This is a genomic window from Psychrobacter sp. 1Y6 (assembly GCF_052258385.2).
GTDB lineage: Bacteria > Pseudomonadota > Gammaproteobacteria > Pseudomonadales > Moraxellaceae > Psychrobacter.
This window is the reverse complement of the sequence record NZ_JBQQEW020000001.1, coordinates 634,385-692,055: the sequence shown is the minus strand read 5'-3', so window position 1 is coordinate 692,055 and position 57,671 is coordinate 634,385. Positions and strand designations below refer to the sequence as shown.

The following is a 57,671-nucleotide window of genomic DNA, read 5'->3' as shown; positions in this document are numbered from 1 at the left end:
ATCTTGCAAATTGACTTTCCAGCTCTCAGCATTGGCAAGACCAATACCAGCAGCCCATAATGGCACTGCTAGACAAAGTGGACGACACAGGCGCATCAAACCCTGCAGGCTACAGTACAAAGGCGTGGCTGAAAAATTCTGAAAACTTACCATATTGATGATTACCTACAGTGATATTGCTTACTATGTGCTGAGTGTTTAGGGAGCAATTTTGCTAAAAACCTACCTTGCTAGAACTGCTGGCGAATCGTAATAACTTGCTCACCACGTTGAACCTCTATCTGCGCTTCACCTGCTTGCTGTACTTGCTGAAGTACACCAGCATCTTGCGCTGGGTTATTACCCACGCTCTGTCCATTGACAGTTAGTACCTTATCGCCTGGCTCAAGCCCTAAACGATTACGTAGGCCAGCAGGCATCGCCGCTGTGACTTGGTAGCTCTCGCCCGATGCCATCACCCCCATCCTACTTAGATAACTGGCAGGGTTTTCTTGCAAGGCCGTAACCGCTTCTTCGATAGCCGACTGTGGACTACTTGGAGTGTCTGCGCCAGTTGTCCCTTCTGCCTCAGGAACAGCGTTTTGTACTGGCTGGGGCGCTGTAGGCAACATGCTATTGTTTGGCAAACGCTGATTACTTATTCCGCTTGCTAGCATATCACTTTGGTCTAATGGCATCGCCTCTGGCATTTTAATAACGGTTTCTTTATCGTTAGCATCAGCGATGATGACTGAATTCCAATCAACAGCCACGAGCGTATAATCACTGTCCTTTAGTCCATCACCGATGCGGTAATTTTTGACTTCGCCATTGACATTCAATAAGGCGGAAGACATGCTCTCAGGTATGGCTAGTAGTACGCCCTTGAGCTCAATGTTGGGAGGTGGTTGCACGGCTGCGGTAACAGGATCGGGATCAGCAAAGATTGCAAACAAGCCACTATAATCGTTGGTGGATTTGGCATTACTCTGTAGAGGCGCTAAAGGTAATGCAGGTGCTAAAGGCGCTGCTAGCAGTAGCCATAAAAGACGAGCGGCTGTCCAGCATAGCCAAGCAATGGCTAACAATAATAGCCAAGCTGAAAAGCGATTGAGAGTATTGATAACAGGTTTTAGGCTTGCGGCGATATTAAGCATTTAGTTCGCCCCCAAACCAGCTAACAATGGCTGGCGCACACTGACAACTGGCGTATCTTGAGGGGCTTGTCCTTTATACTCAGGCATATTCTCTAGCAAACGCTGCGTCAAACTGACATCGAGCATATTATCGCTGTCGAGATACAGATCTCCCAAACGCTTATCTTGATTGTTCAATAAATTAATATGCAGCAAATCTCTATTGTTTTTTTGCTCTGTACTAAGCTCAGCTCTTAGAGCGGGCATCGTAATATAAAAAACTTTGCCACCACTAGGATAGCCTACCTCGCCGCCAACCCAAGTCAATTGACCATCCGCGGCACTAAATCCGCCAGTGTCTTCAGCAGGCTCACTACTAGATGCGTCATTTTTATCAGCCTGACGCGTTAGCGATACATTGTTTACTTGAATAGGGGTATTTGGCAGTTGCCAGTTGACCACACTCGCTAGCGTCTCAGGTGCAATTTTCCCACTCATGTTGTCAACTTGCCATGAGTTTAACCCAAGTTTAATTTGCCCATTCAGACGTGTCTGTGCTGAGTGGATATTAACATCCGCACCTAGCTTACCTATGAGTAACTGCCAAGGCTGCCATGACCATTCTGCCATACCTGTAAGCGACGTTGATGACATAGGCAACTGCCAAATAGCAGCACCTTGCCATACATTGCCAGATACATGCTGGACATAAGGCGTATCCGGCGCGTATTTCTCAAGTAACCATGCTGCTGGCATTTGCAACACAGCAAATAGCGCAAACAACACAAACCCCACTAGCCACCAGAGCTTACGGGGACGTTTATGAGAAAACTCAGATACTTGGGCCACAGTCGTACAACTCTTATATAGGACAAAAACGTCATTATCATAACAAACAATGGCATATAGATGACAGAAAAAAAGCCAGTATCTTTACTGCCATTATTTTGGCAAAAAGATACTGGCTTTTATTTTCTCGAAAGCAGCTATGTCTGTCGCTAAATGGTTGTAAATACACCATTATAAATAGCAACTTCAAACTGGTTCACAGAAAGGAATTTTATAAGAAAACAGCTAATTAAATAGCAAAATCTTCGATATCACGACCTGCTGCTAGCGCTTCGACTAACCACGTTGGCTTACGGCCACGGCCAGTCCAAGTTTCACTATGGTCATCAGTATTGCGATATTTAATACTGCGTTTTTTCTCTAATTTTTCACCAGCTTTCAGTATCTCTTCGATCGTTGCATTGCTATCTTCTGCAATCTGCTCGAACTGCATATAGGCATCATACAAACGTTGATGTTGTTTTTTGGCGATAAGTTGTTGAGCGTTTTCAGTGATAGCACGTAACTCATCCACGTTCAAATTTTCTAAATCAATTGCGTTATTTTTGCTCATAATAAATCCAACTATAAAATAAGAGTGTGGCCTCTATTGAGGTATGGTTTTTCGTGAAATAATGCAGTGAACAAATCGTTCATTGGCCATTAAATCTATGTATAAAATATCATTAACTCTAAAGAGTATATAATTTCTAATAACAGCCCGAACAATCTATTATAAATAGAAGATACATAGCAACAGATGCTCATTGTATCCATTTTAAATAAAATTAGTTTTAGATAAATCTAAACACATAAGTCACTATTCTTTATATATTGCTATTATAGCTTCGAAAGCATTTTCTAATAATAAAACAAAATTCTAGTACTTTGACTACTGCTAGAATTTCACAATAATATTTCGACAAAAACCTACTGTTAAAATAATAGAGTAGTAAGTCAATGCACTATACTCTCAAATACTGCTAATCTTGGAGATAGTTTTGCATTAGCTCTGTAACTTACTATATCGTTCCTATGGTGTTTTTTAAAGAAGTTAACCATTTCATACAAATATCTATTATCCAAATAGCTTTCGATTTATTAATAAGAAACAAGTAAAACTTTGGCTATTTTCATCGAAATTTATTTTGTTTATAGAAAATCAGTATATTAACTATATGCCATATAAAGTTAGTATAGCAATTTTTAAAACCAAACGTCACTAATCATAATTATTTTTTGGTATAAACGGTCAATATAGAGTATGGAAGGTAGTAAGCATACTAGCTAATGTGAAAACCAATAGTGTTAAACCAATAATAAATAAACTTAAGTTTATTCGATTAAAAATTAAGAGCATATTAAATAAATTAAAAAATTCTTTAATAAAAATTTAGTTTAACTATGCTAAAAAGCATCAACTGAATTATATTTCTGGATATAGTTAATCCTCTATAAAAGAGCTACAGCGTTAACCTCGCTTGAAGTATTGCCTATACATCTGCAATCGGTTGCCTTGTCTTTCTTTTAAACTGAATCAACTATAGCAAGCATTAAAAAAGCCCCGCAGTTGCAGGGCTTTTTCAACATTGAGTCTAAGGTGTATCCTCAAAAGGGAATATCATCATCTACAGGGCCATCTGGCATTGCTGTAGGCTTAGATTGTGCAGGTTTCTGTGCTGGTTGATTGAACTGGTTTTGCTGAGCAGGCGCCTGATTGTTAAAGCTATTCTGACCACCTTGAGCCGCTGGTTGGTTGTAGCCGCCTTGATGTGCCATTTGATTATTTGCTTGCTGACCAAAGTTATTCTGGTTATTTTGGCCACCTTGATTATTATAGCCGCCACTTTGACCTTGGTTTTGTCCACCAAAGCTATCTCCACCCTGACCACCGCCAGTTTGACCATCAAGCATCTGCATTTGTTCAGCACGAATCTCAGTAATATAACGGTCTTGACCACTTTGGTCTTGGTATTTACGTGTACGTAAACTACCTTCGATATAGACTTTGCTGCCTTTGCGCAGGTATTGCGCTGCGATTTCACCTAGACGGTTAAAAAGTGCGATACGATGCCACTCTGTCGCTTCTCTTTTTTCGCCGCTTTGTTTGTCTGTCCACTGCTCTGATGTCGCAACCGAGATATTGGTTACGCTACCGCCATTGCTGAATTGGCGTGCCTCAGGATCTGCTCCGAGGTTACCGATGATGATAACTTTATTGACTCCGCGCATGATACCGTCCTTTTACTTATGAATAATTTAATAAACTGTTTTAATCATTATCTGATAGCGTCAGTTGGCACTATCAATTGTATAATTTTACTTTAACCAATTTTTATCGAAATATCTATAGGCTACCTATGGTGCACGTCAGTCTATGTCGCTTAGATAGTCTATCTTGATATACTAGTCAATATTGTAGAGTCCAATAAATAACAGGTAATAGATAAATATGCTGCTATTTTGCCATTTTAAGACGCTGAAGAACACCGTCCACCTTTATCGATATTGCATAGCACCTAACTTATTATCAAGTGATTTATATATTCTTAGTTAGCATCAGAAGGCTTGCGATGCATGCTTAACGTCACGCTACCCAACTCTACGCCAAATTTTTTCATCACTGAGCGATTGAGCATGACATTCTCATTGATAAGATACATCCAATCATCGAACGTTACTTTGTAGGTTTTGTCCTCGACAGGTAACTCTAATAAGTAATTCCAGTGCAACGTATTGCCAACCACTTTCCCTGCTGCCTCACCAATAACATCACCTGCCACACCTTTCCAGCTGCCATCTGTCTGCTCAGTCAGACGCCATATACGCTGCGATTTCGTGCCATCTGCCCACGAGAACTTCTCGTTTAAGATAATGACATCATCTCCCTCATGGGTTGCATCAATATCAACATAAAAGCGTTTTTTGACCTCACCATTTCGACCTTGGAACATACCCCAACCATCGATTTGACCCGAAAAAAACTTATGCATGTCGAGCGTCGGTGTGGTGTTCTGATACGCCTGAATATTTTGCGTAGCACAACCAGAAGTTAGTAGCATGGCTGATAAACCAAGACCTGCTGTTAACTTGGCTATTGAGCGATGCGCCTTCTTTTTACCCTCAATGACATTACCAGACAACATCTTAAATTTACTCATATTAATTCCTTTTAAATAGAGATAAATAGTTAGTTTCTATTGATTGATATTGGTGGTTTATAAGATTGCTGTCTGTGCATTTTTTGCTATTTGGCTTTTTTTCTATATAAAACTATGAGCATAAAGCTGTTATATATTTCATTAAATATCTAGCGGACTCTGCGCCAAACTCGATAGCTGCTGACGTGAATCGTCCGTCAACTGTGTCTTATCTAACTTTAAATAGGCGACTTGCTCTTTTGCCATGACGACCAGCTCGTCAACGCCATCTACTGCCAGCATTTGTCGTGACCAGTCTTGGATATTGATGTCTTTGGGAATAGTAACGGTCGTGCTCGATAGATAAGGTGGCTGAGAAATGGGAATAATGATAAGTAGTGCGGCACCCATAATAATAGCCAGTATGCCCCACGCCAACAAATTAGGCTGGCTTAATAACAGGCCGCCCATTGCCCCACCTACAAATGCACCAAAGAACTGACTAGAGGAATTAAGCCCCATCGCGGTCGCTTTATTGGCGACTGGTGCGCGCTTTGATATCCACGAGGGAATCGTCGCCTCAAGCAAGTTAAAGCCCATAAAGTACAGCAGCAAACCAAATATGATACCAACACCGACCTGACTACCAAGCGCGAGTATTGCTAAAGCGGCAGTCATCAGTGCAATTGCACCCAAAAACACCTGACGCATTTTGCGTTTCTTTTCAGCGATGATAATAAAAGGTATTGCGATGGCGAACCCGATAAACAGTAGTGGCAGATAAACCATGCCTTGCTGACGTACTGACAAGCCAAGTACGTCACTGAGCTGGTGCGGCAATATCACAAATATCGCCGTCATCGTTAGGTGTAGCGCAAAGATGCCGATATGTAAGCGGTTAAGATCGCCAATCTTAAGGACAGTAGCCAACTGTTGACCGATGGTCTTATTATCCAGATTGTGCTTGAGCACGCGCATAGGCGTCGGTACCACCACCAATAGCAGCATCGCCAATATAGCAAATCCTGAAGTTAGCCAAAACAGTCCAGAGATTCCGAGCGATCCGACTAACAATGGACCAAAAGCAAAGGCGAGCATAATAGAGGTCGCAATCGTCAGACCCATCGTGGCCATCGCTTTGGTACGCATTTCCTCACGAGTCACATCAGCCAATAGTGCCATAAGCACAGCAGAGACCGCTCCACTACCTGCCAGCGCCCGACCAATGATTACTTCGTAAATATCCGTTGCATTTGCTGCAATCATGCCGCCGACAGCGAATAGTATCAATCCCAAAAAGATAATAGGCTTACGCGGGAATTTATCAGCAGCCAAACTCATCGGTATCTGAAAGATGGCCTGCCCTAAGCCATAAATACCAACGGCCAAACCAATTAAAAACGGCGTCGCGTGTGCATAATTGTCACCATAAACAGAAAATACCGGCACAATCATAAACAAGCCAATCATACGTAAGGCAAAGATGCCACCGACTCCGAGGATTGCCCGTTTCTCTACGCTATTCATACTTGCCTCACTGGTTGATCATTGCTGGTTGCTCATTGCTATCTTTCATGACTAACACTTGCGCCATACCATGATTTATCACTACTGGTTTATCAAGGCATTGGCCTATAAATCAAGCCCCCTAGTATAAGACATTCGCCGTTTGGTTGCCGAGACTTTTGTCTTACTGGTGCAGCAATGTATGCGCTCTCAACCCAAGCCATTCATATTACGAGATTATTTTGTTACCAAGTGCATCAGATGCTCAGTGACACCTTGAATAATGCTATCACCATGACAATAAAGTAAAACGTTGTCAGCACAATTAATGGCTCACTCACCCCATCTACGTAACGACGAACGCTTCCATAAAACGACATTTTGGTCAAAACCATAACAAACGATGCCTGTTACTTAACACTGATTTGATTTAGATTTGCTTAGTCCTATAAAAAATAGTCATAGGAACGACAAGCAATACAAAGCCAAACAACAATAGAAAGTGAATAACTAGGCTGGCTTAATTTTTACCTTATCAATATATGTACCCTTTATAACGACACTGTTAATAATGACTGCTTTGTTTATAACGATATCTTTTATAACGACACTACTTATAACAACATCATAAATTTAGAATTATTCACGTTTTAACCAACCACTTTACTGATCTGTATTTACTTTTTAGCTTGAGATATTTCCCAATCCCCTTTTAGCAAATAGGAAACCTGTAACCGATGGCACATGACCATATCGCAATACGCGGCGCACGTACTCATAATTTAAAAAACATCGATTTAGACATTCCACGAGATAAATTTGTGGTAATCACTGGCCTATCTGGCTCTGGTAAATCTTCATTGGCATTTGACACCTTGTATGCCGAAGGGCAACGTCGTTATGTCGAAAGCTTATCGGCATATGCTCGTCAGTTCCTCTCGCAAATGGAGAAGCCTGATGTCGATAGTATCGAGGGTCTATCCCCTGCGATTGCTATCGAGCAAAAATCAACCAACCATAACCCACGCTCGACCGTCGGTACGATTACCGAGATTTATGACTATCTGCGTCTGCTCTATGCACGCATCGGTACGCCATATTGCCCTGAGCATGGTGAGCCAATGGTTGCGCAGTCAGTCACTGAGATGGTCGATCAGGTCATGGCATTGCCAGATGACACTAAGATTATGATCTTGGCACCGGTGATTCGCGAGCGTAAAGGTGAGCATACCGTCTTGCTTGAGCAGCTGATTGGTCAAGGTTTTGTCCGTGTGCGCGTTGACGGTGATGTCTATGATACCGATGAGCTACCGACGTTAGATAAAAAGAAAAAACATACCATCGAAGTGGTGGTCGATCGCTTTAAAGTCCGTGATGATTTAGGCAACCGTGTCGCTGAGAGCTTAGAGACAGCGTTACGTCTAGGCCAAGGGCTGGTCACGCTACACTTTATGGATGGTAATCCAAAAGAAGGCGGTGACGAAAACCAAGTGATGTCAGCCAAGCATTCATGCCCTGTCTGTGATCGGGCGGTGCCTGAGCTTGAACCACGCATGTTCAGTTTCAACAATCCATATGGCGCATGCCCAAGCTGTGACGGTCTCGGGAAACGTCAATATTTCGCCGCTGAAAAACTGATTACTCATCATGAGAAGTCACTTAACCAAGGCGCAATCAATGGTTGGGACAAACGTCATGCGTACTATTTTGGCTTGCTTAGCACGGTCTGTAAGCATTTCAAAATCGATATGGATGCGCCGTGGCAAGATCTGTCAAAAGAGCAGCAAGACCTAATCATGCATGGCTCTGGTAAAGAAAAGCTGACCTTTAACTTTACCGATGAGCGCGGTCGCAAGACGAACAAAACTGTACCATTTGAAGGTGTGCTTCCCTACCTAGAGCGTCGTTATGCTAAGACGCAAAGCAACCTCGTCCGTGATGAGCTGGCCAAATATCTAGCAGATACCACTTGTAATGTCTGTGATGGCGCGCGTCTGAATGAAATCTCACGCAATGTCCGTGTTGATGATCAGACCATTGCAGAAATCGTTAAGCTGTCTATCGGTGATGCGGCGGACTATTATAAAACGCTAAAGATTGGCGGTCATAAAGGTGAAGTCGCGGAAAAAATCTTTAAAGAGATTAATGAGCGTTTAAACTTTCTTGTGAGCGTCGGGCTTGATTATTTGACCCTTGCTCGCTCTGCCGAGACACTATCGGGCGGTGAAGCGCAGCGTATTCGTCTGGCTAGTCAAATCGGTGCTGGTCTGATGGGTGTGATGTACGTACTTGATGAGCCGTCCATCGGTCTGCATCAACGTGACAACGATCGCCTGCTAAAAACCCTAACGCGTTTGCGTGACTTGGGTAATACGGTGCTGGTCGTTGAACATGATGAAGATGCGATTCGCCAAGCGGATCACGTCATTGATATCGGTATCGGTGCCGGTGTACACGGCGGTCATATTATCGCTCAAGGTACGGTCGATGACATCATGGCAAACAAAGAATCGCTGACTGGACAATATATGTCTGGTAAGAAAAAAATTGAGATTCCAACTGTCCGTCATAAAGCCAAAACCATCGATGTCGAAGTCAAAGGTAAGGCCAAAGCCAAAAAAGTACCAATGACCATCGAGCTAAAAGGCGCATCAGGTAATAACCTACATGATGTAGATTTGACCATTCCTGTTGGTATCATGACTTGTGTGACGGGTGTCTCAGGTTCAGGTAAGTCAACTTTGATTAACCGTACGCTTATGCCATTGGCAGCAACTCAATTAAACAACGCCTCAACGCTGATTGCCGATAAGTTTGAAAGCATCAGTGGGCTTGAGCATTTGGACAAAATGGTCGATATCGATCAAAGCCCAATCGGCCGTACGCCGCGTTCAAACCCAGCGACTTATACGGGCGTGTTTACCCCGGTGCGTGAGATGTTTGCCCAGACCCAAGAAGCGCGTGCCCGTGGCTATAAGCCTGGTCGCTTTAGCTTCAACGTAAAAGGCGGACGCTGTGAGATGTGCCAAGGTGATGGTCTGATCAAAGTTGAGATGCATTTCTTACCAGATATGTATGTGCCATGTGATACCTGTGAAGGCAAGCGCTACAACCGCGAGACCTTAGAGATTCACTACAAAGGCAAAACCATCGCTGACGTGCTTGATATGACGGTGGAAGATGCCGTTGAGTTCTTCTCAGCGATACCAGCCATCTATCGTCGTTTGCAAGCATTGATGGATGTCGGTCTGAGCTATATTCGCTTGGGCCAGTCTGCGCCCACGCTATCAGGTGGTGAGGCGCAACGTGTCAAACTGGCGCGTGAGCTTGCCAAACGTGATACGGGACAGACGCTGTATATCTTGGATGAGCCAACTACTGGTTTGCATTTCCATGATATCGATAAGCTGCTCAATATCCTGCATGCCCTACGCGATAAAGGTAATACCATCGTGGTCATCGAGCATAACTTGGATGTTATCAAAACGGCAGACTGGGTGATTGACCTAGGCCCTGAAGGCGGTAAAGGTGGTGGTATGATCATCGCTGAGGGTACGCCTGAGGAAGTGGCTGAAGTCAAAGAGTCATATACGGGTATATTCTTAAAGACGATGCTTGAGCAAGGTATGAAAGAAGTCAGCTAATATCGTTAGTCATAATTAATGAAAGGCCACTCTTTATAGGGTGGCCTTTTTTATTGACTGGCATAAGGAAAAGCGCAAACTATAAGCTATGAACGGAAATCGATATATAAACTAAGACTTAAGTTACTTCGCTACGTTACCTTTCTTAATATTTATTAAAGATACTTAAAAGTTAAATATATTAATATTTAAATGGTTAGATATGACGCATAAACGCATACGATATGGAAACAACTGGTTAATAACGATATAACCCACACAAATTGATGTTACTCACTCTTGTATGACCTCTGAAACTCTTAAGGAATCTCCATGAAAAAATTACTATTTATTGTCTTAGCATCTACTGTTGGCGTTAGCGCCTGCGCGTCAAGCGGCACATCAAATGGTGCAAGCGATCGCAATCATCAAAGACCTGCGATGTCAGCGGATATGAAGCAAGCCATGGATGATTGTGCTCAACGAGCTGGCGTGAAAATGTCTAAAGAAAGTCGTCCAAGCAAAAGTGATATGAAGAAGCTAGAAGCATGTATGACGGCTAAAGGCTATAAAAAACCTGAAGGACATGGTCAAGGCCGTCCGCAATAATTAATAATTTTTAGATATACATTGATAAAAGGCCACTCTTTAGGGAGTGGCCTTTTTTGTTGAGTAATTCAAACTGTCAAAGTAGCTAATGGACGCGAAACGTTTGGCATGAAGGCCTATTCTACAAATTTAATACCATTCGTAGGTGGACTCTTGAGCTATTTTTTTCTGGAAGAGAGTTGTAGTATTTATCATAATTATGCATTGTTATATGATTGAGACACGTTAATACACTTTGTCAGTTTTTACCAATAAATCAATGGGAATAACTATGTCTCAGTCGGAAATCTCAAGATCACATGAAACAACTCAGAACTTTATCATAAAAGTTATTTTACCAATAGATAAGTGTCCCAAAGTCAAGAATCGCTATATTAACGATGAAGGTAAAGCAGAGGTTTATATAACTAGCAAAACAACACAGAAAGATGCTTTAGAAGGATACAATGTGTATGTTCTATCAGGTTATAAAGGTCTGATAGTTTCAAATTATGCGAAATCTTACATAAAGAATGAAATCGAAAGCTATTTGAATAATCAATTTGGCGACGATTGGGAAGTTAAACTAAAACCAATATAAACTAATTTCATTAAAGACTATTTAAAGTGAAATAGGTGTTTCACCTAGTATAAAAACAGTAGTTCAACGACAAGATATAATTCCTTTAATGAGCAACTTTCAAACCGTATATTGATTACATCATATCTAATATAAAGTATATTTTTAGAAAAAAACTGGATTTCATTATGGATAAACATACTCGCACTCGATTGAATAACCTCGCTATTAGAAACTTTAGAGATACGGCAGATTTAGACTATATTCACGCTAGACTAGCTTTTAGGCACAAGCTTATTCCACAATTTTTATGGTCTTCACTGCAGGCTTTAGAGAAATATGGTAAAAGTATGTTATTACAAAACCTTATCAATGGTAAAAAAATAAGACATGAAATTTTTCCATCAGTTCAAAGATTTGAGAAAGAAATGGCTGTTTCTTTAAACTTGTCTGAAGATGTTCTTAGCTTCATAAAACGCTTGGACGCAAGGGCAAGACATAGATATTTAGATGTGTCAGATTACTCTCTTAACAAAGATATTGTGACTCTCGATAGAAGTGTCCATCAAGTTCGAAGATTCTGCCAATATTTTGACCACTTTCATCAGTTCGATATTGACCCTCAAGCAAAGATAAAAGAATTAGCCTCTATGATAGAAGGTGAAGATAGATTTGAAGACGTTACACCTATAAAAATACGTGGAGGACAACTTGAGAAAATTTTAGACAATAAAAACCATCCAGCTAGAGGCGCTTTAATATATAACAACCCTTTTTTCTACACGCGTAAAAGGAAAAAGATACCAATTGATTTAGGTGGAAGCTATTCATATATTTCTCAATATGAAATTGAACCAGATATAATTGATATTGCTAGGGAATATATTTTTATAGGCAAAGACTCATAAGACCGCTTCGCTCATAGTATTTATTTTTGGCAATGCGGAGAGATTCAAAAGATTTTCTCTAGAGCAATGCTACAAAGCTAAACAAACTCTCTCTCAACATTCATCACCCACGCATCTACTGTACGCTCTATCTTCTCCTCAATCTGACTACATTGCGACTCGACCTCACGTTTAGACAGTCCAACGATCACAAACGTCCACTCGCTGGTATCATGTCGATCGCGCTCACCACTCTCACAAACTGCGACGCTTGGCGTATTGCCAAAACGCGCGTGCAAGCCGCCCATACGTTGGCGCTTTTCTTTTAGCGAGCCACAGCCGGGCAATGAAAACGTCAATGTCAAAATAGCGATATGCATTTTATGCTCCTTGCCAAAAATTTTTATAATAGCAGCCAACATAATATTCGATAATGACTGATATTGTCTGCGCGTCAGCACTTATACCCTTTATAATAGTGTATCAAGACCAACCAACATGCGTATCTAACTCATGACCTCTATCAGCTACGTAAAGCAGCAGCGCATTACCCGACTATGCGTGCGCTGCGGATTACTCCTTATGCAGTATGGCGCTGAGTCTGCCGTGGTGGTGGACTTGTCCAAACGCTTGGGGCTTGCCTTGGGGATGAACAGCGTCGAATGTTCGCTAAACTTTAATGCCATTACCTTGACGACTATCTGTGACGAGCGCTGTATCACTACTACCAGAGACACGATCAATCAGAGCATCAACGTCAATTTATTGGTCCAAATCCAGCAAATCGTTAATAAAACTGAAGCCACTGTCGATAGTACCGATTTGATTGACCGCACTACCCTTGCCTTTGATGAGTTGGATAAGACCGTATATCCAACATGGTTAGTAAGCGTGTTTGTTGGCGCATCTTGTGCCGCATTTGCTTATCTAAATGGCGGTAGTTGGTCGATTACGGCGGTGACATTTATCGCTGGCATGGTAGCGATGTTTACCCGTATCTATTTGTCCAAGCACCACTTTAACCCTTTTATCACCGTCATTGTGACGGCTTTTATTGCCTCGCTCATTGGCGCGACGACCTATTACTTTGATATTGGTAATAATGCGGATATCGCTGTTGCCTCTAGTGTACTGCTATTGGTGCCTAGCTTTCCGTTGATTAACTCTTTGTCCGATATACTCAAAGGCTATGTCAATATTGGCGTTGGGCGTGCGGTCTTTACCTATATGCTCACCTTATCCGCGTGCGTCGGTATCGTGATGGCACTGGTTTTACTTCGCATACAGCATTGGGGGTTTTAAGATGTGGTTTATCAAAACCGTCATACTGTCTTGTATCATCACCCTTGGTTGGACGCTGATGTTTAGCGTACCCAAACGCTATATATTGCCGTGTTTGCTGATGACGGCTTTTGGCTTTGGATTAAAAACCGCCCTTGTCCATCAGAACATACATATCGTGCTTGCCAGCTTTTTTGGGGCAATGCTTGCCAGCTTTTTGGGTGTGTATTTTTCTAAGAAATATACCTTACCGCCCAAAGCGCTCATCTCGCCCAGTGTCATCTGTATGATGCCTGGTATCGCCGCGTATAAGGCGATGGTCAGTATGGTGCAGATCGGTTATTTCGGCTTTTCAGACGAGTTATTTAGCCAAATGATGGTGTACTTGTTTGAGGCACTATTTGTGACTTCAGGATTGGTATTGGGCTTATCCATTCCGGGGCTGTTATTTTATAGACGTCGTCCTATTGTATAGATGGGTTTGAGTGGGTTTAAATATCTAAATGCTAGGCTTTTCTTAATCAACCACCGTTTATACTCAAGCGATTCAACACATCTTAACCATAAAAAACTTGTAAGATGGATGATAAGACCCATTACAGTAGAGTCAGTAGCAGCACCAATAACAACTTAATAAAGAGACCGTATTATGACCAAACATTATGACTATATCTCTATTGGCGGCGGCAGCGGCGGCATTGCCTCACTCAACCGTGCAGCAAACTATGGTAAAAAATGCGCCATTATCGAAGCCAACCAATTGGGCGGCACTTGTGTGAATTTGGGCTGTGTGCCCAAAAAAGTCATGTGGTATGGCGCGCAAGTGGCTGAAGCCATCCATAAATATGCGCCAGATTATGGTTTTGATGTTGAGTTAAAAGGTTTTGACTTCCAAAAGCTGGTACAAAGCCGTCAACAATATATCGAAAACATTCACCGCGCTTATGACAATAACTTGGCAAAAAATGGCGTAGAAGTGATCAAAGGCTTTGCTAAATTTGTCGATACCAATACCGTAGAAGTAAATGGCGAGCTGATTACCGCTGACCATATTTTGATTGCTACGGGCGGTCATCCTATTCAGCCAGATATCAAAGGCGCAGAATACGGCATCGACTCTGATGGCTTTTTTGCCTTAAACCATCTGCCAAAACGCGTGGCGATTGTGGGTGCAGGCTATATCGCTGTCGAAATCGCAGGCGTGTTAAACAGTCTGGGTGCCGAAGTGCATTTGTATGTGCGCAAACACTCGCCACTACGTACGTTTGACCATACTATCGTAGAGACTTTGCTGATAGAAATGGAACAAGCTGGCATCAAGTTACACACCAATACGGTAATCAGTGAAGTCAACAAAAATGACGATGACAGCCTGGATTTGACCACCAACGATGGCGGTGAAGACTGTATCGATACTGTCGATTGCTTGATCTGGGCGATTGGTCGCGCGCCATCGACTGATGGAATCAATCTGCAAGTGACAGGGGTCGAGACAACCGAGACGGGTAAAATCAAAGTTGATAAATTCCAAAACACCAACGTCGATGGTATTTATGCGGTTGGCGATATTATCGAAAACAGCGTAGATCTAACGCCCGTAGCGATTGCCGCTGGTCGCCGTTTATCTGAGCGTTTGTTTAACAACAAACCTAATGAGCACTTAGACTATACGTTGATACCGACCGTGATTTTTACCCATCCAGCTATCGGTACGATTGGCCTGTCTGAAATCGACGCGGTGGAACGCTATGGCAAAGAAAATATTAAGTGTTATACCTCAAGCTTTACCGATATGTATAGCGCGGTCACTCAACATCGTCAAAAATGCACCATGAAGCTAGTATGCTTGGGCGATGACGAAAAAGTCATTGGCCTACATGGCATTGGTTTTGGCGTCGATGAGATGATTCAAGGCTTTGCCGTTGCGATTAAAATGGGCGCGACCAAGGCTGACTTCGATAATACGGTTGCCATCCATCCAACTGGCTCAGAAGAGTTTGTGACAATGCGTTAAGCTCACTGTTTAACGTTTCTCTTATTCTTAGCTATTATAAAAAAGGATGCCATTTGAGCGTCCTTTTTTATTGTCAGTCATGACGTAAGCATATAGCTCCGTAGGTTTAAAACTGACTCATTACTTTTATATCGCACTGATGACTACTGTATTTTTCTAATCATTATTTACATTAAGAAATTTAAAGCAAGGCATACTGACAGCGCAATCTCGATGCTGTTATGATGCGATTAATACTGACCGTTGAGAGATGACTGTGTGGCAGGTGTATCTATTTATATTACCAATTGGGCTTGGCATCATGACCTTGGCAGCAAGCCTATTGTTTTTGTTCGCTTATCTAATGTCGGATGATAATGCCACGCGCTTGCCAGCATTTAACTGGTTCAAGCGCCTAATCATTGTGGCATTTATGCTGCTGAGTATTGGTCTGTTTATGACCTTTGGACATTTTTGGGGTTGAGCTAGATAGAATATTTTTTAATGCTTTTTACTGGGCCAAGTTGATTAGCTAACGATTTTTTCAAGTTCTAATAGCTCCAAATCATCACGCTTTGGCTCGCCATTATTGCCATCGTTTGGAAACGGCATTTTATTACCATTGAACTGATAACCACGGCGCTGATAGTAAGCCAAAAGCTCAGGACGATGACTTAGTATAGACATAGTCAGACGGCCAGGCTGATTCAGTGACTGTAAGTGGCGATCTGCAAAAGTCTCAGCTGCTTGTAAAATCACGTTGCCGACACCCTTCCCTTGTAGCACAGGGTGTACCGCAAACATGCCGATATAGGCTTTTTTGTTCGAGGAAGCATCCGTTTTGATATCGACAGCGATACAGCCAAGTATCTCACACGTCTCATCTCCCTCACGATTGCCCGTTGTGGTTTTCGGATAAACAAAGTAATAGTGGTTAGGGTCATTGATAACAGCAGCGAGCTCCGCTGATGTAGTCCTGATACCACCTATCAAATCGGCCTCATTGGTCCAGCCTGCTGTCTCCCGATAGCAGCAATTCAATAACTGCTCAAGTGCGCCAATATCCTCTAATGTCGCTTCACGCAAAAATACCGACTCTTTATCAAAATGGTCTGTTTTTATATTGCTGTTATTTATATTGTTTTCGCTCATATTATAATTTTTCCTTTTCTATCTATGTATAGTTGCATTCAAATAATTTCGATACAAGAAAACCGAGTGCAAGTTATACATTAGTATACTTAATAAGGGTGACGATGTAGCGGATTTATGTGGATTTAGTCATATAAAAAACTGACTTAGATCACTAAGCCAGTCTAGGGTATGTCATTAATTAGATTGTGCGGCTTAAAATGAGAAAAATTGTAGATAAACGAGGAAAAAATTGCCGTTAATATAAATATATTTGCAAGATTTCTGACAATGTTTAGCAAAATTTAGCCATTTTAAGACCACTAAATGTATTCATATGCTAATTGTGACATGCCCCAGATACTAATAATTATTGCTTGATAGTACTAGGGCGATAATGCATGGGCTTGCTCAATAATATCAAGACCTGCATTAAGCTGCGCGCGCGTCGGTGCATGACCACGGCGTAATAGCTCGGAGAAGGCAACCAACTCTTTATCACGTCCAAGCGTACTTGCTGCACTAGCCCGTGTGTCTTCGCCTTCATCATCGAAGTAGTATTCGATATAATCATGCGTATCTGGCGTACCAAATAGGATATTGTGATCTGGTGTCGCGGCATGACCGCTATAGCGTAGGCTCTTGCCATATTGCATGGTCCAAAAGAACGGAATACGCGACTCTAATGAATCGACACTGTCGTCACTTAGGATTGCAGCAGCTGTGACCATGCCATGCTGCAGCGCCACGCGCCAATGCTCGATACGCATGCGACCCATTTTATTGCTAGCTTTTGCAATATCACCTAGCGCGTAGACGCCATCGCGCAGCTGTAGATGCGCATCGACTTGTACACCATCTGGATCGTTAACTTCGCTCAATATCTCTGTACGTGGAGACACGCCAGTACCCAATATCACGATATCGGCATCAATATGCTCACCATTCGCCAGCGTGACACCGCCTACATTTGAGAAAGCCTGATTATTGTTATCTTCATCCTTGTCCACTTGACGGTCAACCTTAGTAATTTCATTGACGGTTGCGTCAAACACAAAATTGATGCCCTTCTCTTTATGTAACTTAATTAAGGCGTTACTCACCGTTTCAGAGACAATATTGCCCATCACACGGCTACCTTGCCCAATCACTGTAATAGAAGCTGTCGTGCCTGCTTGCGCTAATGCCGAAGCGGTCTCCATACCGATAAAACCTGTACCGATGATCACCACACGCTGGTCATGACTGGCCGCTTTAATTAATTTGGCATCACTCATGCTACGTAGCGTATATACGCCATCTATCTCAGCACCTTTGATAGGTGGTAAGTTTGGTTTAGCACCAGTGGCGACGACCAAGAAGTCTGCGGTTTGTCGCTCGCTGTTGCCATCATCATCTCCGATGACGACAGTCGCTTCATTGGGTAGCACTTCGCTAACCGTTTGGTTGAGGCGTAACTCAATATTGTTATTATCCGCCCAATTGGCACCGCCCAATAGCAGCTTATCCTCGTCCATCTTACCTGCCAAAAACGCTTTGGATAATAAAGGTCGGTTGTAAGGAGCTTTATCATCTTTACTAATCAACGTAATCTTGCCGCCATAGCCACCCTGACGCAACTGGTCGGCTGTCATAAATCCTGCACCGCCACCACCAACGATAATAGTATGGGTATCAGTCAATTTATCACTTTCGATCTGCCCCGTTATCTGAGCTGAGGTATCGACTGTCAGACTATCACCATCATGAGTCAGCTCATACTGGGTCAAGCCTTTTGTCGCTATCGGCTCTAATAGTGAGCCATCGCGACTATCAAAAGTTGCATGATGCCAAGGACAAACTACCCGATTGCCACAGCGTAATCCATTACCTAAGTCTGCACCAGCATGTGGGCACTTACCATCGAATGCACGGAACTCATCGTCATCGCGAGTGATTAAAATGATACTATCGTCTTCTTGCTTATACGACTTCATACCTCCGCTTGGGATATCCGTTTTACTGATGGTGACTGTGTTGATCGTTGCGTCGGTCATAATGCTTCCTTAACAGTTATAATGGTGTCTAATGACAGCAGGTTGAAAATGACCGTAATCAACCAGACAAATTCAACTTATCCTATTATTTTTAATATGCTATGCATTGATAGTAGCAAGTGCGCCTCGCACACGATGTTTTTTTGTATGTTTACTGCGTTGCAAAACGTAATTATGCGACTTTATTTTCCGCACTCCTTTTACTTCTAATCATTATTAATAAACAAAATAAAAGACGATCTTATGACTTCTCAAGACAACCAAAACGAAATCACTACTATTTCTCAAGATAGTTTAGATAGCCAAGCTGCTACTATAAATCCAACAGCTAATGATCAAAACGTTAATGAACGAACAGCCAGTGAGAAAACAGCTAGTGAGCAAATTGATATGGCTCATATGGATATTGCTGCTATTACAGATACTGCAAATTTGCCACAGCCAAATTTGCAGCCAATACAGCAAGCGACTTATAAAGCTCATGCAACAGGTTTCATCGTCAATGAGTTATTGCCATTAGATTTCACTGGTGAAGGTGAGCATTTATGGTTGCATATCGAAAAATCAGGCATGAATACTGCTTATCTGGCAAAACTACTATCAGAGTGGGCAGACATTCCATTGCGTGATGTCGGCTACTCAGGGTTGAAGGATCGTCATGCGTTGACGACCCAGTGGTTCAGTTTGCGTATACCAAAGAAGCAATTGCCGCCTACTGAGTTTGCACCAGTGGACATCGGCGAAAATGAGACTGTCACTATCCTTGCACAGCACTGGCACAATAAAAAACTCAATCGCGGTACGCACCGTGCCAATCAGTTTGTTATTACTTTACGTAATATTCAGTTTGCGAGCGCTAGTGACGAAAATGTTGATGACGGAAGTAACGCATCACCCGAGCAACTACTATCTGCAAAAGAGGCCGTCGAGCAGCACCTAACGCGCATTGGCAAAAACGGCGTACCCAATTATTTTGGTCCACAGCGTTTTGGTCGTCAGGGTAATAACGTCAGAGAGGCTTTATCACTGTTTGCTCGTCCACCGCGAGAGCCACGCCCGCAGCCAAAAAAGAGCAAACGCAAACGTGCCCCGCGCGAGCAAAATACGATGGAATTGTCTGCTGCACGTAGCTTGATATTTAATGAGATATTGGCAGCGCGAGTGCGTAATGGCAGCTGGAACACTGGCCTAGCAGGCGAAGTGTTTAATTTGGACGGTTCAGGATCGATATTCACTAGTGAAACACTAGATGATACGTTGCATGCTCGTATTGACAGTGGCGATATTCATCCAACTGCTGTGCTATGGGGCACGGGTAACGATAAAGTTACCGGTAGCGCTGCAGATTTGGAGACCACGGTAGTACAACACAGTCCACTACTCATGCAACTAGCAACTGGATTAGAGCAGCGTGACATTAAGGCGCAAAGACGAGCACTGCGCCTACCGATTGAGGCGTTAAGCTGGGAATGGTCGGACGATCAGACGCTAGTATTAAACTTTACTTTGACTACAGGTAGCTTTGCCACAAGTGTGCTCGCAAGTTTAGTGCAGGAATTAGCGTCTTGATTGGATTAAATCGAAGCCTCAATTGGACCAATCAATAGAATATCAGCCATACCGATAATACTTATATAGTGTTAGCGGTATGGTTGTTTATTAATGGCTGATCGTTAATAAATTAATGGCTAGCGACTTTTGTAAAGCGATTGCTTACCGCCTTCTTTTTCAGCCCACATCTCGTTTGCACTGACAACTTGATTGCGACCACGGTGCTTGGCTTCATACAGGGCTTTATCCGCTATGCTAATAAGTCGTTGGCAGATATCACTAGGCAGCTTTTGCATTGAGGCGATTTTGCTTTCCGCGCGCTGAGTAGCAATTGGCTTGATAAGAGGTGACGTTTGAGCGACAGTCTTTTGCTGTGTGATCGTTTTGTAGCCTTGCGCGATACAATCTCGCTCTTCATGGGTTAAGGTATATAACCCAAAGCTTGCTGTCACATTAAAATCAGCCAGACCTTCAATCTTCATGACATGCTCAGCAATATTTAGCCGTAATTGCTCAGCTATCACCATAGCACTATCATGCTTCGTGTCTGGTAGTACAACCAAAAACTCTTCGCCGCCGTAACGACTGATGATTGACTCATCTGTTAACGACTGCGATAGCGTCTGCGATATTTCAATCAGAACCTGATCACCTACGTCGTGACCATAATTATCGTTAATCTGTTTGAACCAATCCAAATCTAACAGCATGACGCTTAAGTCTTGATATTCTCTCACCGTTGCCAAGGCATACTTCATCTTTTTCAGACCGTAACGGCGATTTTTAAGCTGAGTAAGCTCGTCCTGATTGGCATGTAGAAGGGTCTCAAACCGACTATCATCTAACACCAATAGCAAAGCACGAAACATATAAACAATAAAAATCGCTTTTGGCAGCGCTAAATATAAATGCGTCGACCGCCAAAAAAATGCGGATGAACGCTGTAGCTCGCTGATATTATCCCAATTTAAGACATTATTTTCAAAAGCCAACGCAGCAACCGCATTTTCAGCGGCCATAATCTCGTTGTAAGTTAGATAGTTATGACTTTCAAGCATGGGATGAATGACGGTCAATTGGCGTAAATTAGGCAGACTGATACCAAAGTAAGGTGACATGATCGCTAATAGCATCAAGATAATATGCAGCCAAAACATACGCCAAGCATAGCGGCGCTTAATCAGCATCATGCCAAGCATAGCGCCGCCGACGAGCGATACGCCTGCAAACAGACTGCTGTACCCTATCATCACAATAACAGTAGAAATGTAGGCGGTGTAAACCAAAACCAAAGCTATCTGCCACCTGCTTAAGACAATGTCGTTGTCATTGCTTGAGTGAAATAAGCCTTTGACCATGCATAAAAAGAACAGCCCGACAAAGCTAATCCCAAGCCATAATGGATATAGATAATGCATATTTACATAGGTGTTTAATGCATCTTGCTGCCACCAGACATACAGGCACCAGAACCAATGCAATGACACTTCTAACACGATAAATAAGGCCATCAGCGATGTTCGGTCAGCAGCCTGCCACTCAAAAATCATTTGAGAGATTTTGTTGTAACCTAGATGGGATATCGATACAGCCATAGAAGGGCTACCGCAGAGAGTGTAAATACATTAAAAGGTATAAATGCGTTGAATATATAAGCGCTAAAATCAGAGTGAAAGCATATTATCCGCTCTGAAACTTTCATATCAAGTGTTACAAGTTCTTGCCTTATTATCAATCTATTTTACGCATTTATTTCCCAATAATTTCTCTATGAATGCAATTTTGTTTACTTACCCATTCTTAGCCTTATTCATCATGATAAATAAGCCCCTATCGCTATTGAAAACAACCTTATTAGAAGTAACTGTAACAAGGTAAATCCTACTCACTAAGCAAGCGTTGCAAAAGACTCCCAAATCCCTTGCTGATCATCATTCAAAATAGGAACATCGCCCAAACGTCGCCAAGGCATGTTACTACCGTGAAAGTCACTACCAATAGAAGCCGCAAGACCATGCTCAGCAAGGCTACGGTCGACCATTCTACGGGTACTAATTGGCTCACTAGTGGCTGGCAGTTCACAAGCATCTCCGCCAAGCTGCGCAAACTCTTCGATCAGTTTACGCACGCGTGTCGCTGATAGTTGATATCGCGTGGGATGTGCGAGCACCGCTTTGCCGCCGCAAGCATGAATCAGCTCGATACCATGCTGCATCGTCAACGCCTCGATCGCTACATAAGCAGGTTTATTATCTGCTAGGTACTTATCAAAGGCTTTTTGAACGGTTTTGACTTCACCGCGCTCAAACAATACCTGTCCAATATGGGCGCGCCCGACTGCTTGTGGGTTGCCGCCTGCTTTATCGAGCACTGCTTGCCATAGCTCATCATAATTAATATCTAATAGCTCACTCAATTTTTCGGCGATACGCTGACCACGAGTGGCTCGACTGTCTTGCAGTTGCTGCAGCGTTGCGTGCATTTTTTCGCGATCAGTAAAGTCCAGTCCAAGTACATGAATAATTTTATTGGTAGACTTATTCTTTCCGTAACCACCGCTTAATGTATGTTCACAGCTGATTTCAACGCCATTAATAATCTGCATATCGCAGGCACTGGCAGCGACCCTTGCCTCGTCAATCCCTGCCAGCGTGTCATGGTCAGTCAATGCCAATACGTTGATGCCCGCTGAATGAGCACGTTGTATGACCTCGGTCGGTGCATAGGTACCATCTGAACAAGTACTATGGCAATGTAAGTCAATTTTCATAAGCTGAGCCTTAAAGTGTTAAATAAAATGAAAGTAGAATAAAAGTTAGGTAGCAGACAGTCATTGTTACGATTATGAGTATTGTGATTTGTCTTGCTCATTCTGTAGATTTAGCAGTTATCGTTACTGTATTCGTGTTTATATTTGGCCAGTGGCATGGTCATCAGGCGCAATAAGAAAGTATTACTCTGTAGGTCGCGTATATCGCATGTTTATCGTGTTGATTGCTTTTTTTTGGTGCGGTAGACGTGTAAACTACCCCATACGTTTTTGTTGGATACACCCTTTGCTATGAAAGCATTATTAGACTTTATTCCCTTAATTGCCTTTTTTATCGCGGCGCGTTATAACGGTATTTTAGCAGCGGCAGGGGCTTTGCTCGTCGCCACTATTATCGTTTACGCCATTCATTTTATTCGTCAAAAAGGTAAGTTTGATAAGCAGCAATGGGTTGTCTTATTATTAACGATTTTATTCTGCGGCGGCACATTACTGCTGCGTGATGATATTTATTTGCGCTGGAAGTCGCCTATTATCAATGGTATTTTTGCATTGACGCTATTCGTCAGTGCCGCTATTAATAAGCCATTGATGCAGTTTGCTATGAGAGAGGTATTTACCCTGACGCTTAGCGGCTGGAAAAAGCTGACCGTTGCTTGGGCATTGTTTTTTGCCCTAATGGCTGTACTACATTATATCACAGCGTTCACAATGTCAGATGAAGCATGGATCAACTTTAAGACCTATGGTTGGATTCCAATTATGCTGGTGTTTGTCGTGGCTCAATTTGCCGTGTTGAAAAAGCATCTCAACCCTGCCCTAACAGACAAAGCCACTAAATAGTTTCTGTTGCCTTGTCATGGCAGCAATCACAATTTTATTGCTATGACGTTTATACTAAGCTCACCATTACTTTTTTATTATTCACTAAGGAAGTCTCATGTCTTTATTTGCAATCATTGGTCATGACGTGGCTAATAGCAGTGCACAACGTCTGATCACTCGTACTGAACATATTGAACGCTTAAAAGCGCTGCACCAAGAGGGACGCCTCGTTATCGCAGGTCCAACGCCTATCGAGCATGGCAAAAGTGATATGTCAGGCAGCTTAATCATTGCAGATTTTGACTCTATCGAAGCGGCTCAAGCATGGGCAAACGATGAGCCTTACTTACGTGATGGCGTGTATAGTCATGTCGATATCAAACCATTTGTTCAAGCATTGCCAGCACCAACTGATAGCAACAATCAAGTAGCTGCATCGTGATCCAGAGAGTCTCTTTTTCACCTACTTGCTTCTACAAAAGTGCCCTGATTGGTCTCATGTTAGTGACAGCCGTTTCGGCACAGGCTGCACCTGCTGCGCTCGTAACACCTGCTGTCGAGGCAACCGATCCGACAGCAGTGCTGCCGCTGACTGGGCCAGTAGCGGCGCGCGCTTTGCCAACGAAAAACTCAGCTTTAGATATCAATGATACCTTGGCGGCACAGTTGCAACCATCTACTAAAGCATTGTCAGCTGCCAATCAAGAGCTGCTCAGCCGTAATGCTCAACTGCAGCGCCAAGTGAACGATTTACAGACTCAAGTAAATGTCTTGGTTTACGAAAGTAAAGGACAGCTGTTTCTATACGGTGCGTTTACCGTTTTGATCAGTCTATTAGTCGGTATTTTTGTCTCGTGGTTAGTATTTGTCCGCCGTGAGCGCTGGTAGCATATACTGTGCTCGCACTGAATTGCATTACTTTACTTCGCTGCGTCTGACCAAATGTCGATATCATTGATCCGTCATAATTGACCGTTGAGCTACCGTTCCTGATATTCCTAAGAAGTGTCTCATGTCTACCGCTAATCATCAAAACCCTGAACATTTAAACGTTATCACGCCTGCCAAGATTGACTGGCAAACGGATGATACTGGCAATATGGTGCCAGTATCAGGTGAGTTTGGGGATGTTTACTTTTCTCATGCAGATGGTTTGGCAGAGACGCGTCACGTGTTTCTAGAGCACAATCAGTTACCAGAGCGTTTGTTACACCTTGCACCAAAGCAATGCTTTACGATTGCTGAGCTAGGCTTTGGAACTGGGCTTAATCTACTAGCGACGTGGCAATTGTGGCGACAACTACGTGAAACCAATCCGCAATTAGCAACAGCTCACCTGCACTTTATTACTACTGAAAAGTTCCCTATACCGCTAGCAGATTTGACGCAGATACTTATGCTATGGGGTGAGCGCGCGCCTGAGCTAATGGCATTTATTAAGCCACTTTTGGCTGAATATCCGCCCCTGATTGCAGGCTGTCATCGTTTGAGTTTTTCTTATGATAACTTAACCATCGATATATGGCTTGGTGATGCAGCAGAAAGTCTAAGCAAACTGGCATTAGACCACTTTAACCAGCATACGCCTTATATTGATGCTTGGTTTTTAGATGGTTTTGCGCCTTCTTGCAACAGCACCTTGTGGGCTGACAGTATCTTTGCTCAAATGCAGCGCCTATCACGCCCTCATACGACTGCCGCTACTTATAGCTGTGCAGGTATCGTCAAGCGTGGACTAAGAGAGCATGGCTTTCACATTAAGAAAGTCAGAGGTTTTGGTCGAAAACGAGAAATGCTAATGGCCATTATGACCAATGCAGAAAGTAGTGACCTTACTGACGATAACAATAGTCACAATGCGAAGAAGGAAAAGACTTACAGCACATTCGATAATACTGTCGTCATTGGTGCAGGCGTCTCAGGGTTGCTCACAGCTTGGTCGCTTGCCAATCGCGGTATCAACGTCACCTTATTAGATAAATCAGCGCCCTTAGCAGGCGCATCAGGCAATCCTAGAGCGTTACTTGCGCCCAAAATGACGCCGATTCACCATGTTGACGAGCATCTGCATACCATAGGCTATCTCCATAGCAGCAGGCTATATCGAGACCTCAATCAAACAGCCGTACAGCTTAATACAGCACCGGCACTCGAACTGACTGGCGCCCTTGATTTACTCATAAAAGCCAATATCGGTACAGAACAAATTGCCGACTATCCTGATGAGATGGCGACCACCCTATCGCATGAGCAAGCACAGATTACTAGTGGCCTAAAAGAGCAGAACTTATCAGAGAACTTGTACTTACCGCAGTCTGGTCTGGTCAATCCGCAAGCATTAAAAAACATCATACTGACTCATCCACTCATTTGCTTTCAACAGTTAGAAGTGAATGAAATCACCGAGACTGAGCAGCAAGTTCGTATTGAAGGTATTGATGAAAATCGTAATACTGCCACTATAACTACTGATAACGTCGTCATTTGCGCGGCTTTTGAAAGTCATCAATTGGATCAGCGTATTTTTGATTGTCGTAAAATTCGTGGGCAGCTGTCTTGGTTTACGCCTACGGTTGAGCAACTTGCAAAACTGCCAAAAATACCGCTTAAATATAGTGGTTACTGTGCGCGGTTCAACGCGCAGACTGGAGATGATGAGTTAAATACAGTCGTCGCTGACGAGCCCTATTTATTACTTGGCGCAAGTTTTATCCGCAATGACACAAGTACTGACATACGTGATGAGGAACATCAGATTAGCCGAGACAAGCTCATCAATGCTATTCCTGAGATGGCATCTGTCATTCCGGCAGATACGAGTCTATGGCAGGGACGAGCTGGCATTCGCACCCAAACGCCTGATTACCATCCTATCGTTGGACAATTGGCAAATAGTCAGCGGATATGGACAATGAGTGCGATGGGCGCAAAAGGTTATGCATTGGCACCTATTTGCGCTGAAGCATTAGCAGATACGATGCTAGGGTCATTCGCACCACTGTCAGAGACAATGCTCGCACGCCTATCACCCAATCGTACACGTTTACAGACGCCGCTTGTTTAAGAATAAATGGCTCTTGTGTAAATAACAGCAACGATTTCCATAGTTCATCCTGTCTTATGATATCTTAATTTAATGTCGACTCGAATAATGAGATATACCCTATGAGCTATCACCAAACCACCCTTACTCTACCCGCCTATGCGCGCGGCATTCATATCATTACTCCGAAGGTTGAAGAAGCGATTTCTCAGCTGTTACCTCACTCTGCCAAGGTAGGGTTGGTCCATCTGTTTTTGCTGCATACGTCAGCCAGTCTTGCGATCAATGAGAATGCTGATCCGGATGTCCGACTAGATACAGAGGATTGGCTTAATAAAATCGCACCAGAAGACCAGCCAGAGGATTGGCTTAATAAAATCGCACCAGAAGACCAGCCAGAGTATCGCCATACCTTAGAAGGATCAGACGACTTGCCAGCGCATCTCAAAAGCATGATGCTTGGAGTAAGCTTGACTATACCGCTTGTCGATGGTGAGTTAGGACTGGGCATGTGGCAAGGTATTTACTTATGTGAGCATAGAAACCTGCAAGAATATGGTGGACAGCGTAAGCTGGTGATTACGGTAAATACGTAATAATATACTGTCAATAAATAGCAGGTTAGCCCTTGCCAATTGCCCCATTTACGTAGAGCGCCATTAACGGATAAAGCTGATTATGAATACTTCTCTCTCAAAAGCACTAAACTTACGAAAATCTAAACTGCTTTATCGTACGGCTCCTGCTACTTTCTTGAGCCTGTTGCTACTGACTGCTTGTCAAAAAGATCCAGAACCTGAAGCAATTGATACAACTACAGCTGAGACCTCAACGCAAACTACGCCAGTAACGACCAATATCAATGTAGATGCAGCTGAAGATAGCAATGCAGATGACGCTAAAAATGTAGCGCAGACCGATACTGATTCAGAACGTGATATGAGCTTAACGGAGTTAGATAAAGATCTTGGTGTTACTACATCTACGGCAAATGATAGCGCTGAAAAACCTAATCCAGAACAAGCTATCAAAGGCGCACAAATCACTGATGTCCGTTATAAAAGTGCAGCAGGTGAGAGTCTATCTGTGGTCTTTGAGACGTCGGCAGCTGGTATGCTTAACGCTATCATTACTCGTCCCAATCAACCAAAAATGACATTGAGCGCACCAGAAGGCCAAGGCAATAATCCTACCTATCAATCAGCTGACGGTAGTATCCAACTGGTCAGTCATGCTGGTGGTGGTACTATTGATCTTATCCGAAACAATAAAGTCACTAGCTTTGATGCCGTCAGTGCTGAAGCAGAAGTCATCACTGAATAAAACCTAATCCACCTTCTGTTTCAATACGCGATTTAAAACCATAAAAAGGCGGCAAACGTTATTATCGTTGCCGCTTTTTTCGTTTCTGTGTATTACTCTCCACTGACTTGTCTCTACTGAGCTTTCTGACAAGTAATTGTATTTAACCAAACCCAGTCGATTGACCAAACATCCCAACCAACCAACTTATCACTGTCCACAGCCCCCAACCGACAAATACAATGACCAGCAGGCCAAGAAAATCAGGGATGTGCAGATATAACCAAGCAACGATTGGATTGCGCCAAAAAAACCCAAAGCGGCTTTGTTGCTGCTTATCTTCTAATGACTGGTGCAAAAACGGGCGATCCATATGCATGGTTTCGGTAATACCATACTCATGATGTAGATGCTCGTGCACGATACCTAGTGTCTTACGGCTAGGACGAATGAAAATATCTAATAGCGTACCAATACCAGGTACGATACCAACGACCATATCAATAAGTGCCAATCTCACCGCTGGCGTCATTTTATGAGCGGGCACACCCAACTGACGTCCTAATATAAATGCATAACTGGTCAATGCCAATCCTGCTACATCTCCTGCGAGTGGAATGGTCGAAAGCGCCGCATCCGCACCCATTCCTTGCTTGGTAAAAGGCACTCGTACTAGTGAATCCATGGTATTGGCAAATTTTGCCAGTTTACGCTCAGTTGCGATAACTTGCTCACGAGTCAGCCCATGTTCGGCAAGTTTAGCTTGATAGTCTACGCCTGAGCCATTTGTATCAGACAGTTTCTTTGTTTTGAACCTCGACAACTTATCGAACTTATCCATTTAGCGTCGTCCATAGGCAAGTAACCGCGATGAGCGCAAAGACATAGCGCCCTACCCAGATATTGGCCAAGAACGCCTGAAAACAAGCCAAAGGGTTACGGCTGGCACAAGCGCTGTTTTGTTTGGCAAACATCATCGCAACTAGTGCCAATCCAAATACTGGCGTTACGCCTAATGTAGTCGGGGCAAAGTAATGCCACATAACCACGCCCATCACTAGCAAAAAGAGCATCTGTAATATCGAGATGATAATCACATCATAACGACCGAATAGTATCGCTGTTGATTTCACGCCAATCTTTAAATCATCCTCACGGTCAGCCATGGCGTACTGGGTATCGTAGGCCACTGTCCAACACATATAAGCTAGGAATAACAGCCAACACCAAACATCGGGAGCGCCTTGCACTGCCACATAGGACATCGGTATCGCCCACCCAAAAGCAGCTGCTAAAAATACTTGCGGCAGGTGGGTATAGCGTTTCATAAATGGATAAATAAACGCCAATACAACAGCACCAAGCGACCAGTAGAATACGGCTATAGACAAGAAAAATAGCAGACTGGCACTTAACAGTACCAGTACTAAGAATGCAGCGACGGCTTCTTTGCCAGATAAGCGTCCATCTGCTAATGGGCGGCCTTTAGTGCGAGTCACATGACCATCTACTTTTCGATCAGCAAAGTCATTAATCGCACAACCAGCCGCTCTCATAAATACTGCACCAAGGGCAAATATCGCAAATACCTTGATACTTGGCAACGCTGCCGTCATTCCTTGCTGCTGCGCTTGACCCATTGCAGCGAGTAGTACGCCCCAAAGCGTTGGCCATAAGAGCAGCTCAATGCCGACTGGCTTATCAAAGCGGGTTAGCTGGATGTAGGCTTGTAGCTTGTCTTTAAATGTCATGGCTTTTTATTATCATTGTTTGAATAATTTTTTATGTACGCTTATATACTTCGCTCAGAACAACTAAATTAATTTTTGAAAGGGCTGGTTACTGAGTTTTATTAGACTAATTACTAAGTTTAATGGACTGGTTACTGAACTTGTTGCCATAATTTATTCGCTTCGATCAGTGATAGCTCAGGATATTGCTTGCGTAATTCTTTCAGCGCTGGGACTTTGTCTTTCTGTTTCGCTTGTTGACGTAAAAATGCCAGTTGCTCTTGTGGATTGCTCAGCTCTTTTAACCGTGCCTCAAGCCGAAGAATGCGAGTACGCAGCATGATATTAATCAACAATAAAATTGCACCCATGACCCAAATGATTAACGCTGACATTCCTTGCTCCTAAATCCATTAATTCTGCACATATAAGCTGATTAATTGCGTACATTTATACTCGTACATTCATTATCACAAACAGCAGCTATCAGACAAAATACCCATCAAAGCGTACGGCTTCATTATGCCAGCTTTCACTAGCAGGCTCATCAGCAAGCAGCGGTGCATACTGTGGGCGCTTCACGACCACGCGACCTTGGCCTTGCGTACTTTGTTTAACAACGGCCTGTGCACTATTTAGCAGTTGTCGCTCTTCATCTAATGTTGGTGGACGAGCCAATTGATGCAGTGCTTGCATATGCTTACCGACTTTTGCCCCTTTGCCTGTTTTGCTATCTTGATAGCTATCCTCTGGAAACATCGGATCCAAATAGACGACATCGATTGTGGTAGCGTTATCGGCTACGGTACCAGCCTCTAGATTCGCAAAATAACTGAGCGCATCAGTGTTAATAATCTGTAGACGGCTCATGAGCTTTTGCCAATTGGGTAGCGCACTCATACGCTGCTGCTCTGCAAGTAACAGCAATGCCATCAAAGGCTGCTGCTCAAGCATAGTAACTTGGGCACCAGTACTGGCCAATATCAAACTATCATTCCCAAAGCCAGCAGTGGCATCAATAATGTGACTATCTGATGTGATTTTGGCGGCTTGTAATAGCAGCTCAGACTTACGACCAGCACTCACTACACGGCGCTGCAACTTGTCCCACTCAGGTGCCACACTAAGCCCATCACTTAACCATGATAACTTATCTTTATCATCTAATAATAAAATAGGTTGAGTAGATGCTTGACTCAACTGCTGACGGCGCTTTTGAGTGAGTTTCTCTGTAGCGACCTCTACATCTAAGATAATTGGTAATGTATGCTCAGCTATCAATGACTGTAGGCTCTCAATCTGTGCTTGCTGGCTGTCATTGACATAGAATAACTGACAATGTACAACAGCACCTGTCTCGTCATACGTTTGGGGCACATCGGTCATAACCATCATCCTATTTGCTGCTTATTTTCACTATAAATTACTGGCGTGTTAAATCATAACGTAAATCTAGCCAGCCATTTGATAACCAAAGCCCCAAGCGGCGACCAGCACGATAACACCCGTGATAATGCGCAACCAAGCAAAAATAGTAAAGTCGCGGCGACTTACCCATGCCACGAGCAAGCGGATACAAAGTAGCGCCACTACAAATGATACGATGGTTCCGATACCTAGCACTAGCCAGTCTTCACTGTTGGTCAGTACGTCACCATGTTTGACTAAGTCCAACAGTGCCGCGCCTACAATGACAGGAATACCTAGAAAGAAAGAAAACTCAGCAGAAGCCTTACGTGAGACACCTAACCACAGCGCACCAATAATAGTGGCACCTGAGCGTGACGTCCCGGGTATAAGAGCTAAGCATTGAAATAGTCCAATCATCAACGCAGTTTTTATGCTGACATCTTCTGCTTCTTCTGCAATAACCGTTTTAGGACGTTTTTCCACGTAAAATATCAGCAGGCCACCGATGATGAGCATAATGGCAACGACGATAGGATTAAACAGATAAGCTTTGATTTCATCGGCAAAGGTAAAGCCAACAATCATCACAGGGATAGTAGAGACAATCAGACTCAGTCCCAGCTGTCTAGGATTGGTCATGCCTTCTGCTTTGCCAGTCAGTAAGCCCATCAGCGCTTGCCACAATCTACCCCAATAGTCATAAATCACTGCCAAAATAGCGCCAAGCTGTACCACCACGACAAATAAATCAACTTTTTCTTTAGTCCAAAAACCCATCACATCTGCTGATAAAATCAAATATCCCGTACTAGAGATGGGTAAAAATTCAGTGATACCTTCAACAATACCCATGATGACAGCTTGAACGAATAAAATGATATCCACAGTGACTTTCCTAGAAACAGACTGGCCTAAAAAAACTGGCCTAAAAATAGACCGATTGGCTGTCCTATATTAACGTTGATTTTATATCGATATGCGCTTACTAAACACTAAAAAGCTGGCTGCAAAAAGCATATTTTATAAAGCTATGCTTTGCCTTGCTCTTTAAGTGTTTTCCAAGCTTGGTTGCGTAGATATTTTGGCAATGCCTGCGATGCTTCCGTACCACCATCATTTGCAAACTGAGCAATACCAAGCTGCCCAATGACAACAGCATCTGGCCAAACATCTTCATGGCAGTCTTGCTGATCATGTCGTGCCAATAGCGGCGCGCCATTACCCGCGATAGGCAGGTTTAGTACTGTTTGGCTATCATAATCTAATAGCTGCTCTGTACTATCACCACCATCAGCCAAGACTGGCTGCATAATGCTATAACCTAACTGGTCGTCAGTTACCAATTCATACTGCCCAAAGTAAACTTGCTGCATACGAGCGTCAAGGGCACTATATAGATGTGTTAGACCATACTTCTGATACGCACACTGTGCGATTGCTTGCAGGCTTGAGACGCCAACACAAGGCAAATCACGCGCTACAGACAGAGCCTGTACCACTGCCGTATTGATGCGGATACCACTAAACGCACCTGGCCCGCGATTGAATATTAGAGCCTGTATATCAGCAAGACGTAGCTGCGCCTCAGACAATGCAGCATCAATCATCGGTAAAATCTGTTGAGTCTGCTGACGTTTACCTGTTTCGGTATGGCTCGACAATACCTGTCCGCTCGAATCTAAAATCGCGATCGAACACTGGTCGAACACGGTATCCATTGCTAAAAACATCACAACCTCGGCTTTTACTTTTGGCGTTCTAAATTGATTTGTCAGATTTTACTAATTTTTTATAACGATCTATCATTCATGCGCTATCAGAATACTGACAGAATGAAGCAGCGCCTATCATAGCATTTAGGGTACACGAATTTTATTAATTTCTATATTTTTCACACTTTATCCATCAGTGTTTATCTACAACTGCTAACGATAAAAAGCCCCAAAGCTTCATTGGCTTTGGGGCTTTTATCAAACTTCTTAAAAATAACTAATTGTTATCTAAAAGCGGGTTTTAAACTTCTTTGGCGCTTGGTTTTGCATTTCTTGCATTTGCTTTTGCATCTCTTCGGTGCTTGGCATATTGTTTGGATCAAGGCCCATCTGCTTTGCCATTTGCTCTGGATTCACGTCCTTAGCACCACCTTGCTGACCGCCACCGCCAAACAATGGACCGCCGCCACCTGCTCCACCGCCGCCGCCCATTAATCCTTGCATAGACTTCATCATTTTACTGATGCCTTCAGGCTTCGAGATCATTTTCATCATTTTTGCCATTTGCTTGTGCTGCTTGAGCAAACGGTTAACGTCTTGAATCTCACGTCCTGAACCTGCAGCGATACGGCGCTTACGACTTGGGTTAATCTTATCAGGGTTTTTGCGCTCAAACGGCGTCATTGAATTAATCAATGCTTCCATTTCACGTACTTTTTCTTCTGGTTTGGCGTCTTCGACTGCTTTTTGCATGTCTGAGCCGCCCATACCTGGCATCTTATCTAAGAAGCCTGCCATGCCGCCCATACTCTTCATCTGCTGGAACTGAGTCAATAGATCCTCAAGGTCGAAGTCACCACCCTTTTGCATCTTTTTCGCCATTTTCTCGGCTTTATCACGGTCAATCTTTTGCTCAACTTCTTCGACCAGACTCAGTACATCACCCATACCAAGGATACGCTGCGCGATACGTTCAGGGTGGAACAGCTCTAGCTCGTCTAGTTTCTCACCGCGGCCTAAGAACTTAATTGGCTTGCCGGTGATAGCACGTACAGAAAGCGCCGCACCGCCGCGAGCATCACCGTCAGTCTTGGTTAAGATAACACCCGTTAATGGCAACGCATCATTAAAGGCTTTTGCGGTATTGGCAGCATCTTGACCCGTCATTGCATCGACGACGAATAGCGTCTCAGATGGGTTAACCGCAGCAGTTAGTGCCTTAATCTCATCCATCATGGTATCGTCGATATGTAGACGACCAGCGGTATCAATGATCAGAATATCTTGATATTGGATTTTGGCTTCTTCAATCGCACGCTTTGCGATATCAATTGGATTCTCATCTGTGCTTGAGTTCACAAACTTAGCATTCACCTGACCGGCTACTTGCTCAAGCTGTTTGATAGCTGCTGGACGATAAACGTCGGCAGAGACTAGCATGACTTTTTTCTTTTGACGCTCTTGTAAATATTTGGCCAACTTACCAGCTGTAGTAGTTTTACCCGCACCTTGTAGACCTGCTAGCAAATAGACAACCGGCGGTTTGCCTGTCATCTCTAACTGCTGATTGGCGCTGCCCATCATTTCGGTCAGCTCGTCGTGTACGATTTTGACAAAGGCTTGACCTGGCGCTAACTCTTTTAGCACCTCAGCACCAAGCGCTTGTTCTTTTACGCGTTTGACGAAATCACGAGTGACAGGTAGTGCTACATCGGCTTCTAACAACGCCATACGCACTTCACGTAGCGTGTCTTTGATATTGTCTTCGGTCAACTGTCCGGTACCGACGATGTTACGTAGGCTCGACGATAAACGTTCTGTTAAGGTATCAAACATAAATAACTCTCAATTAAAATGGTTTTCAATTAAATAATACGCAATTAAAATAACTCTAAATCAAACCATTAAAATGGTTCATAAATAATATTAGGATACGCTATAAGATATTAGGATATTGCATGACAAGGGACATGATAAAAGAATTATATTATCAATACTATAGCATTAACATGGCTCAAAACTTATAGTCGTTTCGCAAAGGACACAGCGCTTATAATTGTAGTCAACTTTTTATAGATGATATATTTTATGTTTGGCGCTATGCAGCACTGCCGATCATTTATAAGTTATAAGCAAGATGGTGCTCAATTGGCACCCATTTTATGATAAATTGGACGATTATTCTAATCATTCTGATAATACCACTTTAGCGACACATTGAGCGGCAGTTTATGCTCAGTATAAGATGAGGCTTTTTATCTGTGCACTTTGCATTCTTACTTGCTAGCATGGCTTATATCTTAGTCAGCATCCACATTGGTTGGGCGTTGGTTCAGGACAAACCTATCCACAAAAGTCTCAGTTTGGGCTTGTTGCTGGTCGGCATGGCTGCACATGCAGCACTACTATATCCATACGTTGTGACGCTGTATGGTTTAAATTTCAACTTATTCAATATCATCAGTCTGACCAGTTTATTTTTCTTATTCTTTTATCTGTTGTTCTGTTTATACCGCCCTATTCTTAGTCTTGGTATTTTGGCAGCACCCACTGCGCTAATAGGTATGACTGTCGGTTATGTCGGCCGCGCCCCTTATCAACCGCTTACTGACGTTAGTGTCGGGCTTGAAATTCATATCATACTATCATTAGCTGCCTATTGTGTGCTGTTGATGGCGGCGGTACAAGCGCTATTTCTACGTCTACAAATACGTGAGCTCAAGCATCATACCATTCACCGCTTTTGGGTCAATAAGCTACCCTCCCTGCAAAGTATGGAGAGTTTATTATTTGATATGCTCTTGGTAGGCTTTGTATTGCTCAGTATCGCACTGGGGATTGGACTTATCTATGTGCAAGACTTGATGGCGCAGCACATCGTGCATAAGACTGTTTTTAGTCTACTGTCATGGTTGTTATTTGGTACTCTACTATTCGGTAATTGGCGTGCTGGCTGGCGAGGCAAACGTGCGGCCAATATCACTATTTATGCCTTTATCCTATTAGCCATTGGCTTTGTTGGTAGCAAGTTCGTCTTAGAAATGCTCTTATAAAATATATGTTCAGAAAAAGGCGGTCAGCAACAATAGTTACTGACCGCCTTTTTTACATTCTTAGCAGACTCACTACTCATTTTTCTTAGTTAAATACAACTGTCTTATTGCCCGCTACAATCACACGGTTTTGCACATGCCAGTTTACGGCACGTGCTAATACGTTGCGTTCGATATCACGGCCGATAGCACGCAACTCTGTCACCCCTTGGCGATGCGTCACACGGTGTACATCTTGCTCGATGATAGGCCCTTGATCAAGCTCTGCTGTGACATAGTGCGCAGTTGCACCGATAAGCTTAACGCCTTTATCATAAGCTTGACGATAAGGATCTGCACCCACAAACGCAGGCAAGAATGAATGATGAATATTGATAATCTGCATTGGCCAACGTTTGACAAAATCTGATGACAATATCTGCATATAGCGCGCCAATACTAGCAAGTCGTTACCTGCCATTAACTTATGAATATGCTCTTCTGCCTCTGCCTTATTGTCTTTGGTCACTGGCACATGATGAAAAGTAATGCCAAAGTTTTGTACTGCTTGCTTTAAATCAGGATGGTTGCTGACCACGCAAGTAATCTCGCAATCGAGCAGTCCACGCTGATGTCGCCATAATAGATCTAACAATGCATGATCAAACTTAGATACCAAAATACCGACTTTGGTCTTCGTTGCATTATTATGTAGACGCCAATCCATATCGTGGCGCTTAGCAACCGTATGCGCAAAGCTGGCCTCAAAATTCTCGATAATATCGCTCAATCCTGTTAAGGCAAACTCTAAACGCATAAAGTATTGACCGCCTTCATGCGCCGTTGAATACTGATCAAGCGTAATGATATTAGCACCATAACGATGAATAAATTCAGAGACTGCTTGTACGATACCTGCCTGATCTTTGCATTTGATGAGCAGCGTGGCTGTATCGATAGCACTAGGTGTCTGTTTGCTCTGAGAAGCTATGGTCGATAATGAAACCGTTTTAGTGTTGTCTGACATAATTCGCCCAATATAAAAAATGATGACTTATCGCTGAAAAATTGCTGACAGCGTAGTAAACCGGTTATTTTAATCTTTTTTGCAACACTTTGCTGAGCGAGTTGGTTGTTTTTAGTTATTTAAGGGGGTTTGATTGTTTGAAAGATAAAGCAAAAACCCCTGACACGTGGTCAGGGGTTCGAAAATCTAAAATTAAAATAATAATCTTCTATTCGACCTTGATGGCTCTGGAGAAATCAAATCCATTGCGAACAACAGTGACTGTAGACCCCATAGAAAATGCTTGATTGAAATCTACAATATAGCTATTAAAGTCTGTACTTGTCATATTGCTTGACACTCCATTAATCGAAACTGCATAAGGTGTTTGACCAGTTATATAAGGAGATAGAGTTACTTTAGTAGTATTTTTTTGATCATTAATCATAATACTCATATTATCTACACAAGTAGCTCCACCTGTACCAAACGGGCTAGCATTATCGATCCAAGGCGTTATTAAGCTGTTGCCACTGATGTTCAAATCGCTGTCTAACGACGGTAGTCTATAATTAACACTTTGAGTGCTTTCGCTTCCGTTTAAGGAAGTAGAGGCATCAAAACGAACTTTCACCCAGTTGGAATAGCGTAGAGGGTAGCGAATCTCAAAGTCTGCCCGTCCTTCTGCATTAGTAATAAAGGTATAACCGTCATCTGACACTGTGCCGCCGATAATAGCTACTGGATTAATAGCTTCCAGAATACCATTATTATTTCTATCCTCATCCAAGATGGGATCACTGTCTAAAGTAAAGTTGTAATTTGAATCTTCAGTAGGTAAGAATCCAAATTCCTGTGGTATTGATACAGCAACTTTTTCAGACTTTGTAAGTGGCTTTGGTGTTGTCGTGCCAATAATATCACCTTGCTCATTGCGCTCTATTTCGTCCGCTTTTTGATAAGTGACTGTGCTATCAAGTAAGCAGTATCTACCTTGAGCATATTCTGTAGCATAAGACTGAATAGACACTTCTTTGTTAGGAACCGCACGCCCTGAGCCGTCGACTACAGATATTGATACGCGTTTTGTATAATAAATAGTATCGGAAGATACGACGTTGCTAAAGGCTAGTGTTGTGTACACCGCATCTTGTGAAACTGTGATAGTCGTAGTTTTATCCGGTACGTTAAAAGTAGCATCTAGTAGACTGGCATTAATAACGACACCGCCGATAGGAGAACTTGCATTAGCTTGGTATACAACGCGTGCTTGACCTTTACTATCAGTTATTGCTGTAGCAGCCGATAAGCGACCTGCTGAAGAGTCTGACGTACGGCTAAATACTACAGTTTGACCTTCGACTGGTATATCATTTATGTCTTTTACCGTTGCAATGACTTCAGTACTGCTACCTGGAGTAATGACAGACCTTATAGCTTGAAAGATGATTTTTGCAGGTGTAGTTGCCCTAAATCGAGTATCAACTGTTGTCTGATATTTAAGACTACCCGTAGTACCTGTAGCAAATATACCAAGTACCTTAGCTTTGAGTACTGCTGTACCTGCTAACTCAGACGTTAGTTTCACAGGGACTGTAATTATATAGCCATTTGCAGCTATATCAGTAGCTCTGATTTTTCTTGTGAAGATGACACTATTGTTGCCACTGCCATTATTAAACTTCCCAATAGTCGTTTGCACTTCAATAGTTTCACCAATCAGACTTTGTGCTAATTCTGGACTATCAGCACGAATTTGGACATTGATAGTTTGCTGCTCATTTACATCATAGACATCTTCAATATCAATAAAGCTTATACCTGCTTGAGAAACTTTGATCAGATCTAGACTGTTTAAACTACGTTGAGTATTTACTCTATTTTCTCCGAAGGCAAGGGCATATATACGTAAGTTACCGTTATCGTCAAATGACAGTGCACTTTCACTAAGAGTAAAGCTAGCGTTGCCATCTGCATCAGTTGTCGTAGGGGCGCTAGTAATAACATCACCATTCTCGTTTACTAGTTCGATACCAGCATTGGCAATAGAACGTCCTGCCCCGTCTATTAAAGTAGCACTAATGACTGTTGAAGCATTGTCCTTCAAGTTAGTCTCTGTAGCCGTAAGGGTCATTGCTGTACCAATTGCTGATAAGCTCAAAGACTTCTCTTCGCGCACTTGCATACTGACATTACCATCTACGTCATATTGTGGCGTGACGATTTTGGCATTGATTACAACACTATGATTGAGGCGTGCATTTGTAGAATTGGCAGCTAGGATGATACCAACATCTATCTGACCACTAGCGTCAGTTGTTACCATGCTTGGCGTGGTCAAGGCTGCACCACTTGCTTCTAAGTTTTCAATACTCAGCTGTATTGGCACTCCTGATAAAACACCACCATTACTATCTGTCACTCGGAAGGTCGCATTAGTCTGATCACCACCAGTATTCAAAGTAGACTTATCAGAAGACGCTATTAGCTGATAGCTATCGATCGTAGCGGTATCTACTGCAACGATATAGTTTTGTACTAATGAAGTGTTTTCAGCAGTGGTCGTGGTCGCTGTTAATCGAATCCCAGCTTCTAGCGTTGCTTGATTAACATTAGCACCATCTTCAAGAGTTAAGTTAAAGGTAGCTACGCCATCACTGTTGGTAGTAGCAGTACCATTCGAGATACTGACACCCGTTTTTATAGGATCATCAACGTTCAAAGTAACTTGACGATTGGCAATAGCACCGTCTGTATTTTCTAAACGAACAAATACTTTGAAGGTATCACCTTTGGTATTGACGACTTTATTTGCACCAATAGTAAGACTTTCAGTCGTACCAGTTGGCACAGTAGTACGGACAGTACTCGTCTGCGTTACAATATTTCCACTACTATCAGCTGCCGATAATGCCACCACAAAGCTTTTGCCTAACGCGGTCTTTTGAGCATCAGTTAAGCTATTCGGTACTGCCAAAGTAAATACTGCTTTGCCTGAATCATCAGTAGTTTGATTGCCACCTGACACTAAGGTAACCCCTTGACTTGCAATAGAGGCTGGTAATGCAAGAAACACTTTTTGTCCAGCAACGATATTACCTTTACTGTCTCTTGCTGTTACCTCAACCTGTGTTTCGCCGCCATTCAAGTTCAAGGCATTTACTGGATTAGCGATTAGAGAAATGGCCGATGTCATCGATTGGACTTTAAGTTTGACTTGCTGCTGTTTGCTAGTTAATGTTTCTGTCAGAGTAGCTGTCAATACTTGTTTGCTGAGCGCTTCTTTTTGCTTATCACTTAAGTTGTTTGGAACTACAACGTTAAAGCTAACCAAACCATTAGTATCTGTACTAGCAGTGATATTTGATGACCCAAGCTGACCATTTATTATTAACAGACTTGCTAGTTCAGGGTTGTTAAATACCAATTTCACTGTTTGATTGGCGACTTGCTCACCAGATGACTGATTATTTAACTGTGCTTGGATAGTAGCCGTACTACCCACATTGTTTAAGATATATCCTGCTTGATTATCAATGTTATTGGTAGCATTCAAGATACTTAAACTAACGCTAGGCGTAGTTATTTTTACTTTCTGTATTTCTGACTTATAAGAAACATTGTTTTCAGCATAAGTTAGCTGATAGTTGATACCAGTGCTCTTTAAATCTGCTCGTTGCGCCGATGTCAAACCTTCAGGCACATTAATAGCAAAAATCGCCTCACCATTAAAATCTGTAGTCGCTGTAGTTTGAGTGGCTGTGACACCGTACTCTAATGCTTTTGCACCTAGCTGGATAGTGACCGCTTTGTCTCTGACTGGCTGAGCACTACTCGCTTTAGTAGTTAATTTCACACCGATGTTGCCGCTGCCGCCCAATTCGCTAACTTCTGGAGTTGTGATAGAAGCAAACTGTATACTCGTTGCTGGCTGTTCAACTTTTACTGTCTGAATAATTTTGGATTGAGTACCATCTTCATCAGTCAATACTGCCGTGTAGGCAATACCTGTTTTTATTAGTTGATCACGCTGTGCTTGTGTTAGGTTTTGACTGATACGAACTGTAAACTCTGCCACACCACTGCTGTTTGTGGTTTGTTCGTTACCTTGAATAGTAATACCTGTAGCAAATCCTTCATTAATGACAAGCTTGACTGTACGACCGACTGCAGCACTACCATCTTTACGCTTACCTAAGATTTGTAATTTGAACTCTTCATCTAAGACACTCGCAACTGCAGGTACACTTTGCGCAGTTAATGTAATATCGCTTTGTCCGATGTCGGAGCCGATACGAATACTTTCACTACTGGTAGTGCTTGGCACTCCTGATACTTCTGTTATATTTGCAGACAATGCAAAACTACCTGCCTTTTCGATCTGTGCTTTTTGTGACACAGTTAAATTATTAGGTACTCGCACCGTATAGCTGACTTCACCTTTCGCATTAGTGGTTTGTTCTGAGTTATTTTCTAAAGTTAATAGACCTGCAGCAGCCAGACTTGCTGGTAAACTTGCTATTACTTTTTGTCCTTCCACTACACCACCGCGGCTATCATTAACGCGGAAGCTAATGACTGCACTGCCACCTGAGCTTGATAGCTCTTTCTTATTGCTTTCATTAAAGTTTATTTTGTATTTCGCAGTTGGAACAATGACTACGCTAGAAGGACTTGCTGTTGACGTAGAACGGTTTGGTTCTGTGAGTAAAATAGTATAGCTAATACCTTTTTCTGCAAGCTCTTGACGTTCAGTAGCGCTCAATGTTGGCGATATAGTTAATGCCACAGTCGCTTGACCATTAGTATCTAATGTCAACTGTTTACTCGCTAGGCTAACCCCTTTAGAGGCATTATTTAGCTTGATTGTTGCCTTTGCACCAGCAATCTGAGTAGACACATTCGTATTTTTAGGTGAAGCAGTGATGGTCAGCTGCTGTGTATCCCCATAAGCACTAAGCTGCGTTGAGTTTCCTGAAACTTTTAGATCGTAGTCTTGAACAGGTAATGCAACAGCTAGCTTGCCAGATACAAGCTTAGTAGCTCCACTGCTTTCTTGGATATTGATAGCATAAACAATACCTTGTAGCAATTTATTACGAGTCGCTTCAGGTAAGTTACTATCGATCTTGAGATTAAAAGTAGCGATGCCTTTCGAATCAGTTGTTTGACTAGCAGCGTCGACAGAGACACCGTCTGTCTGATCCAGACCAAGACCGACCTCGACATCAGGAACCAGTGCACCTTTTTCATTTTTCAGCTGTACACTTATAACTGCTGTATCGCCATAAGGGTTAAGTTTATTATTGGAGACAGAGCTCGTATCAAGACTTTGAGTAACGCTCAGTTTACTTTCAACAACTTGAGTGCCATCTCCACTACCTTGTCTACTAACGGAGACTTTCAGCTCCTGCGGTGCAACAGCTGTCCCATCTGCTTTATTAGCAGTGGCCATTAAGGTAAAGCCGTTTGCGATTAACGCCTCTTTGTCTGCGACTGCCTGTGGGTTTAGCTTTAGTGTATATACTGCATTACCATCACTATCAGTCACTTGAGTGCTCTGACCTTCGATAGTGATACCGTTGGTTTCGGAGCTCACTACCTTTAATGTAACTGCTTTGCCAACCATCGCACCACCTGAGCCTACTTCGGCAGCTTTGACTGTAACATTAAAGATAGCCTGCTCATCAGATAACTCGATGATAGTAGGTGATGTACTGAGTTTCTGTAAGAAAAAATCAGGCTCAGCATCTGGTACTTGTTCACCGCCGTCACTCCCACTACCATCCGTTCCAGGCTGCGTAACTCCCAAATCAGGTGCCGGTGCAACAGAGTCTACGGTGTCACCATCACCGCCTCCACCACAACCTGCTAATGCTAATGCGCAAGTCAAAGAAGTGAGCTGAAACAACTTAGAAGTAAGGGGTAGAGAGCTGTATGACATGTTTTGACTCCGCATGAGCAGTAATTTATCTGAGCAAATAAGCAAAAAATCATTACCCAGAATCAAAAGAGATTGGTAATGATACATAGATTTACAGTAATACTGGTGTATTAACAGATTGTATTAAATATATAACAGCAACTTTACTGACTTTTGTTATAACTTACAACTAAAAATTAATCTTTACTATTAAACAATCAACAACATAGAGCGCTCATTTCAGGGTATAATAGCCCTCCTTTAATTCGACAGTTATTATAAAAATATTTGAGTATTCATCTGTTTTATGGTATAAATGTCGGCTTTAAAATTTTCTGAATTGGTCAGCCTGTTATTTGCCTTTAGATAGCAGCAAAACCAGCTCAACCTTCATATAGTTTTGTTTGGTGCAAAGCTGCCGCTTGCTGTGTCCATGCCGCAAAAACGTGCAACTTGCCCAGACTGGTATGAGAAAAACTCATACCTCATAGATTAGGAGTTCGCCATGTCTCGAGTTTGCCAAGTGACTGGAAAGCGCCCTATGGTGGGTAATAATGTTTCGCATGCAAACAACAAAACCCGTCGTCGCTTTCTACCAAACCTTCACAACCATCGTTTTTGGGTAGAGTCTGAAAACCGCTTTGTACGTCTACGTGTGTCTACCAAAGGTATGCGCATCATTGACAAACTTGGTATCGATAAAGTGTTAGCGGATCTACGCGCACAAGGTCAAAAAGTTTAAGTTAAAAATAGCAGCTGGGTGATGACTCTCATCATTTAGGCTGCTGTTTTGCTACATTAATTGTGGCAACTCATTCTTTGAGACACATACCTATCGTTTGAAGACCCCTCATTTACAGGAAAGCTATCATGAGAGATAAAATTAAATTAGTATCAACAGCTGGTACTGGGTATTACTACACCACTACTAAAAACAAGCGCACTATGCCTGGCAAAATGGAAATCAAAAAGTTTGATCCAAAAGTACGCCAGCATGTGATCTTTAAAGAAGCTAAAATCAAATAATCTCCATCATTTGTAGAAGGCATTTTTATAAATACTTTCTATAAAGAAGTTGTTTGAACAAAAAAAGGGTTTATCAATTGATAAACCCTTTTTTTATGGCTGTAGCTTCATGTTGCTAAGCTATATCTTCAAGTATTCGCTTTGACTGGTATTCGCTTTAACTGGAGCTCAAAAATAACCAAAGATTAGCTGTAGTGCGTTGGTTCTTTATCATATACATGCGCATGCCACTTGCTCATTTGCTTTTGCATAATGACCTGAATCGCAGCATGAATCATGTGTTGACCAATGACTTGAGTGTCGCTACCAAGTAGCTCTTTTAGCTTGTCAGAAAAATCGATAGTCATCAGCGGCGCTTCGTCTTGGTCAGCATCACGCAACAACAGTCTACCATCATCTGCTTCCACCAACTCTAACGTGGTTTCTTTGGCAAATCCTGCAAACTGATCGCTACTCTCGTTATCTACTTCTATATCATTATCGATATCGTATGGCATTAATGTGTTCCTTATTATCCCGTTTAGTACTGGTAGAGAAACTGGTCATTGCAAAGCAGTCATTTCTTAAAAATAAACTCATTCGGCAAATCTATCGTCTTACAGTAACGCGGGTAAATCTGTCTTACTCATACAATGGACGCTTTAACACTCGAATTCAAGGGCTGTCACATAAGTCTTCGCTATAAAAGCAAACTTGAATGCCATATCGTTTGTATACATTAGTGCCAATAACGCAACTTTCCTAATGTAAATAAGAAGGCCACAAACATTCCAAGGTAATAAACCAGCTTTAGCTCAAGGCTAGGATCACGATACTTAAATGGCAGTGCAACGGTGGCCGTCGCAGTGGGCAATATCAGCAGCATAAGCAACCAATTCTCAATGACATTTAGCCAACCTTGCAAGTCGGTTCCGTGACGTAATGACGCCAATCCCATTAATAAACAAGCGATAATTAAGCTGGTAAATAAGCCATTTGGTAAGTCTTTAGGATAGATAATTTTAGCAATACTGGCTGGTACGATTCTCATATAAAATTCCAGTCATGCTTGTAGAACATGGCTTAATGATTAAAAATATAAAATATTACGATACTGTATAGGCGTGAATAAACAATATAGATGCGAATAAACGATACAGGCGCGGAAAAGCATTATATCTGCAGCTAAACAACTTAACTGTAAGTGCCCATCAGCCATAGCATCGATATACAAGAAGTCAAATAGCCCAAACTAATCGCATTCCAACTCTCAATATGCAGACCTTTAACTTTATTAAGTATGCGAGAACCTACCCAAAAGAACAGCGGAATGCCTAGCATAAATGCAGGCACAATGACTGCAGCATGACGCAGCACGGTTTCAACATCATCACCTACCATCAGGCGAAAGCCATAACCTGCCAAACTAAGTACAAGTGCAAACATCGCTAAGCCAATGGTAATACCTCTAGGCACCAAGCTGCGCTGCGGTGTTTCACTTTCAAGTGATTGCTTAGCCTGCTGATTCAACGTCTCATGAGAACTTGCCTGCACAGAAGGTTCTGTTGAACTGCTAGAATTGTGTGTGTCCATATTTCACCTTTACGTGACTGACCGTTATATAGTCATAAGTTATACAGCACATCTTAATATTATTATTGTATGGCTAATAGCGTTTATTAACCATACAACACTCGCTAGCTGTTGTTGGCTAATAGCAACTCTGCGCGCATCTCATCAATAGCCGCTTTATAGTCTTTTTGGTTGAATATCGCAGAACCCGCAACGAACATATCAGCGCCCGCTTCAGCAATCGCACGTATATTACTGGCTTTGATACCACCATCAACTTCCAATCGAATATCTCGACCACTAGTAATAATACGCTGACGTACCTGACGGACTTTATCTAAAGTACTATCGATAAACGATTGTCCACCATAGCCTGGGTTTACACTCATTAATAAAATCTGATCTACTTTGTCCATGACGTAATCAAGATAGTGTAATGGTGTCGCTGGATTCAATACCAAGCCACACTCCGCACCGCCATCTTTGATCAACTGAAGTGAGCGATCGATATGAGCGCTGGCTTCTGGATGAAAGGTAATGATACTAGCACCCGCTTCCAAAAACTGCTCAATCATACTATCGACAGGTGAAACCATCAGATGCACATCAATTGGCGCTTCAACACCATAGTCACGCAGTGCCTTACAAATCATGCTACCAAACGTCAAATTGGGTACGTAATGGTTGTCCATTACATCAAAATGAATGACATCGGCACCTGACTCTAGTACCTTCTCCACTTCTTCGCCCAACCGCGCGAAATCAGCTGAGAGTATCGACGGTGCAATAAGATAAGGTTTAGCAGGACTATTCATAATTGAGCTACCTAATTCATGTTTATATAAGATATTGATAAATTAAAAAGAAAATTTCAAGCGGCTCACATATGCTGAGAGCCTTTTATATAATGATGTTAAATACTTAATGGTTTAGCGCTGCTTATATTGAGTTTTACAATAAGCACGGCCAACTTCGAAAGAGCGCTTTGCATCATGTTTGGTGGCGCGATTGCTTACTCTCTGACGCCATAAGCGAAAAGATGACGGCTTTAGCTCTTGGCGCATGAGTTTGATAACCCCAGTCTCATCGAGACCATAGCTATGCTCTATAGCCCCAAATGGCGTTCTATCTTCCCATGCCATCTCTATCACGCGAGATATTTGCACATCATCAAGTACTCTATCGCCAGCGTCGTTGACAGTTTTTGCAATCAGCTCGTCTGACTTAGCTTGAGAAACTTCACCATTATAATCATTGCTACGTTGTTTGTTTTGTAGAGCAGCATCCATATCAGCTTGCATAGTCGCTTTTGTAGAGCTCGTATCTGCTGACTTATTCTTTGAATTAGAAGCTGTCAAATCCTGATAACTTGCCATAAAAATCACCTTCTGAGCATGAATGGAATAGCGAAAAATGTATCACGGTCGTCTAAAAGACATCTTAGCTCATTTGAGCCATATGCCAATGATGTTCGATATGATCATTAATCACCGTTTGGATAAAATAATAGCTGTGGTCATGCCCCGCTTGGTAGCGTAATGTTAAGGGCTGTTTGGCTTTTGCACAAGCGTCTTGTAGTTTAGAAGTCTGTAGCTGACCTTCTGCTAAGAAGTTATCAGCCGCGCCTTGATCAACCAAAATGCTCGAATACTGCTGACCGACCTTTTCAATCATCTGTGAGGCATCCGCTTGCGCCCATAGAGCCTTATCATCACCGAAGTACTCTGTATAGGCAGCTTGCCCCCATGCAGACTCACTCGCCGCACATACTGGCGATAAAGCCGATACGCTGACAAACTTGCTTGGGAACTTAAACCCTAGCAATAACGCACCATGACCACCCATTGAGTGTCCTGTGACACCGATGCTGTGAATGGGAAACTCTGAACGTAGTAAGTCATATAGCTCATCGACGATGTAGCTTTGCATGTTAAAGTTGTCTGACCACGGCGCTTGGGTCGCGTCAACGTAATAGCTTGCACCTTGACCGACAAAATAGCGATCGTCGTTTGGTACATCACTGTCTTCACTACTTCTAGGCGAAGTATCAGGTGCGATAAGTATCATACCAAGCTCGCTGCATTTTTGCTGAAAATGCGCTTTATGAGTGACGTTATCGGCATTACATGTCAAACCTGATAAATACAATATCGCAGGACAACGTCGTCCAGCCAAAGCTTCATCAGGTAGATAAATACTAAACGTCATAGAGGTTTTGGTAGATGTCGACTCGTGACTATAATAATGCTGCTCACCGTTAAAGCAACGATTCACACTTTTTTGGGTAAGCTGTTTATTGGTAGATAAACTATGACTATAGGAATTTTGCATGAGTGATATCCTTTTATTCAAAATAGAACCAATGACGATGTTTAATAAATACTCATCATCTAATAGTAAATCTGATATTGGCATTTATTAAATGCTAAATCATACTTTGTATGTATTCAGCTATTTAGCAGCTATCTCTACTTCGTCTACCGACAGATTAGTAGCGCTGTCAGGTAAAATATTAACTGTTGTAGAAGTAGCATTATTTGTAATACTAGCAACAGATGGGCGTGCCTTATCAAACAATACTTGCTCAAATGCAGGCAATGCCGTCTCCATTAAGCTACCAATCACCATTTGCGGCTCTGATGGCTCAAAGCCCATGGCGCTCTCACGCTCATTGACTCGTATACTGGCATCCTTAAAAGCCGACTCAAAACTGGTATTCCCTCGTAGACTTTCAGCAAAAAACGCTTGGCCAAAATAGGTCATCTCAGCTGTGTTGGTGCAGCCAAACGATGCTTTGTCAGCAGCTGATGCAGTAATCACTACCGTGGTTGGCGATGCCAATTCGTCAATAAACGAACCTGAGTAACAGGCAGACACCACAATCACACGCCAGCGGATACCAGATGCGTCTAGCGCGTCACGCAACCATGTAGCATCTAAATTATCCATCGCAAGCGGTGGATTTGCCAACTGAACGATATCTTGGTTACCATGTGAAGACAACGTCAGGAACAATACATCTTCATCAGCGTTCATCTGCTGACCGATTTTCTTTAAGCCGCGCAAAATACTGGTCTTAGTAGCAATTGGTTCGTCTAACCAACTATAAGTATTGTTAATCAGCGATAGTGAATGCCCGCTAGTACCAAAGCGTACATCAAACAGCTCGCGCACCTTGTTAATCTCAGAGCGAAAGACGTTTTGATCAGAGAATCCTGCGACTCCCATAAAGTACCAGTCGGTTTTGCCATCGATACTTGGGTCTATACTATCCAATGCTTGCTGTAATAGACGTGGCTGCTGATACAGTGCCGCCTCTTCTAATACAGGCTCTACAGGTATTTGCTTAAAGATCGGCTGATCTGCAACATTACGCTGCCAAATGGTCAGCAACGCTACCGCGCCAACCAATACAATGATTCGCTCCCACCATGGTATACGCAGACGTCGGGAAAATATCCAAAGTAACGCTAGCGTTTGCCATAAGAACAATACTAAAAACAGTACTGGTAAGAACGAATAACTCCAATTTGGCAACCAACCATAGCTACCAAAAAACTGCACCAAGCTCTGTAATAGGGCTGACAATGTATCAGCGACCAACCATAGTACTACTGGTACAAATACCAAGGCTTGGTTACTGGCTCGCCGAGCCAAAATGATACCACCAAGCAAAATGATCATCGGCCAGATCAAATAACTGACCAATCCTTGCTCATTAAATATGCTGCCACTTTCAGCAGCTAACCATGAAAACAAGACATTACTACCAAGCGCCAATAGTGCAAATACGGCAAACTGTACAAAAGTGGGTTTAACCCAAGAAAAAGCCCGTGTTGAGCCAACCAGCATCCACAAAGTTGCAATAATATTGGCAGCGAAATTGAGCGAAAAACGCTGAAGCGAGACGGTTTTTAACGACGTAAGTGACAAAGACTTAGACCTCTAGCCAGTCGAGAAAAATAAAATGACTCAATGATAATTATCTTAATGTAACAGCCGCGCGGTGCAATCAATTGACGATTTTTTGTACAGCATGCAGACATCGATTTATATTGAATTCACGATGGAGTGATTATAGAAGACGACTAGCATTGCCTAATATTTTAGCTCGCTAATCTATCGCGATTGTAACGGATTGTCGGTTAAGAGGATAAGGCTGATTTGTAAAATTCACTCAAATTTGGCTAAAAATTCAAATAAAAAAGGAGGCCTCTTATATAAAGCCTCCCTTTTTTACTCATTACTAGACATTATCTCATCAATAGTTCATTGACGCGTTTTAGATAAGCGGCTGGATCGTCTAGCTGACCACCATCTGCCAATAACGCTTGATCAAAGATCACTTGCGCCAGATCATCAAACTGCTCACTGCTCTCAAGCTTTTTGATGAGTGGATGTTCAGGGTTTACTTCTAGCGTTGGCTTACTTGCTGGTACGTCCTGACCCATTTGCTGTAGCATCTGAATCATTTGTGGTGATAGCTCACCTTCACCAACAACCAAGCAAGCTGGACTATCGACTAAACGCGTCGATACTTTGACGTCTTTAGCACGTTCGCCCAATGCAGCCTTTAGTTTATCAACAACAGGCTTTAGCGTTTCTTGGGCTTTCTCTGCTTCCGCTTTTTCTGCTTCATCTTGCAAGTCGCCTAGGTCTACTGCGCCTTTGGCGATGTTTTGCAGCGGTGTCTCATCGAATGAGGTCAAGAAGTTCATTGCCCATTCATCCACACGGCTAGTCATCAAGATAACTTCGATGCCTTTTTTCTTGAATAGCTCAAGTTGCGGGCTGTTTTTCGCAGCGGCTAGATTATCAGCTGTAAGGTAGTAGATGGCTTTTTGGCCATCTTTCATACGGCCTTTATAGTCTTCAAAGCTCGTCACTAGACCGTCTTGCGTGCTGGTGGCATAACGTAATAGCTTAGCAATACGTTCTTGATTACCTGCGTCTTCGCCTAGACCTTCCTTGATAACATCACCAAACTCTGCATAGAACTGGGCAAACTTCTCTTGCTTATCATTGTCTTCGCTATTAGCAAGGCTTGCGAGTAAGGTTAAGATACGGCGAGCGTTACCATCACGGATAGATTTTACATCACGTGACTCTTGTAGTAGCTCACGGCTCACGTTCAATGGCAGGTCTGCTGAATCGATCACACCTTTCACAAAACGCAAATACATCGGTAGCAATTGCTCAGCTTCGTCCATGATAAAGACGCGCTTCACATAAAGCTTTAGACCATGCTGCTGCTCACGAGTGTATAGATCGACTGGCGCTTTTTTAGGGATATATAGTAGCTGCGTATACTGTACGCGACCCTCTACACGGTTATGCGTCCAAGTAAGCGGCGCATCCATGTCATAAGAAATATTCTTATAAAAATCGACATACTCATCATCTTCAATTTCAGAGCTAGAACGCGTCCATAGTGCACTGGCTTTATTTATTGTTTCCCACTCATCAGTGAGTACCATCTCGCCACTAGCAGGCGTGTCGTCGTTCTCGTCTTCTTTTACATCTTCTTGCCAAATCTCTTTACGCATCTGAATCGGCAAGCTGATATGGTCAGAGTACTTATTAACCAAGCGCTTGATTTTGCTGCGATCTAAGTAGTTATCTTCGCCTTCGCTATATTCTTCTTTTAGATGCAAAGTAATCGCCGTACCACGCGTGTCTTTGGTAATAGGCTCAACAGTAAAACTACCAGTACCATCTGATACCCAGCGCACGCCTTTATCAGCAGGCTCGCCCGCTTTACGTGATTCGACACTGATGGTATCAGCCACGATAAAACCTGAGTAAAAACCAACACCGAACTGACCAATCAATTGACCGTCTTGTTTCTGTGATTCAGACAATTTGTCTAAAAATGCTTTGGTGCCTGATTTAGCAATCGTACCTAAGTTTTCGATTGCATCGGCTTCGTTCATACCAATACCATTGTCGGTAAAGGTAATAGTTTTGGCAGCTTCATCGACGGCGATGCGGATTTTTAATTCGCCATCATCTTCATAAAGGCTATCATCATTTGTGCCTTCAAAGCGCAACTTATCACAAGCATCCGACGCATTAGATACCAACTCGCGGACAAAAATATCAGCGTTAGAATATAGTGAATGCGTTACCAAATGCAGTAACTGCGCCACTTCCGCTTCAAACGTATGTTTTTTTAATTCTGGATTCAGACCTTCAGCTTGAGTTGCTTCACTCATAAAAACTCCTTTAAATTCTATGAAAGACCTATTATCAGATAACGATACACTCACTAAAGCCGCTCTCATAATGTTAGAGAACTTGCCGTATGCAATATCGTTAAACTGTCTATACTAATAGGGGCAACGAAAAAAAATTCAAGCTCAAAAGCCCTATTCAATAAAAAACACCGCGCTTGTTTATCAAGGCGGTGTTCTGGTATCAGTTATTTGTTTGCTTAGTTTTTACTTACTTCGTCATTTAATTGCTCAGTTATTTTCTGATATAGCAATCAACGCGCAAACGATAGCGACTATTCTGAATATGCTTCTATCAATATATCCCAGAGAGTCGTCAGCTTTTTTGAAAATTGCGTATGGGTTTTCATAGTAACCTCTATGTCGATTAACATCGGCTTGTTAGTAATATTATCTTTTTAGTAATATTGTCTTGTTAGCTACTATTAAAACTATTCCCCTACTATTTGTATAATTAATTGATTACAACGTACCGTTTTATTTTTCAAAACTATAAAATGATTAACTCTTAGCTTTTTAACGTGGCATCGGACGAATAGTAAGGATTTGCTCACTACGACCAAAAGGCCCGTATACATCGTGCAATACCGCACTGGTCAATCCGATACCATCATCGCCATATTGTTGTACAGCCTCGATACCTAGCCAGCGACCTTTTGGCGAGCGATGCATATGGATTTGCAAATCAGTATTGGGAAACATCCATTCTAACTTAGACAAACCAAGACCCAATCTTGGTACAACACCGTTGGCAGTATCGACCATACCTAACAGATGCACCAAATCATCAGTCGGCTCGCCTTCAATCATGTCGAGATCATTGGTAATCCATACCATACCGCGACCAGCACGACGGTCTTCTGTTGCTACTAGACGTACGCTCTCAATAAAACCGCCCGGCCAGCCTTTCATGCCTTCCCAAACTGGCAACTCTTCAGGTTTGTATTCTGCTGGTTGATCTTCAAGTCCGGCAATCTCGCTGGTATCTTGGGTAATCAGTCGCCACGCTCTTGCAATGATAGCATCGCGACCACGGCTACTCATGACCGCTTCGACCAGCTCAATAGTCTTGCCTGGTCGGATACAGCGAGTAGTAATAGTAAAATTGTCAAGCGGTATTAGCCCCAAGATATCGAGGCTCACACGTGCGATACGGGTATTAGGTTGTGGCGCGAAGCTGTTAATCTCGGCTGTTAATAGGCCTGTTGCTGGCGCCATGTGCTGCTCATGCTCATTCCAAGCACCTTGAGCATGCTTGGTTGGCTGATAATGCGCCACACTGACACCGTCTTCTTGTAATTCTCGTTTAATAAATTTGTAATAAGCAGTCATAGCTATCCTATATTTGGTACTTTCATCTGTATTTTTTATTTAGGCTTGTACTTTCTATTTATGGATAAGCTCTTGTTTTCTTAGCGTGAGAATCCGGCGAGCTTTTTGTATGAAAAATAATAAACAGATCATGACTACTGCGAGCATTGCGTAGAAAAAGCTTTTATCTGCCATAAACTTCATAATATTCATAAACAATACGAAAACCACTGCTGCCATCACTAGCATATTGAGTTTTAGTTGCTTGTTGACTTCAGCGAGCGTGGCCTCTGCCAATACAAATCTGGCTTTTGGTTCTTTCATGCGACCTTATCCATATCAATGATTGTTCATACAAATATAAATACAAACACGAATATTAGTTACTTACCAACCTGAGTGACAGGAATCCGCAATGCTTTCGGCAGACTAAACGTCACATTTTCTTCAATACCAGATAGCTCACTAGGTAGATCGCCACCCCAGTCTTGCAGCTGTTGCAATACTTCTTGGATCAACACTTCGGGCGCGGATGCGCCAGCGGTCACGCCTATACTCTGCACACCATCTAACCAACGCTTATCCATCTCACTGGCGTTATCGATGAGATAAGCTCGGCAATTCATACGCTCAGCCAGCTCACGTAAGCGATTGGAGTTTGATGAGTTTGGCGAACCAACTACCAAGACTACTTCACAGCGACTGGCCAAATCTTTTACCGCATCTTGGCGGTTTTGAGTGGCGTAGCAAATGTCGTCTTTGCGAGGGCCTTGGATACTAGGAAATTTTTCACGCAGCGCATCGATGACGCGCGCAGTATCATCCATCGACAAGGTTGTCTGAGTCACAAATGCCAAGCGTTCGGCATCTTGGACAGTCAATGCGGCCACATCACCTTCATCTTCGACCAGATGAATCTGCCCACCATGGCGACGATTGAAGCGCCCCATAGTGCCTTCGACTTCTGGATGTCCTGCATGTCCTATTAACACTGCATCCATCCCATCTTGCGCAAACTTTGCCACTTCGATATGTACTTTAGTCACTAACGGGCATGTTGCATCAAACACCGTCAAATCTCGGCGCTCAGCTTCATCTTCGACTGCTTTAGAAACCCCATGAGCGGAGAAAATAACGATAGAGCCGTCTGGTACTTCATGAAGCTCTTCAACGAATACCGCACCACGATTGGCCAAGTCTGACACCACAAACTTATTATGCACAACTTCATGACGGACATAAATGGGCGGCTCAAAACGTGTCAATGCTTCATTAACAATCGCAATTGCACGGTCCACACCAGCACAAAATCCACGGGGATTGGCAAGATAAATTTGCATAAAAAGGCCTATCATTGGATAATTTATAGTTAAAACGTATTTTTGAATTTTTTATTCAAAAGTTAGGGTGAAATCAATGCTCTACTTTAGCATAATTTGCTTTTATCGCTCTCTAAAATAGCTGTCTACTCATAGCAATATTTTGTGGGCAAATCTCAGCATACTTACGACAGATTGCAAAACCAGCTTTAACTTGTATAAAAGCAGTTTATAATAATGCATCTATTATAATTTCTATCGCCATACATGATGGCGTTTTTTATTTTTTCCAGTCTTTGTTTTTGACTGAGGCACTGCTTAACTTTTTATCAACACGCATTTATTACGATACATTTTACGAGTTACTAAGACACTTTCTATTAGGATAAATTGTATGACAGGTTCATTATTCATTGTTACCGCCGCTTCAGGTACTGGCAAGACCTCACTGGTCAAGCAGTTGCTTGCTACCACCAATGACTTAACGGTCAGTGTCTCACATACGACTCGCACACCGCGTCCAGGTGAGATTGATGGTCAGCACTATCATTTCACGGATACTGATAGTTTTACCAATGGTATCAATGCGGGTCTATTTCTAGAGCATGCTGAAGTATTTGGTAACTATTATGGCACATCAGAGGAAAGTGTCCGTACCCAGCTAGCGGCGGGTATCGACGTTATTTTGGAGATTGACTGGCAAGGCGCGACGCAAATCAGAAATATCTTTCCAGATGCCGTTATGGTTTTTATTCTACCACCCAGCATTGCGACATTACGTCAACGCCTCTCAACCCGCGCGCAGGATTCTGTAGAAGTTATAGAGCGCCGTCTAGCTGGCGCGGTCACCGAAATGGCACAATATGTGAATGCTGACTATGTAGTGATCAATGATAATTTTGACGTAGCCTTAGCTGAGCTAAAAGCCATCATCGTGGCCGACAGGCAGACACTTAGTCGTCAGCAGCAGCGCTATCATCGCACGATTAGCAACTTGCTAAACACTCAGGTAGAAGAGTAAACTACGCACAAGCAGCTAATCTCGTAAGTAGATATAAAAAGCAACTACGCGACTTGGCAAAAAATGCTATAATATTTAGCTATCCCCCTTTATATTTTTGATATTATTTTTATTGAGTGGCGGGCAAGGTCCGTTACTAATAAAAACAACCGAGGTAGCTATTTATGGCACGAGTGACGATTGAAGATTGTTTGGATAATGTTGATAATCGCTTTGAGCTAATTTTGGTCGCAAGCAAACGCGCCCGTCAATTGGCCAAAGGTATTGCCGAGCCGTTGGTTGACGTTGATAACGACAAGCCTACAGTATTGGCACTACGTGAAATTGCCGCTGGCAAAATCACACGCGACATCCTAAATCAGCCAGAGCATAATTTTGCTACTAGCTCATTAGATTTAGCATTGTCAGGCGACCACAGCTTCTAATAGGCTGTTTTGATAAGATGTATTTTATAGAGCCAATAGCGTTTTTGTAAAATAAATACACATCTTGATCAACTATAGAGACCACAGCATAGGCTGTGGTTTTTTGGTTGTGATAATAATGTATTGGCTATTTTGGTCACCATTTATCCCCAAAATAGACCACTGAGTAAAATTTTTTCATCGCCCACACGCTTATCAGTTGACATTGAAAGCGATTTGCGATTAATTAGATAATGGCGTACTCATCCTTAAGTTTTATATGGTAGGTCATTATTTAGCCTCCATTTGCTTCGGCAAATGGCCCAACAAGTAGGTCATGGAAAATAGGATCATCATTTTATGAGTCAAACCCTACCCAAACTCAGTCATCACCTTGTCGATGATGCTCAATATAATTTACTACGTTCGGTAGGTTATCTCACTGCTGCTGAGCGCCGTGATATTGTTGATGCTTGTGAGTTCGGAGATATTGCGCACATTAAAGACAAGCGCAAATCAGGGGAACCTTATATCACGCATCCAATCGCTGTCGCCGAGATACTAGCGGGCTTTCGCTTAGATCGAGATACCATCATTGCAGCAATTCTGCATGATACGGTCGAAGATACCGAAGTCAGTGATGAGCAAATCAAGCAGCGTTATGGTGAAATTGTATCAAGACTGGTCGATGGTGTGACCAAACTAAAGTCATCTTCACATAACAAGCAGCAGAATAAAGCGGCCACCTTTCATAAAATTCTGACCGCAACCCTCGCTGACCCACGTGTACTTATTATCAAGCTTGCTGACCGTCTACATAATATGTCTACGCTTGATGCGGTACGGCCTGAGAAGCAGCGCACCACAGCTCAAGAAACCTTAGATTTTTATGTGCCATTTGCCCGATTAATGGGTCTGAATGATATTGCTGACTATATCGAAGTATTGTGTTATCGCAATTTAGACTCTGATATGTACAACAAGCTGTCCGATAAACTGCTACAGCATGGGCTTGGACGTAACTTTCAAAGAGAGTCCATTCATCGTTATTTAAGCATCGTGCTAAACAACTTGGATCTCAATGGTCTGGTCAAAGTATTAGACAATCGCGTGGTGATATATCGTCAGTTTTTCCGCAATCGCGGTGAGATTAATGCGCTATTGCGTCACTACGCGTTTGAAATCGTCCTCGACAATATCGAAGCATGTGACAAGCTGGCCTATTATTTGATCAAAAAATATCAGATTGATGATACCCATATTGCGGATAATATTCGTCGTCCGCTACCAGGCGGTAACCAATCCCTGACTCTCATCTATGAGCGTGACAATGATGTGGTAAAAGTCACTATATTGACTAAGCAAATGCAGAGCGCTGCAAGACTTGGTGTTATTGGCGCTGAACATGCGTCTGATGTTAGTCAGTCAGTTATCCAAGCGTCATTACGCAATATGAAAGATTTGGTCGATGAAGACAACCTGAATGAAAACAGTCCTGATTTCTCAGCAGCAGTCTCTACCATTAATGAGCTGATGGATTATCTGCACTCTAGTAAAATTATTTGCTACAGTCCCCAAGGGCGTGCTTACGAGCTTCCACAGGGTGCAACAGCGCTAGATTTTGCCTACGCGGTCGGGCCTATGATTGGTAACGTTGCCGTTGGTGCAAATATCGATGGTAAAGCTGCAAAGCTTGGCACCGTGGTAAAAAATGGACAGTCCGTTGAGATAGAAGTGAATAGCCACTCAGAACCAAAAGCGGAGTGGTTAGGATTTGTAGTGACTAACAAAGCT

The 57,671-nt window shown here is 42.7% G+C and carries 53 protein-coding genes (2 of these 53 running past the window's edge); 21 read left to right on the top strand and 32 right to left on the bottom strand.

The window, feature by feature from the left end:
• The 7 genes from gspD to ACTXGF_RS16540 all read right to left on the bottom strand — a co-directional run.
• On the bottom strand, window positions 1–153 hold the beginning of the coding sequence (gene gspD, locus ACTXGF_RS16570; protein WP_443534508.1) for a type II secretion system secretin GspD. The gene continues 2,091 nt to the left of window position 1, outside the view; only the first 153 of its 2,244 coding nucleotides appear in the window; its start codon is at window positions 151–153; the stop codon falls past the left edge of the window.
• A gap of 77 nt (window positions 154–230) precedes the next feature.
• Entirely contained in the window at window positions 231–1,136 is a 906-nt protein-coding gene (locus ACTXGF_RS16565; RefSeq protein ID WP_443534510.1) for a type II secretion system protein N, read from the bottom strand.
• On the bottom strand, window positions 1,137–1,964 hold the full coding sequence (gspN, locus tag ACTXGF_RS16560; RefSeq protein ID WP_443534511.1) for a type II secretion system protein N: 828 nt from the start codon (window positions 1,962–1,964) through the stop codon (window positions 1,137–1,139).
• A gap of 229 nt (window positions 1,965–2,193) precedes the next feature.
• Complete coding sequence (locus ACTXGF_RS16555) at window positions 2,194–2,517, bottom strand: H-NS histone family protein (RefSeq protein WP_101204384.1); 324 nt, start codon at window positions 2,515–2,517, stop codon at window positions 2,194–2,196.
• A gap of 1,034 nt (window positions 2,518–3,551) precedes the next feature.
• Entirely contained in the window at window positions 3,552–4,175 is a 624-nt protein-coding gene (locus ACTXGF_RS16550; protein WP_101204383.1) for a single-stranded DNA-binding protein, read from the bottom strand.
• A 317-nt stretch (window positions 4,176–4,492) separates the two neighbouring features.
• Window positions 4,493–5,104, bottom strand: a complete 612-nt coding sequence (locus ACTXGF_RS16545; protein ID WP_443534514.1) for a DUF3833 domain-containing protein — start codon at window positions 5,102–5,104, stop codon at window positions 4,493–4,495.
• Between the two features lie 141 nt (window positions 5,105–5,245).
• Entirely contained in the window at window positions 5,246–6,610 is a 1,365-nt protein-coding gene (locus tag ACTXGF_RS16540) for an MFS transporter (protein WP_394124884.1), read from the bottom strand.
• A 716-nt stretch (window positions 6,611–7,326) separates the two neighbouring features.
• On the opposite strand from ACTXGF_RS16540, the gene uvrA reads away from it, so the two are divergent.
• The 4 genes from uvrA (at window position 7,327) to ACTXGF_RS16520 (ending at window position 12,288) form a co-directional block, all read left to right on the top strand.
• Window positions 7,327–10,233: an excinuclease ABC subunit UvrA gene (uvrA, locus tag ACTXGF_RS16535; protein ID WP_443534516.1), complete on the top strand. Its 2,907-nt coding sequence runs from the start codon at window positions 7,327–7,329 to the stop codon at window positions 10,231–10,233.
• Between the two features lie 312 nt (window positions 10,234–10,545).
• Window positions 10,546–10,821: a hypothetical protein gene (locus ACTXGF_RS16530; RefSeq protein WP_191114121.1), complete on the top strand. Its 276-nt coding sequence runs from the start codon at window positions 10,546–10,548 to the stop codon at window positions 10,819–10,821.
• Window positions 10,822–11,092: 271 nt separating this feature from the next.
• On the top strand, window positions 11,093–11,401 hold the full coding sequence (locus tag ACTXGF_RS16525; RefSeq protein WP_443534518.1) for a hypothetical protein: 309 nt from the start codon (window positions 11,093–11,095) through the stop codon (window positions 11,399–11,401).
• Window positions 11,402–11,568: 167 nt separating this feature from the next.
• Window positions 11,569–12,288, top strand: a complete 720-nt coding sequence (locus tag ACTXGF_RS16520) for a hypothetical protein (RefSeq protein ID WP_443534520.1) — start codon at window positions 11,569–11,571, stop codon at window positions 12,286–12,288.
• Window positions 12,289–12,365: 77 nt separating this feature from the next.
• Here the strand turns inward: ACTXGF_RS16520 and ACTXGF_RS16515 are convergent, their stop codons facing one another.
• Window positions 12,366–12,647 (bottom strand): DUF503 domain-containing protein, encoded by a 282-nt coding sequence (locus ACTXGF_RS16515; protein WP_443534522.1) that lies wholly within the window; start codon window positions 12,645–12,647, stop codon window positions 12,366–12,368.
• Window positions 12,648–12,780: 133 nt separating this feature from the next.
• On the opposite strand from ACTXGF_RS16515, the gene ACTXGF_RS16510 reads away from it, so the two are divergent.
• The 4 genes from ACTXGF_RS16510 (at window position 12,781) to ACTXGF_RS16495 (ending at window position 16,025) form a co-directional block, all read left to right on the top strand.
• Window positions 12,781–13,569 carry a threonine/serine exporter family protein gene (locus tag ACTXGF_RS16510; RefSeq protein ID WP_443534524.1) on the top strand — a complete coding sequence of 263 codons (789 nt, stop codon included), beginning with the start codon at window positions 12,781–12,783 and terminating at the stop codon, window positions 13,567–13,569.
• 1 nt (window position 13,570) lies between these two features.
• The gene (locus ACTXGF_RS16505; RefSeq protein WP_443534526.1) at window positions 13,571–14,023 is read left to right on the top strand and encodes a threonine/serine exporter family protein; all 453 of its coding nucleotides are present in this window, start codon (window positions 13,571–13,573) and stop codon (window positions 14,021–14,023) included.
• Window positions 14,024–14,197: 174 nt separating this feature from the next.
• Window positions 14,198–15,562, top strand: coding sequence for a glutathione-disulfide reductase (gorA, locus tag ACTXGF_RS16500; protein WP_443534528.1), 1,365 nt, complete (start codon window positions 14,198–14,200; stop codon window positions 15,560–15,562).
• A 301-nt stretch (window positions 15,563–15,863) separates the two neighbouring features.
• Window positions 15,864–16,025 (top strand): hypothetical protein, encoded by a 162-nt coding sequence (locus ACTXGF_RS16495; RefSeq protein WP_227511163.1) that lies wholly within the window; start codon window positions 15,864–15,866, stop codon window positions 16,023–16,025.
• A 44-nt stretch (window positions 16,026–16,069) separates the two neighbouring features.
• Here the strand turns inward: ACTXGF_RS16495 and ACTXGF_RS16490 are convergent, their stop codons facing one another.
• Window positions 16,070–16,693: a GNAT family N-acetyltransferase gene (locus ACTXGF_RS16490; RefSeq protein ID WP_443534531.1), complete on the bottom strand. Its 624-nt coding sequence runs from the start codon at window positions 16,691–16,693 to the stop codon at window positions 16,070–16,072.
• A gap of 365 nt (window positions 16,694–17,058) precedes the next feature.
• Window positions 17,059–18,708, bottom strand: a complete 1,650-nt coding sequence (locus ACTXGF_RS16485; protein WP_443534533.1) for an FAD-dependent oxidoreductase — start codon at window positions 18,706–18,708, stop codon at window positions 17,059–17,061.
• A 390-nt stretch (window positions 18,709–19,098) separates the two neighbouring features.
• On the opposite strand from ACTXGF_RS16485, the gene truD reads away from it, so the two are divergent.
• Window positions 19,099–20,277 (top strand): tRNA pseudouridine(13) synthase TruD, encoded by a 1,179-nt coding sequence (gene truD / locus ACTXGF_RS16480; RefSeq protein WP_443534657.1) that lies wholly within the window; start codon window positions 19,099–19,101, stop codon window positions 20,275–20,277.
• A 119-nt stretch (window positions 20,278–20,396) separates the two neighbouring features.
• Here the strand turns inward: truD and ACTXGF_RS16475 are convergent, their stop codons facing one another.
• Both ACTXGF_RS16475 and ACTXGF_RS16470 read right to left on the bottom strand, forming a co-directional pair.
• Window positions 20,397–21,854 carry a GGDEF domain-containing protein gene (locus ACTXGF_RS16475; RefSeq protein ID WP_443534535.1) on the bottom strand — a complete coding sequence of 486 codons (1,458 nt, stop codon included), beginning with the start codon at window positions 21,852–21,854 and terminating at the stop codon, window positions 20,397–20,399.
• Between the two features lie 293 nt (window positions 21,855–22,147).
• Window positions 22,148–23,029 (bottom strand): PHP domain-containing protein, encoded by an 882-nt coding sequence (locus tag ACTXGF_RS16470; RefSeq protein ID WP_443534537.1) that lies wholly within the window; start codon window positions 23,027–23,029, stop codon window positions 22,148–22,150.
• Window positions 23,030–23,320: 291 nt separating this feature from the next.
• Here ACTXGF_RS16470 and ispZ point away from each other — a divergent pair, with 291 nt between their 5' ends.
• The 6 genes from ispZ to ACTXGF_RS16440 all read left to right on the top strand — a co-directional run bounded on the left by ispZ (window position 23,321) and on the right by ACTXGF_RS16440 (window position 28,220).
• Window positions 23,321–23,872 (top strand): septation protein IspZ, encoded by a 552-nt coding sequence (gene ispZ / locus ACTXGF_RS16465; protein WP_443534539.1) that lies wholly within the window; start codon window positions 23,321–23,323, stop codon window positions 23,870–23,872.
• 97 nt (window positions 23,873–23,969) lie between these two features.
• Window positions 23,970–24,296 (top strand): YciI family protein, encoded by a 327-nt coding sequence (locus tag ACTXGF_RS16460; RefSeq protein WP_057761353.1) that lies wholly within the window; start codon window positions 23,970–23,972, stop codon window positions 24,294–24,296.
• Between the two features lie 56 nt (window positions 24,297–24,352).
• Window positions 24,353–24,742 carry an SH3 domain-containing protein gene (locus ACTXGF_RS16455; protein WP_443534541.1) on the top strand — a complete coding sequence of 130 codons (390 nt, stop codon included), beginning with the start codon at window positions 24,353–24,355 and terminating at the stop codon, window positions 24,740–24,742.
• A gap of 124 nt (window positions 24,743–24,866) precedes the next feature.
• The gene (gene mnmC1 / locus ACTXGF_RS16450) at window positions 24,867–26,918 is read left to right on the top strand and encodes an FAD-dependent 5-carboxymethylaminomethyl-2-thiouridine(34) oxidoreductase MnmC1 (RefSeq protein WP_443534543.1); all 2,052 of its coding nucleotides are present in this window, start codon (window positions 24,867–24,869) and stop codon (window positions 26,916–26,918) included.
• 101 nt (window positions 26,919–27,019) lie between these two features.
• Window positions 27,020–27,493: a YjbQ family protein gene (locus ACTXGF_RS16445; RefSeq protein ID WP_443534545.1), complete on the top strand. Its 474-nt coding sequence runs from the start codon at window positions 27,020–27,022 to the stop codon at window positions 27,491–27,493.
• 82 nt (window positions 27,494–27,575) lie between these two features.
• Complete coding sequence (locus ACTXGF_RS16440; RefSeq protein ID WP_439266969.1) at window positions 27,576–28,220, top strand: hypothetical protein; 645 nt, start codon at window positions 27,576–27,578, stop codon at window positions 28,218–28,220.
• Between the two features lie 142 nt (window positions 28,221–28,362).
• Here ACTXGF_RS16440 and ACTXGF_RS16435 read toward each other — a convergent pair whose 3' ends face one another.
• From ACTXGF_RS16435 to ffh, 7 genes are all read right to left on the bottom strand, one after another.
• Window positions 28,363–29,040 (bottom strand): DUF4112 domain-containing protein, encoded by a 678-nt coding sequence (locus tag ACTXGF_RS16435; protein WP_443534547.1) that lies wholly within the window; start codon window positions 29,038–29,040, stop codon window positions 28,363–28,365.
• Entirely contained in the window at window positions 29,033–29,950 is a 918-nt protein-coding gene (gene ubiA, locus ACTXGF_RS16430; protein ID WP_443534549.1) for a 4-hydroxybenzoate octaprenyltransferase, read from the bottom strand. Before ubiA ends, ACTXGF_RS16435 begins: the two co-directional genes overlap by 8 nt.
• A 131-nt stretch (window positions 29,951–30,081) precedes the next feature.
• A complete protein-coding gene (locus ACTXGF_RS16425) occupies window positions 30,082–30,324 on the bottom strand; it encodes a hypothetical protein (RefSeq protein ID WP_443534551.1) in 243 nt (80 codons plus the stop codon).
• 91 nt (window positions 30,325–30,415) lie between these two features.
• A complete protein-coding gene (locus tag ACTXGF_RS16420) occupies window positions 30,416–31,315 on the bottom strand; it encodes a class I SAM-dependent methyltransferase (RefSeq protein WP_443534553.1) in 900 nt (299 codons plus the stop codon).
• 66 nt (window positions 31,316–31,381) lie between these two features.
• Window positions 31,382–32,224: an undecaprenyl-diphosphate phosphatase gene (locus tag ACTXGF_RS16415; protein ID WP_443534555.1), complete on the bottom strand. Its 843-nt coding sequence runs from the start codon at window positions 32,222–32,224 to the stop codon at window positions 31,382–31,384.
• Window positions 32,225–32,367: 143 nt separating this feature from the next.
• Window positions 32,368–33,069, bottom strand: coding sequence for a tRNA (adenosine(37)-N6)-threonylcarbamoyltransferase complex dimerization subunit type 1 TsaB (gene tsaB / locus ACTXGF_RS16410; RefSeq protein WP_443534659.1), 702 nt, complete (start codon window positions 33,067–33,069; stop codon window positions 32,368–32,370).
• 270 nt (window positions 33,070–33,339) lie between these two features.
• Window positions 33,340–34,887: a signal recognition particle protein gene (ffh, locus tag ACTXGF_RS16405; protein ID WP_298809192.1), complete on the bottom strand. Its 1,548-nt coding sequence runs from the start codon at window positions 34,885–34,887 to the stop codon at window positions 33,340–33,342.
• A 452-nt stretch (window positions 34,888–35,339) separates the two neighbouring features.
• On the opposite strand from ffh, the gene ACTXGF_RS16400 reads away from it, so the two are divergent.
• Window positions 35,340–36,104 carry a cytochrome C assembly family protein gene (locus ACTXGF_RS16400; protein WP_443534661.1) on the top strand — a complete coding sequence of 255 codons (765 nt, stop codon included), beginning with the start codon at window positions 35,340–35,342 and terminating at the stop codon, window positions 36,102–36,104.
• Between the two features lie 85 nt (window positions 36,105–36,189).
• Here ACTXGF_RS16400 and purU read toward each other — a convergent pair whose 3' ends face one another.
• Together purU and ACTXGF_RS16390 are read right to left on the bottom strand one after the other, a co-directional pair.
• A complete protein-coding gene (purU, locus tag ACTXGF_RS16395; protein ID WP_443534557.1) occupies window positions 36,190–37,110 on the bottom strand; it encodes a formyltetrahydrofolate deformylase in 921 nt (306 codons plus the stop codon).
• Window positions 37,111–37,318: 208 nt separating this feature from the next.
• A complete protein-coding gene (locus tag ACTXGF_RS16390) occupies window positions 37,319–43,033 on the bottom strand; it encodes a beta strand repeat-containing protein (protein ID WP_443534559.1) in 5,715 nt (1,904 codons plus the stop codon).
• Window positions 43,034–43,517: 484 nt separating this feature from the next.
• On the opposite strand from ACTXGF_RS16390, the gene rpmB reads away from it, so the two are divergent.
• Window positions 43,518–43,754 carry a 50S ribosomal protein L28 gene (gene rpmB, locus ACTXGF_RS16385; RefSeq protein ID WP_057761372.1) on the top strand — a complete coding sequence of 79 codons (237 nt, stop codon included), beginning with the start codon at window positions 43,518–43,520 and terminating at the stop codon, window positions 43,752–43,754.
• 128 nt (window positions 43,755–43,882) lie between these two features.
• Window positions 43,883–44,038, top strand: a complete 156-nt coding sequence (gene rpmG, locus ACTXGF_RS16380) for a 50S ribosomal protein L33 (RefSeq protein WP_010201403.1) — start codon at window positions 43,883–43,885, stop codon at window positions 44,036–44,038.
• A 185-nt stretch (window positions 44,039–44,223) separates the two neighbouring features.
• Here rpmG and ACTXGF_RS16375 read toward each other — a convergent pair whose 3' ends face one another.
• The 11 genes from ACTXGF_RS16375 to ispH form a co-directional block, all read right to left on the bottom strand.
• Window positions 44,224–44,535 (bottom strand): hypothetical protein, encoded by a 312-nt coding sequence (locus tag ACTXGF_RS16375; RefSeq protein WP_443534561.1) that lies wholly within the window; start codon window positions 44,533–44,535, stop codon window positions 44,224–44,226.
• Between the two features lie 221 nt (window positions 44,536–44,756).
• On the bottom strand, window positions 44,757–45,068 hold the full coding sequence (locus ACTXGF_RS16370; protein WP_057761376.1) for a hypothetical protein: 312 nt from the start codon (window positions 45,066–45,068) through the stop codon (window positions 44,757–44,759).
• Between the two features lie 143 nt (window positions 45,069–45,211).
• Entirely contained in the window at window positions 45,212–45,610 is a 399-nt protein-coding gene (locus ACTXGF_RS16365; protein ID WP_443534563.1) for a hypothetical protein, read from the bottom strand.
• Between the two features lie 104 nt (window positions 45,611–45,714).
• Window positions 45,715–46,404 (bottom strand): ribulose-phosphate 3-epimerase, encoded by a 690-nt coding sequence (gene rpe, locus ACTXGF_RS16360; protein ID WP_443534565.1) that lies wholly within the window; start codon window positions 46,402–46,404, stop codon window positions 45,715–45,717.
• 114 nt (window positions 46,405–46,518) lie between these two features.
• Complete coding sequence (locus ACTXGF_RS16355; protein ID WP_443534663.1) at window positions 46,519–46,800, bottom strand: TIGR03643 family protein; 282 nt, start codon at window positions 46,798–46,800, stop codon at window positions 46,519–46,521.
• 229 nt (window positions 46,801–47,029) lie between these two features.
• Window positions 47,030–47,920, bottom strand: coding sequence for an S-formylglutathione hydrolase (gene fghA, locus ACTXGF_RS16350; RefSeq protein WP_443534566.1), 891 nt, complete (start codon window positions 47,918–47,920; stop codon window positions 47,030–47,032).
• 120 nt (window positions 47,921–48,040) lie between these two features.
• Window positions 48,041–49,522 (bottom strand): C13 family peptidase, encoded by a 1,482-nt coding sequence (locus ACTXGF_RS16345; RefSeq protein ID WP_443534568.1) that lies wholly within the window; start codon window positions 49,520–49,522, stop codon window positions 48,041–48,043.
• Between the two features lie 320 nt (window positions 49,523–49,842).
• The gene (htpG, locus tag ACTXGF_RS16340) at window positions 49,843–51,804 is read right to left on the bottom strand and encodes a molecular chaperone HtpG (RefSeq protein WP_443534570.1); all 1,962 of its coding nucleotides are present in this window, start codon (window positions 51,802–51,804) and stop codon (window positions 49,843–49,845) included.
• 534 nt (window positions 51,805–52,338) lie between these two features.
• On the bottom strand, window positions 52,339–53,154 hold the full coding sequence (locus ACTXGF_RS16335; protein ID WP_443534572.1) for a thioesterase family protein: 816 nt from the start codon (window positions 53,152–53,154) through the stop codon (window positions 52,339–52,341).
• Between the two features lie 54 nt (window positions 53,155–53,208).
• Window positions 53,209–53,457 carry a hypothetical protein gene (locus ACTXGF_RS16330; protein WP_394124861.1) on the bottom strand — a complete coding sequence of 83 codons (249 nt, stop codon included), beginning with the start codon at window positions 53,455–53,457 and terminating at the stop codon, window positions 53,209–53,211.
• A gap of 59 nt (window positions 53,458–53,516) precedes the next feature.
• On the bottom strand, window positions 53,517–54,473 hold the full coding sequence (gene ispH, locus ACTXGF_RS16325) for a 4-hydroxy-3-methylbut-2-enyl diphosphate reductase (protein WP_057761392.1): 957 nt from the start codon (window positions 54,471–54,473) through the stop codon (window positions 53,517–53,519).
• 373 nt (window positions 54,474–54,846) lie between these two features.
• Here ispH and gmk point away from each other — a divergent pair, with 373 nt between their 5' ends.
• The 3 genes from gmk to ACTXGF_RS16310 form a co-directional block, all read left to right on the top strand.
• A complete protein-coding gene (gmk, locus tag ACTXGF_RS16320; RefSeq protein ID WP_443534575.1) occupies window positions 54,847–55,473 on the top strand; it encodes a guanylate kinase in 627 nt (208 codons plus the stop codon).
• Window positions 55,474–55,637: 164 nt separating this feature from the next.
• Entirely contained in the window at window positions 55,638–55,898 is a 261-nt protein-coding gene (gene rpoZ, locus ACTXGF_RS16315) for a DNA-directed RNA polymerase subunit omega (protein ID WP_057761396.1), read from the top strand.
• Window positions 55,899–56,237: 339 nt separating this feature from the next.
• Window positions 56,238–57,671, top strand: partial view of a RelA/SpoT family protein gene (locus tag ACTXGF_RS16310; RefSeq protein ID WP_057761397.1) — the 5' portion only. It continues 765 nt past the right edge of the window; only the first 1,434 of its 2,199 coding nucleotides appear in the window; its start codon is at window positions 56,238–56,240; its stop codon lies beyond the right edge, outside the window.

Bases quoted from the DNA above. Each gene is read 5' to 3' on its own strand.
- ACTXGF_RS16565 (WP_443534510.1), bottom strand. From the start codon at position 1,136: ATGCTTAATATCGCCGCAAGCCTAAAACCTGTTATCAATACTCTCAAT.
- ACTXGF_RS16555 (WP_101204384.1), bottom strand. From the start codon at position 2,517: ATGAGCAAAAATAACGCAATTGATTTAGAAAATTTGAACGTGGATGAG.
- ACTXGF_RS16550 (WP_101204383.1), bottom strand. From the start codon at position 4,175: ATGCGCGGAGTCAATAAAGTTATCATCATCGGTAACCTCGGAGCAGAT.
- ACTXGF_RS16545 (WP_443534514.1), bottom strand. From the start codon at position 5,104: ATGAGTAAATTTAAGATGTTGTCTGGTAATGTCATTGAGGGTAAAAAG.
- ACTXGF_RS16540 (WP_394124884.1), bottom strand. From the start codon at position 6,610: ATGAATAGCGTAGAGAAACGGGCAATCCTCGGAGTCGGTGGCATCTTT.
- uvrA (WP_443534516.1), top strand. From the start codon at position 7,327: ATGGCACATGACCATATCGCAATACGCGGCGCACGTACTCATAATTTA.
- ACTXGF_RS16530 (WP_191114121.1), top strand. From the start codon at position 10,546: ATGAAAAAATTACTATTTATTGTCTTAGCATCTACTGTTGGCGTTAGC.
- ACTXGF_RS16525 (WP_443534518.1), top strand. From the start codon at position 11,093: ATGTCTCAGTCGGAAATCTCAAGATCACATGAAACAACTCAGAACTTT.
- ACTXGF_RS16520 (WP_443534520.1), top strand. From the start codon at position 11,569: ATGGATAAACATACTCGCACTCGATTGAATAACCTCGCTATTAGAAAC.
- ACTXGF_RS16515 (WP_443534522.1), bottom strand. From the start codon at position 12,647: ATGCATATCGCTATTTTGACATTGACGTTTTCATTGCCCGGCTGTGGC.
- ACTXGF_RS16510 (WP_443534524.1), top strand. From the start codon at position 12,781: ATGACCTCTATCAGCTACGTAAAGCAGCAGCGCATTACCCGACTATGC.
- ACTXGF_RS16505 (WP_443534526.1), top strand. From the start codon at position 13,571: ATGTGGTTTATCAAAACCGTCATACTGTCTTGTATCATCACCCTTGGT.
- gorA (WP_443534528.1), top strand. From the start codon at position 14,198: ATGACCAAACATTATGACTATATCTCTATTGGCGGCGGCAGCGGCGGC.
- ACTXGF_RS16495 (WP_227511163.1), top strand. From the start codon at position 15,864: ATGACCTTGGCAGCAAGCCTATTGTTTTTGTTCGCTTATCTAATGTCG.
- ACTXGF_RS16490 (WP_443534531.1), bottom strand. From the start codon at position 16,693: ATGAGCGAAAACAATATAAATAACAGCAATATAAAAACAGACCATTTT.
- ACTXGF_RS16485 (WP_443534533.1), bottom strand. From the start codon at position 18,708: ATGACCGACGCAACGATCAACACAGTCACCATCAGTAAAACGGATATC.
- truD (WP_443534657.1), top strand. From the start codon at position 19,099: ATGGCTCATATGGATATTGCTGCTATTACAGATACTGCAAATTTGCCA.
- ACTXGF_RS16475 (WP_443534535.1), bottom strand. From the start codon at position 21,854: ATGGCTGTATCGATATCCCATCTAGGTTACAACAAAATCTCTCAAATG.
- ACTXGF_RS16470 (WP_443534537.1), bottom strand. From the start codon at position 23,029: ATGAAAATTGACTTACATTGCCATAGTACTTGTTCAGATGGTACCTAT.
- ispZ (WP_443534539.1), top strand. From the start codon at position 23,321: ATGAAAGCATTATTAGACTTTATTCCCTTAATTGCCTTTTTTATCGCG.
- ACTXGF_RS16460 (WP_057761353.1), top strand. From the start codon at position 23,970: ATGTCTTTATTTGCAATCATTGGTCATGACGTGGCTAATAGCAGTGCA.
- ACTXGF_RS16455 (WP_443534541.1), top strand. From the start codon at position 24,353: ATGTTAGTGACAGCCGTTTCGGCACAGGCTGCACCTGCTGCGCTCGTA.
- mnmC1 (WP_443534543.1), top strand. From the start codon at position 24,867: ATGTCTACCGCTAATCATCAAAACCCTGAACATTTAAACGTTATCACG.
- ACTXGF_RS16445 (WP_443534545.1), top strand. From the start codon at position 27,020: ATGAGCTATCACCAAACCACCCTTACTCTACCCGCCTATGCGCGCGGC.
- ACTXGF_RS16440 (WP_439266969.1), top strand. From the start codon at position 27,576: ATGAATACTTCTCTCTCAAAAGCACTAAACTTACGAAAATCTAAACTG.
- ACTXGF_RS16435 (WP_443534547.1), bottom strand. From the start codon at position 29,040: ATGGATAAGTTCGATAAGTTGTCGAGGTTCAAAACAAAGAAACTGTCT.
- ubiA (WP_443534549.1), bottom strand. From the start codon at position 29,950: ATGACATTTAAAGACAAGCTACAAGCCTACATCCAGCTAACCCGCTTT.
- ACTXGF_RS16425 (WP_443534551.1), bottom strand. From the start codon at position 30,324: ATGTCAGCGTTAATCATTTGGGTCATGGGTGCAATTTTATTGTTGATT.
- ACTXGF_RS16420 (WP_443534553.1), bottom strand. From the start codon at position 31,315: ATGACCGATGTGCCCCAAACGTATGACGAGACAGGTGCTGTTGTACAT.
- tsaB (WP_443534659.1), bottom strand. From the start codon at position 33,069: ATGTTTTTAGCAATGGATACCGTGTTCGACCAGTGTTCGATCGCGATT.
- ffh (WP_298809192.1), bottom strand. From the start codon at position 34,887: ATGTTTGATACCTTAACAGAACGTTTATCGTCGAGCCTACGTAACATC.
- ACTXGF_RS16400 (WP_443534661.1), top strand. From the start codon at position 35,340: ATGGCTTATATCTTAGTCAGCATCCACATTGGTTGGGCGTTGGTTCAG.
- purU (WP_443534557.1), bottom strand. From the start codon at position 37,110: ATGTCAGACAACACTAAAACGGTTTCATTATCGACCATAGCTTCTCAG.
- ACTXGF_RS16390 (WP_443534559.1), bottom strand. From the start codon at position 43,033: ATGTCATACAGCTCTCTACCCCTTACTTCTAAGTTGTTTCAGCTCACT.
- rpmB (WP_057761372.1), top strand. From the start codon at position 43,518: ATGTCTCGAGTTTGCCAAGTGACTGGAAAGCGCCCTATGGTGGGTAAT.
- rpmG (WP_010201403.1), top strand. From the start codon at position 43,883: ATGAGAGATAAAATTAAATTAGTATCAACAGCTGGTACTGGGTATTAC.
- ACTXGF_RS16375 (WP_443534561.1), bottom strand. From the start codon at position 44,535: ATGCCATACGATATCGATAATGATATAGAAGTAGATAACGAGAGTAGC.
- ACTXGF_RS16370 (WP_057761376.1), bottom strand. From the start codon at position 45,068: ATGAGAATCGTACCAGCCAGTATTGCTAAAATTATCTATCCTAAAGAC.
- ACTXGF_RS16365 (WP_443534563.1), bottom strand. From the start codon at position 45,610: ATGGACACACACAATTCTAGCAGTTCAACAGAACCTTCTGTGCAGGCA.
- rpe (WP_443534565.1), bottom strand. From the start codon at position 46,404: ATGAATAGTCCTGCTAAACCTTATCTTATTGCACCGTCGATACTCTCA.
- fghA (WP_443534566.1), bottom strand. From the start codon at position 47,920: ATGCAAAATTCCTATAGTCATAGTTTATCTACCAATAAACAGCTTACC.
- htpG (WP_443534570.1), bottom strand. From the start codon at position 51,804: ATGAGTGAAGCAACTCAAGCTGAAGGTCTGAATCCAGAATTAAAAAAA.
- ACTXGF_RS16335 (WP_443534572.1), bottom strand. From the start codon at position 53,154: ATGACTGCTTATTACAAATTTATTAAACGAGAATTACAAGAAGACGGT.
- ACTXGF_RS16330 (WP_394124861.1), bottom strand. From the start codon at position 53,457: ATGAAAGAACCAAAAGCCAGATTTGTATTGGCAGAGGCCACGCTCGCT.
- ispH (WP_057761392.1), bottom strand. From the start codon at position 54,473: ATGCAAATTTATCTTGCCAATCCCCGTGGATTTTGTGCTGGTGTGGAC.
- gmk (WP_443534575.1), top strand. From the start codon at position 54,847: ATGACAGGTTCATTATTCATTGTTACCGCCGCTTCAGGTACTGGCAAG.
- rpoZ (WP_057761396.1), top strand. From the start codon at position 55,638: ATGGCACGAGTGACGATTGAAGATTGTTTGGATAATGTTGATAATCGC.